The organism is Nodosilinea sp. LEGE 06152, assembly GCF_015207525.1.
Taxonomy (GTDB): Bacteria; Cyanobacteriota; Cyanobacteriia; order Phormidesmidales; family Phormidesmidaceae; genus Nodosilinea.
The window spans coordinates 57,210-114,880 of the sequence record NZ_JADEWR010000011.1; the positions used below are offsets into that span (position 1 = coordinate 57,210).

At 58.1% G+C, this 57,671-nt stretch carries 47 protein-coding genes (2 of these 47 cut by a window edge); 29 read left to right on the forward strand and 18 right to left on the reverse strand.

What is annotated here, in order from left to right; translation table 11 throughout:
• Positions 1-301: the 5' portion of a glutamate synthase large subunit gene (gene gltB, locus IQ265_RS15765; protein ID WP_194055272.1), read on the reverse strand. 4,379 nt of this gene lie to the left of the window's left edge; 301 of the gene's 4,680 nt are visible here — the first part of the coding sequence; it begins with the start codon at positions 299-301; its stop codon lies beyond the left edge, outside the window.
• 521 nt (positions 302-822) lie between these two features.
• Between gltB and IQ265_RS15770 the strand changes: the two genes are divergently transcribed.
• From IQ265_RS15770 to IQ265_RS15810, 9 genes are all read left to right on the forward strand, one after another.
• Positions 823-2,643 (forward strand): phosphodiester glycosidase family protein, encoded by a 1,821-nt coding sequence (locus tag IQ265_RS15770; protein ID WP_194055274.1) that lies wholly within the window; start codon positions 823-825, stop codon positions 2,641-2,643.
• A 365-nt stretch (positions 2,644-3,008) separates the two neighbouring features.
• Positions 3,009-3,428 carry a cupin domain-containing protein gene (locus tag IQ265_RS15775; protein WP_194055276.1) on the forward strand — a complete coding sequence of 140 codons (420 nt, stop codon included), beginning with the start codon at positions 3,009-3,011 and terminating at the stop codon, positions 3,426-3,428.
• Positions 3,429-3,536: 108 nt separating this feature from the next.
• Positions 3,537-3,929, forward strand: a complete 393-nt coding sequence (locus IQ265_RS15780; protein ID WP_194055278.1) for an iron-sulfur cluster assembly accessory protein — start codon at positions 3,537-3,539, stop codon at positions 3,927-3,929.
• Positions 3,930-4,054: 125 nt separating this feature from the next.
• On the forward strand, positions 4,055-4,435 hold the full coding sequence (gene rpsL, locus IQ265_RS15785) for a 30S ribosomal protein S12 (protein ID WP_194055280.1): 381 nt from the start codon (positions 4,055-4,057) through the stop codon (positions 4,433-4,435).
• A gap of 204 nt (positions 4,436-4,639) precedes the next feature.
• A complete protein-coding gene (rpsG, locus tag IQ265_RS15790) occupies positions 4,640-5,110 on the forward strand; it encodes a 30S ribosomal protein S7 (RefSeq protein ID WP_194055282.1) in 471 nt (156 codons plus the stop codon).
• Positions 5,111-5,231: 121 nt separating this feature from the next.
• On the forward strand, positions 5,232-7,307 hold the full coding sequence (gene fusA, locus IQ265_RS15795) for an elongation factor G (protein WP_194055283.1): 2,076 nt from the start codon (positions 5,232-5,234) through the stop codon (positions 7,305-7,307).
• 23 nt (positions 7,308-7,330) lie between these two features.
• On the forward strand, positions 7,331-8,560 hold the full coding sequence (gene tuf, locus IQ265_RS15800; RefSeq protein ID WP_194055284.1) for an elongation factor Tu: 1,230 nt from the start codon (positions 7,331-7,333) through the stop codon (positions 8,558-8,560).
• Positions 8,561-8,674: 114 nt separating this feature from the next.
• A complete protein-coding gene (gene rpsJ, locus IQ265_RS15805; protein ID WP_017300626.1) occupies positions 8,675-8,992 on the forward strand; it encodes a 30S ribosomal protein S10 in 318 nt (105 codons plus the stop codon).
• 195 nt (positions 8,993-9,187) lie between these two features.
• On the forward strand, positions 9,188-9,829 hold the full coding sequence (locus IQ265_RS15810) for an LON peptidase substrate-binding domain-containing protein (RefSeq protein WP_194055285.1): 642 nt from the start codon (positions 9,188-9,190) through the stop codon (positions 9,827-9,829).
• Here IQ265_RS15810 and pheA read toward each other — a convergent pair.
• Complete coding sequence (pheA, locus tag IQ265_RS15815; RefSeq protein ID WP_194055286.1) at positions 9,810-10,715, reverse strand: prephenate dehydratase; 906 nt, start codon at positions 10,713-10,715, stop codon at positions 9,810-9,812. The genes IQ265_RS15810 and pheA overlap by 20 nt on opposite strands.
• 231 nt (positions 10,716-10,946) lie before the next feature.
• On the opposite strand from pheA, the gene IQ265_RS15820 reads away from it, so the two are divergent.
• Positions 10,947-12,833, forward strand: coding sequence for a polysaccharide deacetylase family protein (locus tag IQ265_RS15820; RefSeq protein WP_228037975.1), 1,887 nt, complete (start codon positions 10,947-10,949; stop codon positions 12,831-12,833).
• 305 nt (positions 12,834-13,138) lie between these two features.
• Here IQ265_RS15820 and IQ265_RS15825 read toward each other — a convergent pair whose 3' ends face one another.
• Complete coding sequence (locus IQ265_RS15825) at positions 13,139-13,879, reverse strand: TPM domain-containing protein (RefSeq protein WP_228037977.1); 741 nt, start codon at positions 13,877-13,879, stop codon at positions 13,139-13,141.
• Positions 13,880-14,035: 156 nt separating this feature from the next.
• Positions 14,036-14,308, reverse strand: coding sequence for an Npun_R1517 family heterocyst differentiation transcriptional regulator (locus IQ265_RS15830; protein WP_194055287.1), 273 nt, complete (start codon positions 14,306-14,308; stop codon positions 14,036-14,038).
• Positions 14,309-14,956: 648 nt separating this feature from the next.
• Between IQ265_RS15830 and IQ265_RS15835 the strand changes: the two genes are divergently transcribed.
• The 6 genes from IQ265_RS15835 (at position 14,957) to hpsU (ending at position 21,900) form a co-directional block, all read left to right on the forward strand.
• A complete protein-coding gene (locus IQ265_RS15835; RefSeq protein WP_194055288.1) occupies positions 14,957-16,000 on the forward strand; it encodes an AEC family transporter in 1,044 nt (347 codons plus the stop codon).
• A gap of 146 nt (positions 16,001-16,146) precedes the next feature.
• Complete coding sequence (locus tag IQ265_RS15840; protein ID WP_194055290.1) at positions 16,147-17,805, forward strand: alpha-amylase; 1,659 nt, start codon at positions 16,147-16,149, stop codon at positions 17,803-17,805.
• Positions 17,806-18,031: 226 nt separating this feature from the next.
• Positions 18,032-19,057 carry a fatty acid desaturase gene (locus IQ265_RS15845; RefSeq protein ID WP_347404978.1) on the forward strand — a complete coding sequence of 342 codons (1,026 nt, stop codon included), beginning with the start codon at positions 18,032-18,034 and terminating at the stop codon, positions 19,055-19,057.
• A 155-nt stretch (positions 19,058-19,212) separates the two neighbouring features.
• On the forward strand, positions 19,213-20,145 hold the full coding sequence (locus IQ265_RS15850; RefSeq protein ID WP_194055294.1) for a glycosyltransferase family 2 protein: 933 nt from the start codon (positions 19,213-19,215) through the stop codon (positions 20,143-20,145).
• A 75-nt stretch (positions 20,146-20,220) separates the two neighbouring features.
• A complete protein-coding gene (locus tag IQ265_RS15855) occupies positions 20,221-21,198 on the forward strand; it encodes a glycosyltransferase family 2 protein (RefSeq protein WP_194055296.1) in 978 nt (325 codons plus the stop codon).
• A 33-nt stretch (positions 21,199-21,231) separates the two neighbouring features.
• A complete protein-coding gene (gene hpsU / locus IQ265_RS15860) occupies positions 21,232-21,900 on the forward strand; it encodes a hormogonium polysaccharide biosynthesis acetyltransferase HpsU (protein WP_194055298.1) in 669 nt (222 codons plus the stop codon).
• A gap of 40 nt (positions 21,901-21,940) precedes the next feature.
• On the opposite strand, the gene surE is transcribed toward hpsU, so the two are convergent.
• Positions 21,941-22,675: a 5'/3'-nucleotidase SurE gene (gene surE / locus IQ265_RS15865; protein WP_194055307.1), complete on the reverse strand. Its 735-nt coding sequence runs from the start codon at positions 22,673-22,675 to the stop codon at positions 21,941-21,943.
• 114 nt (positions 22,676-22,789) lie between these two features.
• Here surE and IQ265_RS15870 point away from each other — a divergent pair, with 114 nt between their 5' ends.
• A complete protein-coding gene (locus IQ265_RS15870; RefSeq protein ID WP_194055309.1) occupies positions 22,790-23,704 on the forward strand; it encodes a diacylglycerol kinase family protein in 915 nt (304 codons plus the stop codon).
• Positions 23,705-24,182: 478 nt separating this feature from the next.
• On the opposite strand, the gene IQ265_RS15875 is transcribed toward IQ265_RS15870, so the two are convergent.
• On the reverse strand, positions 24,183-24,563 hold the full coding sequence (locus tag IQ265_RS15875; protein ID WP_194055311.1) for a hypothetical protein: 381 nt from the start codon (positions 24,561-24,563) through the stop codon (positions 24,183-24,185).
• 308 nt (positions 24,564-24,871) lie between these two features.
• Between IQ265_RS15875 and IQ265_RS15880 the strand changes: the two genes are divergently transcribed.
• Positions 24,872-25,486: a cupin domain-containing protein gene (locus IQ265_RS15880; RefSeq protein ID WP_194055313.1), complete on the forward strand. Its 615-nt coding sequence runs from the start codon at positions 24,872-24,874 to the stop codon at positions 25,484-25,486.
• Between the two features lie 9 nt (positions 25,487-25,495).
• Here IQ265_RS15880 and pyk read toward each other — a convergent pair whose 3' ends face one another.
• The 4 genes from pyk to IQ265_RS30680 form a co-directional block, all read right to left on the reverse strand.
• Positions 25,496-26,920: a pyruvate kinase gene (gene pyk / locus IQ265_RS15885; protein ID WP_194055315.1), complete on the reverse strand. Its 1,425-nt coding sequence runs from the start codon at positions 26,918-26,920 to the stop codon at positions 25,496-25,498.
• A 55-nt stretch (positions 26,921-26,975) separates the two neighbouring features.
• Entirely contained in the window at positions 26,976-31,484 is a 4,509-nt protein-coding gene (locus tag IQ265_RS15890) for an EAL domain-containing protein (RefSeq protein WP_194055317.1), read from the reverse strand.
• A gap of 390 nt (positions 31,485-31,874) precedes the next feature.
• Complete coding sequence (locus IQ265_RS15895; protein WP_194055319.1) at positions 31,875-33,260, reverse strand: GTP-binding protein; 1,386 nt, start codon at positions 33,258-33,260, stop codon at positions 31,875-31,877.
• An 86-nt stretch (positions 33,261-33,346) separates the two neighbouring features.
• On the reverse strand, positions 33,347-35,227 hold the full coding sequence (locus tag IQ265_RS30680; protein ID WP_194055321.1) for a DUF697 domain-containing protein: 1,881 nt from the start codon (positions 35,225-35,227) through the stop codon (positions 33,347-33,349).
• Positions 35,228-35,453: 226 nt separating this feature from the next.
• Here IQ265_RS30680 and IQ265_RS15905 point away from each other — a divergent pair, with 226 nt between their 5' ends.
• The gene (locus tag IQ265_RS15905) at positions 35,454-37,364 is read left to right on the forward strand and encodes a serine/threonine-protein kinase (protein ID WP_194055323.1); all 1,911 of its coding nucleotides are present in this window, start codon (positions 35,454-35,456) and stop codon (positions 37,362-37,364) included.
• 81 nt (positions 37,365-37,445) lie between these two features.
• Positions 37,446-38,162, forward strand: a complete 717-nt coding sequence (gene bioD / locus IQ265_RS15910) for a dethiobiotin synthase (protein ID WP_194055325.1) — start codon at positions 37,446-37,448, stop codon at positions 38,160-38,162.
• Positions 38,163-38,236: 74 nt separating this feature from the next.
• Here bioD and IQ265_RS15915 read toward each other — a convergent pair whose 3' ends face one another.
• The gene (locus tag IQ265_RS15915; RefSeq protein WP_194055327.1) at positions 38,237-38,449 is read right to left on the reverse strand and encodes a hypothetical protein; all 213 of its coding nucleotides are present in this window, start codon (positions 38,447-38,449) and stop codon (positions 38,237-38,239) included.
• 384 nt (positions 38,450-38,833) lie between these two features.
• Between IQ265_RS15915 and IQ265_RS15920 the strand changes: the two genes are divergently transcribed.
• Entirely contained in the window at positions 38,834-40,951 is a 2,118-nt protein-coding gene (locus IQ265_RS15920; RefSeq protein WP_194055329.1) for a hypothetical protein, read from the forward strand.
• Here the strand turns inward: IQ265_RS15920 and IQ265_RS15925 are convergent.
• Positions 40,921-41,544: an NUDIX hydrolase gene (locus tag IQ265_RS15925; protein WP_194055331.1), complete on the reverse strand. Its 624-nt coding sequence runs from the start codon at positions 41,542-41,544 to the stop codon at positions 40,921-40,923. The genes IQ265_RS15920 and IQ265_RS15925 overlap by 31 nt on opposite strands.
• Before the next feature lie 570 nt (positions 41,545-42,114).
• Between IQ265_RS15925 and IQ265_RS15930 the strand changes: the two genes are divergently transcribed.
• Complete coding sequence (locus IQ265_RS15930) at positions 42,115-42,297, forward strand: hypothetical protein (RefSeq protein WP_035992372.1); 183 nt, start codon at positions 42,115-42,117, stop codon at positions 42,295-42,297.
• Between the two features lie 197 nt (positions 42,298-42,494).
• A complete protein-coding gene (locus IQ265_RS15935; protein WP_194055333.1) occupies positions 42,495-42,755 on the forward strand; it encodes a hypothetical protein in 261 nt (86 codons plus the stop codon).
• Positions 42,756-42,840: 85 nt separating this feature from the next.
• On the opposite strand, the gene IQ265_RS15940 is transcribed toward IQ265_RS15935, so the two are convergent.
• Positions 42,841-44,223 carry a gluconeogenesis factor YvcK family protein gene (locus IQ265_RS15940; protein WP_194055335.1) on the reverse strand — a complete coding sequence of 461 codons (1,383 nt, stop codon included), beginning with the start codon at positions 44,221-44,223 and terminating at the stop codon, positions 42,841-42,843.
• Between the two features lie 347 nt (positions 44,224-44,570).
• Between IQ265_RS15940 and IQ265_RS15945 the strand changes: the two genes are divergently transcribed.
• From IQ265_RS15945 to IQ265_RS15960, 4 genes are all read left to right on the forward strand, one after another.
• The gene (locus IQ265_RS15945) at positions 44,571-45,449 is read left to right on the forward strand and encodes an ABC transporter ATP-binding protein (protein WP_194055337.1); all 879 of its coding nucleotides are present in this window, start codon (positions 44,571-44,573) and stop codon (positions 45,447-45,449) included.
• A 117-nt stretch (positions 45,450-45,566) separates the two neighbouring features.
• Positions 45,567-46,823, forward strand: coding sequence for an MlaD family protein (locus IQ265_RS15950; protein ID WP_194055339.1), 1,257 nt, complete (start codon positions 45,567-45,569; stop codon positions 46,821-46,823).
• A gap of 36 nt (positions 46,824-46,859) precedes the next feature.
• Positions 46,860-47,363, forward strand: coding sequence for a nitrate reductase associated protein (locus tag IQ265_RS15955; protein ID WP_194055341.1), 504 nt, complete (start codon positions 46,860-46,862; stop codon positions 47,361-47,363).
• A 56-nt stretch (positions 47,364-47,419) separates the two neighbouring features.
• The gene (locus IQ265_RS15960; protein ID WP_194055343.1) at positions 47,420-48,613 is read left to right on the forward strand and encodes an alpha/beta hydrolase-fold protein; all 1,194 of its coding nucleotides are present in this window, start codon (positions 47,420-47,422) and stop codon (positions 48,611-48,613) included.
• Between the two features lie 307 nt (positions 48,614-48,920).
• On the opposite strand, the gene IQ265_RS15965 is transcribed toward IQ265_RS15960, so the two are convergent.
• From IQ265_RS15965 to IQ265_RS15980, 4 genes are all read right to left on the reverse strand, one after another.
• Entirely contained in the window at positions 48,921-49,325 is a 405-nt protein-coding gene (locus IQ265_RS15965; RefSeq protein WP_194055345.1) for a GNAT family N-acetyltransferase, read from the reverse strand.
• A 73-nt stretch (positions 49,326-49,398) separates the two neighbouring features.
• Positions 49,399-51,954: a glycogen/starch/alpha-glucan phosphorylase gene (locus IQ265_RS15970; RefSeq protein WP_194055347.1), complete on the reverse strand. Its 2,556-nt coding sequence runs from the start codon at positions 51,952-51,954 to the stop codon at positions 49,399-49,401.
• A 98-nt stretch (positions 51,955-52,052) separates the two neighbouring features.
• Complete coding sequence (locus IQ265_RS15975) at positions 52,053-54,461, reverse strand: prolyl oligopeptidase family serine peptidase (RefSeq protein WP_194055349.1); 2,409 nt, start codon at positions 54,459-54,461, stop codon at positions 52,053-52,055.
• 240 nt (positions 54,462-54,701) lie between these two features.
• Positions 54,702-55,061: a hypothetical protein gene (locus IQ265_RS15980; protein ID WP_194055351.1), complete on the reverse strand. Its 360-nt coding sequence runs from the start codon at positions 55,059-55,061 to the stop codon at positions 54,702-54,704.
• Positions 55,062-55,854: 793 nt separating this feature from the next.
• Between IQ265_RS15980 and IQ265_RS15985 the strand changes: the two genes are divergently transcribed.
• Together IQ265_RS15985 and IQ265_RS15990 are read left to right on the forward strand one after the other, a co-directional pair.
• A complete protein-coding gene (locus IQ265_RS15985) occupies positions 55,855-56,430 on the forward strand; it encodes a Uma2 family endonuclease (RefSeq protein ID WP_194055353.1) in 576 nt (191 codons plus the stop codon).
• 89 nt (positions 56,431-56,519) lie between these two features.
• Entirely contained in the window at positions 56,520-57,095 is a 576-nt protein-coding gene (locus tag IQ265_RS15990) for a Uma2 family endonuclease (protein WP_194055355.1), read from the forward strand.
• A gap of 165 nt (positions 57,096-57,260) precedes the next feature.
• Here the strand turns inward: IQ265_RS15990 and crtL are convergent, their stop codons facing one another.
• On the reverse strand, positions 57,261-57,671 hold the 3' end of the coding sequence (gene crtL, locus IQ265_RS15995; RefSeq protein ID WP_194055357.1) for a lycopene beta cyclase. The gene runs 843 nt beyond the window's last position; the window shows 411 of its 1,254 coding nt (coding positions 844-1,254); its start codon lies beyond the right edge, outside the window — the gene reads right to left on this strand; its stop codon occupies positions 57,261-57,263.

Below are 57,671 nucleotides of genomic sequence, written 5' to 3' on the forward strand. Positions count from 1 at the left end.
TGCGATCGCGCTCTAGTGACCCGCACCCCTGAGCTTCAGCCCAGCGGTCTAGCACCGCCCACGGAATCGCCGTCATCACCCCAGCCCCATCGCCCGAGTCCTGGTCGGCGCAGCGCCCACCCCGATGCTCCATGCAGTCGAGGGCGGCTAGCGCCTTCACCACCAGGTCGTGGCTAGAGCGATTCTGCCGATCGGCTAAAAAGCCCACACCGCAGGCATCCCGTTCTTCGACCAGTGACTTGGGTCCCCAGTTGGGCCATTCAGAACGGGTGTGCTGCCGGGGTTGATAGGGTTGATTCACAGGTGTACGTCCTAGTGGAAGAACAAAACTAATACTTAAGTAGAAGTAGCGAGCAAAAAAACTGTGTACTGAGAGGACTAAGCAGCATCGCCCTACAGCAGCGATACACCAAGGATTGAACTACGCTAGAGGCCAAAGAACCCGGCCAGAAAAATCTGACTTCCCCTGAGTCGGACATGGTGTGAGCAATCCAGTCTGGGCTTGGGGCATTGCCTGCAGCTGGGCCAGCTCGTTATGCCTTACTCGTTGCGCCCTACTTGTGCCTTAATCGAGAAAGCTAGCGGCAACAGCCCCTAGCCGAGAACTAGCTAAGAAAGCATTAGCGCATGCTGCGCTTCATCTGTAATTTACAGGCTTTATCAGTAGTTTACAAACCTTAGGCTCAGCATTTAGTCACAGCTTCTTAGAATTAAGCAATCGCAACGGTAGCCATTGTTTCAAAATTGCCCGCGATCGCTCCTAAACGACCTGAGGCACAGCCAGCTATCTTCATAATACTCAGACATTTACACAATTTTCCTATGGTTAAACTGCCGGGCTTCGCTTTGTTCCCAGGCCTCGTACACCAAAGCTGCCGCTGGGTCGCGGGGGGGTGGGTTTCGTTGAGTCTGCTGGGGGCGATCGCTCCCCTCGCCGCCACCGCTACAGTGCCTAGCCCGGTGCCCGAAGCGACCCTGGCTGAAGCAACCCCAGCCGAGGTCACCGCAGCCAATCCTACCGCCCAGGGCCAAATTTTAATCGTCAACGGCACTCAGGCCTCCGTTCCCTGGATGATCACTAACGGTCAGGTTGGCCTCGCCGACTATGGCGTTACCGATCAACTGGGGGCTACTCTGCTGAGCAGCAATCAGCCCAACCGTCAGCCAATCCAGTGGTTTACCGATCCAGGCGGCGCGGTAGAACTGGCCGCCTGGGTACACGACGGCTACCGATATCTAGATATCATCCCTCTAGCCCAGCGCCACGGCTGGCAAGTACAGCCCCAGGGCAATGTTCTGCAAATTACTGCGCCCCCGGTCCAGGTCACCGCCGTGCGCCGGGAGACTCTGTCCGGCGGCGATCGCTTAACCCTAGATCTGTCTGGCCCGGTGCCCGCGGCCCTAAGCGATAGTGCTGACGCGCTTACCCTGACGCTGGGAGCCACCGCCGCCGATCGCGTGCTGAGGGAGGCGATCGCCGCCCCCGCCGGAGCTTACCTGGGATCACTCACGGTAACCCCTGTGGCTGGTGCCCTGCGCTTCCAAGCCAGCGCCAGCCAGCCGCCTCGCCTGTACACTCGGGCTAACCAAATCGTTATCGACACTCGTGCCGATGCGCTTCAGCCCCACAGCATTGCCTGGGCTCCCGGTGTCCGCTGGCAGCAGCGGTACATCTCTGTCGCCGGGCAGCCGTTTCCGGTCTACTGGCTGCAGCTTGACCCAGCCCAGGTTAACCTACGCCCCATCTGGACAGACCCCACCACGGCGACAGGCACGGCTCCCCTGACCACCATTGCCCAGCGCTGGCAGGCGGCAGCGGCCATCAATGCTGGCTTCTTTAACCGCAACAATCAGTACCCCCTGGGGGCCGTACGCGCCAATAGCGACTGGGTCTCTGGGCCCATCCTCAGCCGTGGCGTCGTAGGCTGGAACGACCAGGGCCAGGTGCGCATGGATCGTCTGGTGCTTAACCAAACCCTCACCACCGCCAGTGGGCAAACGTTTCCGGTGCAGGCTATCAACAGCGGCTACGTACAGGCCGGTATCGGCCTCTACACGCCCACCTGGGGGCCGACCTACCGCCCCGTCCTAGACGGCGAAACCATCGTTACAGTCGTGGATGGGGTAGTTGTCAACCAGCGGGCCGCCAGCACCCTGGGGGCAGCGGGGCTACCGATCCCCACCAACGGCTATCTTTTGGCTCTACGCTCCTATGCCACAGCGGCTCAAGCGCTGCCCCCAGGGCAGCAGGTCTCTCTAGCGTCCGAGCTGTTGCCAGCGACCCTGGCCCCCTTCCCCAACCTGATCGGGGGAGGGCCGCTACTGCTGCGCGATCGCACCCTCGTACTCGATGCTGGTCTCGAGCAGTTCAGTCAGGCCTTTGCCACCCAGGCAGCGCCTCGTAGCGCCATCGGCATCACCTCCACCGGTGAAATTCTGCTGGTCGCCGTGCACAACAGCCCCGCCGGATCTGGCCCCACCCTCAATCAGCTGGCCCAAATCATGCTCCAGCTCGGTACTACTGATGCCCTTAACCTAGACGGTGGCAGTTCGGCCAGCCTCTACCTCGGTGGCCGCTTGATTAACCGGTCTCCCCGCACCGCCGCCCGAGTCAATAACGGTATCGGCCTCTTTCTTCGGTAGCTATTTCTGGCTTAACACGAGCGCAATGTGAATTCTATTCAGTTCGATATAGATAAAACAGTTATTGGCATTGAGCATTGGGATTACCTGAAGGGGCTTCCACTTCTTTAACATGTCAAAACAGGGTGTAAAGACTTCGTATGGTTGCCCCTCTGAGCCGCCAAAATTCCCTAGCCACTGAGTTGCCCTTGCTAAACTGTTGGCTGAGCAAGGCGACCTAATCCTTTGGGCCAGCAAGGCACGATCTTACGAAACCTTTGAGTTCAATTAACAGTCTCACAGGGATGGGCACCCTAAAGAAATGCGGCCCAGAGTCGCCGTTCCTGGCGCAGTCTTAACCTTTAGGTTCTAGGAGAACTATCACTATGCCAAAACTGGAAGAGTCAATTCAGCCCTCGGCGTTGGCCCTAGCCACCAGCAACGGTAAGGAAATTGCTGAAACGGGGCTGCGTCCCTGGGGCTGCTACACCGTGTTAGAGGAGGGCCGTGGCTACAAAATTAAGCGCATAGAAGTAAAGCCTGGCCATCGCCTCAGCCTGCAAATGCACCACCACCGCAGCGAGCACTGGATTGTGGTCTCTGGCACGGCAAAAGTAGTCTGTGGCGACAGCGAAATACTGCTCTCCAGCAACCAATCCACCTACGTGCCTCCCTGCACCCAGCACCGGCTTGAGAATGTGGGCGTAATTCCCCTGGTGCTGATTGAGGTGCAGAACGGTGAATACCTAGGCGAAGACGACATCGTGCGCTTTCAAGACGACTACTCTCGCGTCGAAACGGTTTAGCACTGCCCGGCCTGTTGCCCTAACTCCAAGTAAGTTAACCAACCCTAAGATAGTCTGCGGCGGTAGTGCTAAGCTCAGCGGTATCGCCGTTTTCTGTTGCCAACGTCCATGATTCACATTCGTCCCGCCGCCGCTCAGGAGATCAAGCGGTTGCTAGCCCGGCAGGTAACTAGCAGCAACCAGCAGCAACCCTTGGCCTGCCTCACGCTTGAGCCAGGCGGCTGCGCCGAGTGGACCTATCGCCTGACGGCTGGAGCTATGTGCCCCAATGCCGATACAGCAACAACCCTAGACTGCGACGGCATCGGCCTAGCCGTGCCAATCGCTGATTTAGACCTCCTGCAAGATCTCACCATTGACTATGCCGAAGACCTAATGGGTGGGGGGTTCCGCTTTGTCAATCCCCTAGCTCAGCGCACCTGCGGCTGCGGCAACGCCTTTTCGCTCAACGCTGACGCTCCCGTTAGTCAAGACTGCACTGGCGGGCTGCCGACGGGCTAGTCATAAAGTTGCTGACGTACCATCCATGTATTGAGAGCATCGCATTTGACCAAAGCCAATTTGCAGTGCTAGCATTAGATCTTGTGAAAACTTGAGTCCACCCGCCGTAGCACAACAAGCATCCTATGCCCACGATTCAGCAACTCATCCGGAGTGAGCGCCAAAAAGCCGAGAAGAAAACTAAGTCCCCTGCCCTAAAGAGCTGTCCTCAGCGCCGTGGGGTTTGCACTCGGGTCTATACCACCACGCCTAAAAAGCCAAACTCGGCTCTACGGAAGGTGGCCCGAGTTCGTTTGACTTCTGGCTTTGAGGTTACGGCCTACATTCCCGGTATCGGCCACAACCTGCAAGAGCACTCCGTAGTCATGATTCGTGGCGGCCGGGTCAAAGATTTACCTGGGGTTCGCTACCACATTATTCGTGGCACCCTTGATACCGCTGGTGTCAAAGACCGCCGCCAGGGCCGTTCCAAGTATGGGGCCAAGCGTCCTAAGCAAGCGTCGTAAAGAAACGCATTCTAGAGAAACACTGCTGGGCAGAAAGCTAGACAAAGCGCTTAATGAACCCCGATTGATCGGGGGGCGCTAGTTGCTCTAAACGTCTTACGCTCCTGTCTTTGCCTAATACTAGATAAGCCTGACTAGGCCTGTCTTTGTTAAGTACTTTTGTTGGTTCAGCTACGCAGCCTTATCGCTACTGGAATTTAGATCATGTCCCGCCGTACCGTTGTTCAAAAGCGTCCTATCCCGCCCGATTCTGTCTACAACAGCCGCCTGATCACCATGATGAGTCGTCGGCTTATGACCAGTGGCAAAAAATCCCTGGCTGACAAAATCATCTACAACTCCTTCACCATTATCAAGGAGCGCAGTGGCGGTGATCCTCTAGACGTGTTTGAACGGGCTGTGCGCAACGCGTCACCCTTGGTAGAGGTCAAGGCTCGCCGGGTGGGTGGTGCTACCTATCAGGTGCCAATGGAAGTGCGCTCTGAGCGTAGCGTGGCCCTGGCCCTGCGCTGGCTTACCCAGTTTGCCCGCCAGCGTCCTGGCAAATCTATGGCAATCAGGTTGGCTAACGAGCTGATGGATGCAGCTAACGAAACTGGCGGTGCCGTTCGCAAGCGGGAGGAAACTCACCGGATGGCAGAAGCTAACAAAGCATTCGCTCACTATCGCTACTAAACCCGTCCGTTTCTGCAGCGCCAAAGCGTTGGGTTCGTTGGCGATCGCTGTTTTCGCTTTCTACAATAAAGCTGTTCCGGTGTACCGAGACGGTCGACCCTAGCATGACGAGGAGGTATCTGTGGCACGGATAACGCCCCTAGAACGGGTTAGAAACATTGGTATTGCGGCCCATATTGACGCCGGCAAAACCACCACCACAGAGCGGATTTTGTTCTACTCGGGCATCGTCCACAAAATTGGCGAGGTGCACGAGGGCACGGCCGTTACCGACTGGATGGAGCAGGAGCGTGAGCGGGGGATCACGATCACGGCAGCGGCTATTACCACCAACTGGCGTGATAACCAGATCAATATTATTGATACCCCAGGCCACGTTGACTTCACCATTGAAGTCGAGCGTTCTATGCGCGTTTTAGACGGGGTAATCGCGGTATTCGACTCGGTAGGAGGGGTACAGCCTCAGTCGGAAACCGTTTGGCGTCAGGCAAATCGTTACCAGGTCCCTCGCATTGCCTTCGTCAACAAGATGGACCGTACCGGGGCAGACTTCTTCAAAGTTTGTGGTCAACTGCGCGATCGCCTAGGCGCAAATGCAGTACCAGTTCAGGTTCCCGTCGGGGCTGAGGTCGGCTTTCAGGGCGTCGTTGATCTAGTCGCCATGCGCGCCCGCATATACCACGACGACCTAGGTCAAAATTTTGAAGACATGGAGATACCGGCCGATGTACAGGATGTGGCAGAGGAGTATCGAGCCAAGCTAGTGGAAGCGGTGGCTGAAACTGACGATCTCCTGATGGAGAAGTATTTTGAAGGGCAACCGCTGTCCGCCGAGGAAATCGCGACCGCCCTTCGCAAAGGCACAATTAAGGGCACGATTGTGCCCGTTTTATGCGGTTCTGCCTTTAAAAACAAGGGTGTACAGCTGCTTCTAGATGCGGTTGTTGACTATCTTCCCTCCCCCGTTGAAGTGCCGCCGATCCAAGGGCAGCTGCCCAGCGGTGAGACTGCGGAGCGCCCCGCCGATGACGATGCACCTTTGGCCGCTTTGGCCTTCAAAATAATGGCCGACCCCTACGGGCGGCTTACCTTTGTGCGGGTTTATTCGGGGGTGCTCAAAAAGGGCAGCTACATCTACAACGCTACCAAAGACAAAAAAGAACGGATCTCCCGGTTGATTGTCCTTAAGGCCGACGATCGCATTGAAGTCGATGAACTGCGGGCTGGGGATTTAGGAGCCGCTATTGGTCTCAAAGACACCTTCACCGGGGACACGATCTGTGATCCTGCCGACCCCATTGTCCTAGAATCCCTCTTTGTGCCGGAGCCCGTAATCTCCGTGGCCGTGGAGCCCAAGACAAAGCAGGATATGGATAAGCTGGCCAAGGCTCTACAATCGCTGTCTGAAGAAGATCCTACGTTCCGAGTTAGCACGAACCCTGAAACCAATCAAACGGTGATTGCAGGCATGGGCGAGCTGCACCTAGACATTCTCGTCGATCGCATGCTGCGCGAGTTCAAGGTGGAGGCCAACATTGGCGCACCCCAGGTGGCCTACCGTGAAACTATCCGCAAAGCCACCACGGCCGAAGGTAAGTTCATCCGCCAAAGCGGTGGTAAAGGCCAATATGGCCACGTTGTAGTTGAGGTAGAACCCGCTGAGGAAAGCAGCGGATTTGAGTTTGTGTCCAAGATCGTTGGCGGTACTATTCCAAAAGAATATATCGCTCCCGCCGAACAGGGCATGAAAGAGGCCTGCGAATCTGGTATCCTAGCTGGGTACCCGGTAATTGATTTAAAGGTTACTCTGGTTGATGGGTCTTATCACGATGTAGACTCATCAGAGATGGCTTTTAAAATCGCTGGGTCAATGGCGATGAAGGAAGCCGTCTTGAAGGCGTCCCCTGTCCTTCTAGAGCCGATCATGAAGGTCGAGGTTGAAGTCCCAGAAGATTTTCTGGGTGACGTCATGGGAGATCTAAACTCCCGCCGGGGCCAGATCGAGGGTATGGGAACAGAAGTTGGCGTTGCAAAAGTTACAGCCCATGTTCCCCTAGCTGAGATGTTTGGTTATGCTACCGACATCCGCTCAAAAACGCAGGGTCGGGGCATTTTTTCGATGGAATTTAGCCATTACGGCGAAGTTCCTCGAAACGTGGCTGAGGCCATTATCTCTAAAAACACTGGGAACGCTTAGAAAGGAAAGGACAAGTAACGTAAATGGCACGCGAAAAGTTTGAACGCAATAAACCCCACGTCAACATCGGCACCATCGGTCACGTTGACCACGGTAAAACCACTCTGACGGCAGCTATCACCATGACGCTGGCGGCAGCGGGTGGCGCAAAGGCTCGCAAGTACGATGAGATCGATGCGGCCCCTGAAGAGAAGGCCCGTGGTATTACCATCAACACCGCCCACGTGGAGTATGAGACTGAAACTCGCCACTATGCCCACGTTGACTGCCCTGGCCACGCTGACTATGTGAAAAACATGATCACCGGTGCAGCCCAGATGGACGGCGCTATTCTAGTCTGCTCGGCTGCTGATGGCCCTATGCCCCAAACCCGGGAGCACATTCTGCTAGCTAAGCAGGTGGGCGTACCCAGCATTGTGGTCTTCCTAAATAAGCAAGACCAGGTGGATGACGAAGAACTGCTGGAACTGGTGGAGCTAGAGGTGCGTGAGCTTCTGGATTCCTACGATTTTCCCGGCGATGAGATTCCTATTACCTCAGGTTCTGCCCTGATGGCGGTGGAAGCGCTGACCGCTACCCCCGCTATCAAGCGCGGCGACAACGAGTGGGTAGATAAAATCCTGGCGCTGATGGATAGCGTTGACGATTACATTCCCACCCCTGAGCGCGACGTCGACAAGCCTTTCCTAATGGCTGTTGAGGACGTGTTCTCGATCACAGGTCGGGGCACCGTAGCCACCGGACGGATTGAGCGCGGCAAGGTCAAGGTGGGTGAAACCGTTGAGCTAGTCGGTATTCGCGACACCCGCAACACCACTGTAACTGGGGTGGAGATGTTCCAGAAAACTCTGGACGAAGGGATGGCTGGAGACAACGTCGGTCTGCTGCTGCGTGGTGTACAGAAAGAAGACATTGAGCGTGGCATGGTGCTGGCCAAGCCTGGCAGCATTACCCCCCACACTCAGTTTGAGTCTGAGGTATACATCCTCAAAAAAGAAGAGGGTGGTCGTCACACTCCGTTCTTCCCCGGCTACAAGCCTCAATTCTACGTGCGTACCACCGATGTGACCGGTAGCATCGTTGCTTTCACCGCTGACGATGGTAGCGATGCCGAAATGGTTATGCCTGGCGATCGCATCAAGATGACCGTAGAACTTATCAACCCCATTGCTATTGAGCAGGGAATGCGCTTCGCGATTCGTGAAGGTGGCCGCACTGTGGGAGCAGGCGTGGTTTCCAAAATTTTGAAGTAGTCTAGCGCTATCTTCAATGAGACAGGAGTGATCATTTAGGTGTTCACTCCTGTCTCTTGTCTCTAAGGTTTTCGGTTTCGTTTTGTACCTCGACAATTTATTTCTCTCAGACCTATGGCTACTATTCAGCAACAAAAGATTCGTATTCGTTTAAAAGCCTTTGACCGCAGACTGCTTGACACCTCCTGTGAAAAAATTGTTGACACCGCCAATCGCACCAACGCTACAGCAATTGGCCCCATTCCTTTGCCAACCAAGCGTCGAATTTACTGCGTACTGCGCTCTCCCCACGTCGACAAAGACTCCCGTGAGCACTTTGAGAGCCGCACTCACCGTAGAATTATTGACATCTACCAGCCCTCATCCAAAACGATTGATGCCTTGATGAAGCTGGATCTGCCCGCTGGGGTTGATATCGAAGTGAAGCTTTAGAGCAGCCTTGTTTCACCCGCTAAATACACCAATTTAGCGGGTTCTTTTGGGTCTGTCGTAGGGATTAAGCTGGGTAAGTAGCGCCTTTATGACCGGCATTTCGCAAGGGAGTTGGGTTAGAATACTCCTATGTAAACAAGTGTTACGGCCTGCCTTGCTCCGGCACGGCGTGCCTGAAACCTGCAAGAGGCGATAATGGCATTCTCCGAGTCCATATCCGTGCGAGAGCTCCCACTTTTTCCATTACCTGAACTGGTTCTGTTTCCGGGGAGGCACCTACCGCTTCATGTGTTCGAGCCCCGCTACCGAATCATGATGAATACTATTCTCCAAAGCGATCGTCGCTTTGGGGTACTGATGTTAGACCCAAGTACAGGCCAGCCGGCCCAGGTTGGCTGCTGCGCTGAAATTCTTCATTACCAACGGCTGCCCGACGATCGACTAAAGATTCTAACCATTGGTCAGCAGCGGTTCCGAGTATTGAGCTACGTGCGTGAAAAACCTTACCGAGTCGGTCTGGTGGAATGGGTTGAAGATAAACCCACCAGTCAAGACCTAAATCCCCTCGCCTCCGACGTTGACCGCCTGCTGCGCGACGTAGTTCACCTGTCGGCTAAGCTAACTAACCAAGACATTGACCTACCGGACAATATCCCCGATATCCCCATTGAACTCTCCTACTGGGTAGCAAGTAACCTGCATGGAGTTGCCCTAGAACAGCAGGCCCTGCTAGAAATGGATGACACCAGCGTGCGGCTGGAGCGTGAAGCCGAAATTCTGACCTCTACCCGCAACCATTTGGCGGCGCGCACAGCCCTTAAGGAAGTGCTTGAGTAGATTGAGCCCTGGCTTTAGTAGCCGCCAGGCTAGGGTCTACGGTAACTAAACTGTAGGTGCCGAAGTTGATCAGGGTTTCGGTACAGGCTAAGAGTTCTTCAACGGCCTGCTGCCCGGTGGGAGCGTTACCGCCGGTCTCCAAATCCACAAAAAAGAGGTACTCTCCAAGCGATCGCTTGGTAGGGCGCGATTCAATGCGGCTGAGATTGATGCCGTAGCGGGCAAATACCTCCAGAGCTTTGAGCAGAGCGCCAGGACCGTTTACAGGCAGGCTAAACGCCAGGGATGTGTACTGCCCGCTAGAACGTTGCTCCTTGGAGTCGTTGCCCTTGAGCACCCAGAACTTAGTGCAGTTGTCAGTGTGGTCGTTGATATTGTGGGCCAGGATAGGCAAGTTGTAGAGTTGAGCCGCCCATTCCGAAGAAACTGCGGCTACCGCCTCATTGTCGGCTAGGTGCTCAAGGGCTTCTGTAGTAGAACGGGTCGCTACCAGCTTTGCCTGAGGCAGATTGCGCTCGAGCCAAAGCTGACACTGAGAGAGCGCCTGGGGGTGAGAGTAAACCATCTTGATACCCGTCATCTCTTGGGCGTGAGACAGCAGCCCGTGGCGAATGGGCATGACCATTGCGTGGTGAATGTTGAGCTGCTGAAGCCGCCAGAGCGTATCGAGGGTGGTTGTGACGCCGCCTTCAGTCGAGTTTTCGACCGGCACGATGGTGAGGTTGGTTAATCCCTCGGCGGTCGCCTGCATAGCCTTGGGAATGCTGGGCATAGCCCTCAGCTCTACGGATTGACCCGTGCGCTGTTCTAAGTCGAGACTGTAGGCTAGAGCAGCCAGTTGAGAATAGGTGCCCTCAGGCCCCAAATAGGCAATGGTGAACGTCATGGAGAAGAGCGATCGCGATGGGTTTGTTTCAAGTGGGTTTGTTTCATACTACGTCCTAGCTTGGGGGTAAGGAACGGCTCCGTCTACAAGGTCAGAATTAATGCTGCCTTAATCAAAACTGGACCACTTTCAATCGAACAAAGACAGCTTTCCCCAGTAATATGTAATGGGTTTTGGCCGGGGCCTAGGGCTCTGGTGGGGAGAGCTAGAATGGGTAAGAGCACTAAGAAAATGTCCGGTACAAAGCCACCAAGGGCACGGACACTGCTGACGATGGGGTCAGCAGCGTTTTTGCTAGGAGCTGGCGTGCCCCTGGCTGGCGCACTAAGCACCGGAGCCATCACGATGGGCGATGTGGTTGGTTCTGCACCAGGCTCCGCTGAACAACCTCAAGCTTTGAATACGCAGCTGTTTGCCTTGCTCGATGCGCCTGGGGTAGATGCTTTTCCCACCACGGTCAGCAGTGAGCGGATGTGCAGTCGTCCGCTGGGGCTAGCCGCAGCAGAGGCCGCTGGCGATCGCGGCCAAAAACTGTTTCAGGGGTCTGGCTTAACGACCGCTTCGAAAACTTTGGGCACAGAGGCGATTGCGCAGTTGGGAGCAGCGCCTTGGCCCAGCATTCACCCCCAAGCGGCAGAGGCGCGGGTACCCATCTTGATGTACCACGACGTGCTCGAACCACCGGAGGTCTTTTTTGACCTTACCCCCGGCGATTTTGAAGCTCACCTGCAAACTATTTTGGACAATGGCCTGACGCCCATCAGCCCCGATCAGCTTGTGCAGCACCTGCGCACCGGTGCCCCCCTGCCCGAAAAGCCGGTACTGATTACTTTTGATGACGGCTACGTAGGGCACTACGAACATGTCTATCCGCTCTTGCAGAAGTATCAGGTACCCGCCACGTTTTTTGTTTTTCCGGGCAAGGTAGACGGGGATGTGGCCGGGCGATCGACGTTAACCTGGGATCAGCTCAAGACTATGGCCGCCGATCCCCTGGTTACCATTGCCTCTCATAGCGTTACGCATCCGGCCGACCTCCGTGCCCTCAGTGATGATGATCTGGTCTACGAGGTAGTTGAGTCGAAGCGGCGGCTTGAGAGTGAGTTGGGCGTGCCCATTCGCTACTTTAGCTACCCAACAGGCTACTACGACGAACGGGTGGCTCAGGCCGTAGCCGATGCTGGATACCTGGCTGCATTTACCATGCGCGAGCAGAATGAACAGTTCGCCGGGGCCTCAGAGTCGCTGCTAGCGATCGAGCGCTTTGGTCAGTCAAGTCTTGCCGCACTGGTAGATGTAGCCTGGGGCGGCCCCCCGGCCCCCAGTGTTGCGCCAGTTGCGGTGGCCGATTCAGGATTTAACTTTACTGCCCCCGTAGAAGTTCAAAAAATGGACCTGGAGAAACAGTCGCTCTCCATTATTACCGGTGGCCAGCCGGTAACCATCCACGCCAACAGCCGCTACCAGCTGACAGACATTATGGCGGGCACCAATCTTGCTGGAGCGGTTGACGGCGGATTCTTCTCCCTGGAGTATCTAGACTCCAATGTGATGATTGGTCCGGTTCTGAGTCAAAGCACCCGGCAGTTTGTGCCTGGCTATGCTGGAGAGACGCCCAGACTTAATGGTCGTCCCCTGGTGCTAATTTCGCCGCGCCGGGTGCTGTTTGTGCCTTTTGAGGCCGATCGCCACAATGCCCTGGCTGGCCTAGCCCGCGAGTTGCCTGGCGTAACCGACGCCTTTGTGGCAGCAGCCTGGCTGGTTAAAGACGGTCTGCCCCAGCCCGCCAGCAGTTTTGGCAGTCTGTTTGATTACGATGCCCGCCGCCATCGTGCGTTTTGGGGCATTAATACGGCTGGGCAGCCGGTGGTAGGGGTAACCCACACGATGGTGGACTCGGTACAACTGGGCGAACTACTGCACCAGGCGGGACTGCGCGATGCGGTAATGCTCGATTCGGGGGCCAGTACGTCCTTGGCCTACCAGGGTGATTCCTTAGTTGGGTATATTCCCCGCCCGGTACCTCACATCGTTGGCCTAGTACCTCCCGATGCCAACAACGGTAGCCCCTGTCCCCTAGTCATTGACGAGCGAAATACCACGGCTGTTAAGCGCTAGCGGTGCTTTCAGCGACTAATGCTGATCCAAAGCCAGATTTAGGATAGTTTAAAAATCAACCCAGGACTAAGCCCCGGGTCAGCGTTGGGGATTGGTCTAGCCAAATTTAGCTGGAACCAGACTGAGAAATAGGGCAATGGTATAGCCATCGCCAGAACGGTTAGGACATGACTTGTATCCCCTAAAGCGGTGGCTATACGCCATGGCGCTGTCCCAGTTTTTGCCACTGGAAGAGGCCGATATCCTAAGCGCGATGGCCATCGCTATGTCTGCCCAGCCAAATTGGGCTTCAAACAGGCTTTGGTTTAGTTGCCAAAGCCCGCATACCAGAAATAGGTTGCCATGGGGATGACCGTGGCCAATACCAGCAACACAACGAGAACAATAGTGCTGTTGCCGCGATTTTCAGCGGTTTCCTCGGCGCTGGCAAAGGTGCTTTCGCTGTCAAAGGAGTCGTCAAAGACTGGCGGACCCGGGTCTTCTTGACCGCCAAGTACGGCCACTAGGCGATCGCTTGCAGCCAGAAACGACTGATTGTATTTGTCGCCCTCCAGCAGGGGATAAAGCACGGTTTCTTGAGCAACGCTGGTAGCAATGTCTGGGTCTAGCAGCATTGCTGACTGCTCGCCCACGCGAATGCCCACGGTCTTGGTAACCTCATCTAGCACAAGCAGGGTTTGGTTGGCTTGGTCTGCCGGAGTGGGATACCAGCGTTCAAAAAGCTTGTCAGTAAAGGTCTGAATAGTCTCGCCGTAGTCGAAATGGTGGATGGTTACCAGGCGAACTTCATTACCTGTAGCGGTCGCTAGGTCGCCAAAGCGGCTCGAAATTTTGTTCTCGTTGATGCGGCTGATGATGCCAGCTTCGTCGACAATCCAGGTGGAATCTCCAGCGGCTACAGTCGGCACCTGAAAAACGGCCATCGCCTCAGCAGCAGAAACCCCTAGCCCCAGCACCAGGCACAACGGCAACACTAGACCTAAAAAGCTCCGCCAGCACAGCTGAACTGAGCGGGCAAGCATCCGTTGGGGAAAGTGACTGTTCATGGGCTTGGGCTACAGCGACTACGGGGCTTAGGAACTACCGAGCTTTGCCTAAAACCCTAATAATCAATATACGGGCCTAAGAGCTTTGAGGGAACTAGATCGACCAGGTTCCTTGAACAGGCGCAAAGGTCTAGCACGGCTAGCCCAGCGGTTGCCTTAGGCCGCAGGCAAATTGCGGAGCCGGATCAGCTGCCGCCGCATCAGTGGTGAAGCGGCCATTTCTGATACCTCGCTCACCTCTACGTGAGACTCTAGCTGCTCGACAAACTCATCGCTGCCGTAGGAGTAGGCGTCGATAAGTAGTTCCAGCAAGTGATCGCGATTGGCGATAACGCCGTTTTCTTCTAAGATGCGAAGTTTGAGAGTGACAGTGCACTCGTAAACGCCAACCTGAGCCTCAGTGGACGGATGGGGTGCAGACGTAGCCATGGTCGAAGGTGTACTCCCTAGCTAGATATGAAAGGAGTCATCAGAGGAGACTGGGGGGCTAGAGAAGGGGTCCTGCTGGAGGCTGGCAGGGCATCAGAAAGAGTATGGAGTTGTGGCGCTGAGCCAGATCCATAACGGTGATGCAACCTCTATGATGACGGTGGGTTTACTCAGACCTAAGATGCCGGACTTAGGTAATGGACAGCATGCTAGACCTGAGTAACTAATGCCATCAAATCAAAAAAAACTGACCGGAACCAGGTTTTGTCGATCGCTTTTACACGATTGATACAGTTTCGTGAGGCCAGGATTAATAGCGTTAAATCCTGTACGTATTCTCCCAGGCTGAACCATTTTTTTTATACTTGACGTTTGTTTGAAGCTGAGGATTTAGCCTGTTTTAGCTGCCCCTTAAGATTTAATATTGCTACGAAAACCCCTATGGCGCGGGCTAAACGACGTTGGGTAAGGATTGGAGTTTGGAAATTACGATCAGCACATTGGCTTAATTAAAGCCGTCACTTTTCGTCGGTGTTGAAGGCTGAAATTGTGCTGGAGGTGGGTGCTGCGATCGCAATAACTTAGTGCTCTATGCGTAAAAGCTCCGTAGAATACTGACTAAGTTAGGTGCTATAGCGAACGGTCAAAATGCGCGATTCTCTAATTCAAGCCTACTTGCCGCTGGTGATATGGACCGGACTAGGCATGGTGCTGGGCCAGTTTGCTCCCCTAGCGTTGCCCCGATGGCTGGGTCGGGCGCTGTACTGGGTCGGTATTCCCCTGGAGATTTTTGCGCTGGCCCGCCAAACCCACTTTGCCCAAGATACCGATTTAGCCCCGCTCTATACCGTTATCGCCCTGGGTCTAGGCCTGGGTCTAGCGCTGGCGGGGTTGGCCCTGGTGCGCTGGCTAGCCTCTGCACCCGATCCTGCAACCGTTTTAGAGGTTGATAGCCTTGCCCCAGGCATAGCCCTGGCACCGCCTGTCCCTGAAGTCGCTGATTCACAGCTCTGGGTGCCCCCCTTAGCCATGACCTGGGCCGATAGACCGCGCCAGGGCAGCTTTGTGCTGGCCTCTATGCTCGGCAATACAGGGTTTGTGGGATTGGCGATCGTGCCTACTTTGGTGAGTGGCCCCTATCTAGGCTGGGCCGTATTTTACAGCGTGACGCAAAACGTAGTCGGCACTTACGGGTTGGGCGTGTATCTAGCTAGCTGGTTTGGGCGCGGCACCCATGCTCAGTCGCGCTGGCAGCAGCTGCGCGATGTCGTCACTGTGCCATCGCTGTGGGCGTTTGGATCGGGCACGGTCTCTCAACGGTGGCTCTGGCCATCGCCGGTAGAGGATGCGCTACACCAGTCGGTATGGCTGGTGATTCCGGTAGCCCTGGTGCTGATGGGGCTGCGACTGAGCCGTTTGCAGGGATGGAGCAGCCTCAAGCTGGCGCTGGTACCCGCGACCCTCAAGGTGTTGGTGCTGCCAGCGGTGCTGGGGGCCGTGGCTCTGAGGGCAGGGTTGCCCAGGGATGCGGTGCTGGTGCTGGTTCTGATGTCGGGCATGCCCAGCGCCTTTGCGGGGTTAATTTTGGCGGAAGAGTATGCGCTGGACCCTGAGCTAGCCGCTGCCAGCATTGCCCTATCAACTGGAGGGTTGCTGCTAACCATTCCCCTATGGCTGCTCATTTTTAGCTAGGCACGTGGTCAAAGGAGAGTCGCCGGGGCCGAACTGGTGGGCTGTGGCCAAGGTTAGGGGAGTCAGGGGCCGACAATTGGCTAACCTTTACCAAGATTTTTAGATTTACCCCTATTCTGGGGAAACTATCATCTCACGGTGGTGCAATGTCTACTCCTTTTCAGCAGCTAAAGGACACTTTCAAGGCGCTCGGATCGAACCTCACGACGGACGCAGGGGCAGCCGCCAAGGCTTCTCTACAGACATGGCTGGAGGCCAACGCCGAGTTTCTCCAAGATCGGCACCGGCACGGAGGGTTTAACGGCACGATGATGCAGTACTTCCACTGGTATAGCCTGACTGACGGCAGCCACTGGAACTACGTTAAAGCCGAGGCTCAGGCTTTAGCTGAGGCGGGCATTACTGCCCTGTGGTTGCCCCCGGCCTATAAGGGAATTGGCGGCGGCTGCGATGTGGGCTATGGCGTTTATGATTTGTTCGACCTGGGGGAGTTTGACCAGCAGGGGTCGGTGCGCACCAAGTACGGCACAAAGGATGAGTATGTAGCAGCCGTAAAAGCCTGTCGCGAGTTGGGTATTAATATCTACGCTGATGTGGTGTTTAACCACAAGATGGCGGCCGATTGTGAGGAGGAATTTAACGCGATCCCTATGGATCCGAGCGATCGCCGTCGTCCCCTAGGCGACATACGCAAGATTAAGTCTTGGACAGGTTTTAACTTTCCAAACCGGGGCGACAAATACTCAAGCATGAAGTGGCACTGGTACCACTTTGATGCCGTTGACTACAACAGCTTCGAGCCTGACTACAAAGCCGTCTGGCTGATTGAGGGTAAAACCTTTGAAGACAAAGTGAGCTGGGAGCTGGGCAGCTTTGACTACCTGATGGGCTGCGATCTCGATATTGACCACCCAGAGGTGTGCGGTGAGCTGAAATATTGGGGCGAATGGATGCTTGACCACGTCGGGGTTGACGGCTTTCGGCTCGACGCCATTAAGCACATCTGCGGCGACTTTTTTGTCGATTGGCTGGCCCACCTGGAGCACTACACCCAGCGGAGCTTATTCTGCGTGGGCGAATACTGGACCTACGACCTGGGGGCACTCAGCTGGTATGCCGGTAACTCTGGCGGTCGGCTTGACCTCTTTGATGCGCCGCTGCACCACAATTTTCATAAGGCCAGCAAAGCAGGCAGCAGCTACGATCTGCGCACTATTTTTGACAACACGGTAGTTAAAGAAATGCCGCTGCTGGCGGTCACGCTGGTCGAAAACCATGACACGCAGCCGCTGCAGGCGCTGGAGTCGGTGGTAGAAGCCTGGTTTAAACCGTTGGCCTACGCCATGATTTTGCTGCGAGCTGATGGCTATCCCTGCATTTTCTACTGTGATTACTACGGGGCCCACTATGTCGATAAAGGCCGCGACGGCAACGAGTACGAGATCTGGATGGACTCGCACCGCGAGATTTTGGACCGGCTGCTGATTGGCCGCAAGCATTTTGCCTATGGCCCTCAGTACGATTACTTTGATCACCCCAACGTGGTGGGCTGGACACGCCTGGGCCTAGGCGATCGCGGCCGGGCTATGGCGGTGCTGTTGAGCAATGGGGCCGAGGGCACCAAGTGGATGGAGGTGGGGCGGCCCAACACCACGTTCTACGATCTGACTGGGCATATTTCCCACACAATTACCACCAATGGCGATGGCTGGGCCGAGTTTCGCTGTAACGGCGGCTCGGTGTCGGTGTGGGTAGAAGATCATCCTGTGCTGAGATCGGTGCTGGAACTAACGCCGGACAACTAGAGGCAAAAACCCGCGATCGCACCCCATCCCCGGTGGCATCTCCTCGGCCTTTGCTGCCTGGGGATCTCCGATGGGATAGAATTTTACGCCGCGAAAAGTTAAGCTGTGTAACGCCCGCTCATTTTTGTTGAAGCAGCTGGGCGTTCGTTTCTATGGTTAAATTGGTACTTTCGTGCAAGTAGATCGCGTTCCTCTAGGGGCTACAGACGCAGAATTTTCGGCCTATGTGCGCTCAGCCCAGGAGCTAGACTTTACCCTTCAAGACCTTAAGGCGGCTATTCCGGCCCGTTGTTTTCAGCCTTCTACCATTAGATCGTTAGCTTATTTGGGGTTAGACGTTGGCATCATTGCAGCGCTGTACGCTGTCGCCCACGCGCTCAACTCCTGGCTATTTTTTCCCATCTTTTGGCTGGCCCAGGGCACGATGTTCTGGGCTCTGTTTGTGGTGGGCCATGACTGTGGCCACGGGTCGTTTTCTCGCTACAAATGGTTAAATAACCTGGTTGGTCATCTGACTCACACGCCTATTTTGGTGCCGTACCACGGCTGGCGCATCAGCCACCGCACCCACCATGCCAATACAGGCAACATCGACACCGATGAAAGCTGGTACCCGATCGGCGAGTCGACCTATCGAGCTATGCCCTGGCCGCAAAAGATGGTGCGGTTCTATGGGCTGCTGTTTGCTTACCCGTTTTACCTATTTTTTAGATCGTCGGGGCGCAGCGGCTCTCATTTCATGCCCAGCAGCGATCTATTTCGCCCGTCAGAGCGGCGCGATGTGCTGGTGAGCACGCTGTGCTGGTCAGCCATGGTCGTGTTTTTGGCCTGGCTAGGGATTACCCACGGGCTGCTGTTTTTGGTGACCTACTACGTGGCCCCCTACCTGGTGTTTGTCATGTGGCTTGATTTGGTGACATTTTTACACCATAGTGAGCCCGATATTCCCTGGTACCGGGGTGACGAGTGGTACTTTCTCAAAGGGGCGCTGTCGACCATTGACCGCGACTATGGCCTTATCAACCCCATTCACCACAATATTGGCACCCATGTGGCTCACCACATTTTCTTGGGCATTCCCCACTACCACTTGAATACGGCGACAGAGGCAATCAAGCCAATTTTGGGCGACTACTACCGTCGCTCTGAGGAGCCTGTGTGGAAAAGCTTTGCCCGTTCGTTTTGGGCCTGCCACTATGTTGCTGACCAGGGCGCTAAGGTCTATTACCAGCCCCATCCCAACCGCCGCTAGGCCGTGACGTTTTCAAAATAGCCCTGGGCTGATGCTGTTTCGGTAGTCTAGGGAATGAAGTGGGCAGTTTAGAATCAGTGCGGTTCTAGGCTGCCCGCTTTAATTTGGATTGGCGTTTGACAGTTGGCCTCAGGTTCTTTTCGCAGCGCTCTGGAATGATTCAGCCTTTGATTTCAGCTATCATCTGCACCCACAACCGGGCCCGCTACCTGGGGGCCGCGATCGCCAGTCTGCTGAGCCAAACCTACACCGCCTACGAAATTATTGTGGTGGACAACGCCTCGACCGACGACACGAAAGCCGTAGTCGAGGCCTACCTACCCCACCCGCAGCTGACCTACGTGTATGAAAGCACCCTGGGGCTATCGGCGGCGCGCAACCGGGGAGCCGCGATCGCCCAAGGCAGTATTCTCGCCTACCTCGACGACGATGCTGAGGCTTCGCCCAGCTGGCTGATGGCGCTGGCCGAGGCGTTTGCGGAGCACGACAAAGCGGCGATCGCCGGGGGGGCGGTGAGCCTCATCTGGCCACTGGGCGTGGCCCCGCCCCCCTGGCTATCGCCCACCCTATCGCAAAGCCTGGGGGCCTACGATTTGGGTGCTGCTATCCAACCCATTACTGAGCCTGGCCAAACCCCTCGGGGCCTCAACTACGCGGTCAAAAAAAGCTTTTTAGAGTCGGTAGGCGGCTTCGACCCACAGCTGGGCCGGGTGGGCAAAAACCTACTCTCTAACGAGGAACTGCACCTGACTCAGCAGGCATTAGAAGCTGGCTTTGAGGTGCTGTTTGTGCCCCAGGCCCAGGTGGCCCACAACGTCGCCCCCGAGCGCCTGCGTCGCCGCTGGTTTTTGCGCCGCAGCTGGTGGCAAGGCATTAGCGAGTGCTACCGCGAGCACCTCACCCATACTCTGACCGGGCAGCGACTGCGGGTGCGGGGGGTATGCCTGCTGCGGGGACTAGTTAAGGCTCTCAAAAGCTGGCAAGACCCGGCCCTGCGCTTTGAAAACCTGGTCTATGCCTACGGGCAGATGGGCTACGTGTTTAGCGGTCTGCGTCACCTAGTACCCAAGCCTAGGGCCTGTCCTTAATCTGTAAGGGCTACAGTCTTTCCACAGCTTGCTTACCTAACCCACCACTAACCCACGATTTGAAGGGAATCCACCATGGCGACCACGACCCCCAAAGTACCGATCTCTGTGCTGATTCCGGCCAAGGATGAGGAGCAAAACCTGCCCGCCTGTCTGGCCAGCCTGGAGCGGGCGGCAGAAATTTTTGTGGTGGATTCGCACAGCAGCGATCGCAGCATCGAGATTGCTGCTGCCGCCGGGGCCAAGGTGGTGCAGTTTGAGTTCAACGGCCACTGGCCCAAAAAGAAAAACTGGGCCTTAGACCACCTGCCCTTTAGCCACGAGTGGGTGCTCATTGTCGACTGCGACGAGCGCATTACCCCCGAACTGTGGGACGAGATTGCCGCAGCCATTCAGCAGCACGAGTTTGATGGCTATTACCTGAACCGCCGCGTGTTTTTCTTGGGCACCTGGATTCGCCACGGCGGCAAGTACCCCGACTGGAACCTGCGACTGTTTCGCCATCAAAAGGGCCGCTACGAAAACCTGCAAACTGCCGACATTCCCAACACGGGCGACAACGAAGTGCACGAGCACGTCATGATCGACGGCGCAGTGGGTTACCTGAAGCACGACATGCTCCACGAAGATTTTCGCGATCTGTACCACTGGCTGGCTCGCCACAACCGCTACTCAAATTGGGAGGCCCAGGTCTACTACAACCTGCTCACCGGCATGGGCGACGGCGGCACCATTGGCGCAAACCTGTTTGGCGATGCGGTGCAGCGCAAGCGGTTTTTAAAGAAAATTTGGGTGCGGCTACCCTTCAAGCCGCTGCTGCGGTTTGTGCTGTTTTACGTGGTGCGGCTGGGCTTTCTAGACGGTCGCGCGGGCTACATTTACGGGCGGTTGCTGAGCCAGTACGAATATCAAATTGGGGTCAAGCTGTTTGAGCTGCGTCAGTTTGGCGGGCAGCTGAATGTTACCCCTAAAGATGTTGTCCCTAAAGAGAATAAAGCCTTGCCTCAGCCAGCGGTTAAACCGGCAATTGTTTCGGTAGAATCAGCCCCTTAAGACCCGCCGATAAGATCCTTCGCGCCGCTGATTATGTCTGCTCCCCCCCCCTATGCGCCCGATAGCTCTTCGAATCAGGGAGGCGATTCGCAAAGCGATCGCTGCGGGAATCGCCCTCTAGAACCGGACAGTCACCAGGCCTGGGTGCGGCTCGATGCCTACGACCAGTCGTGGTACAAACCGGGGCGTTCCAAGGCAACCATTCTGCTGTGGTGGCTGTTGCAGGCGGTGGTGTTTCCCCTGACACCCCACGCCTCCCATGGACCAAGGCGCTGGCTGCTGCGGCAGTTTGGGGCCACCGTTGGCAAAGGCGTAGTGATTCGCCCTACCGCCCGGTTTACCTACCCGTGGAATGTGAGCATCGGCGACCACAGCTGGATCGGCGACGACGTGGTGCTCTACAGCCTGGCGCAGATTACCATTGGCCAGCACTGCGTGATTTCGCAAAAAAGCTACCTCTGCACCGGCAGCCACGATATCCACGATCCGCGCTTTGGCCTAGTGGTAGCGCCCGTAGTGATAGAAAACGGAGCCTGGATCGCCACCGACTGTTTTGTGGCCCCTGGGGTAACCGTGGGGGCTAACAGTGTAGTAGGCGCGCGCAGCAGCGTGTTTAAGTCGTTGCCGTCGGGGCAGGTGTGCTACGGCAACCCCTGTCGAGCGGTGGTCCCGCGACGGATGACGATCGCGGGTCAAACGTGACTGGTAAACACGGCCAATAGCTGCTCAATGAGGTCAGAACTCAATCGCAGGGATGTCTTGCCTGGGCCCGAGCTAGTTCTGCCTCATGGGTCAGATCGAGGCGCAGGGGCGTCATCGAGACATAGCCTTGGTCTACAGCCCAGCGATCGGTGCCAGCCTCAGGGGCCTCCATCGGTACCACTGTAAACCAGAAGTGCTGCCGTCCCATTGGATCCTCACTTGGCATGACTTGACCATCGTACTGCCGCACCGACTGGCGGGTCCAGCGTAGACCCCGTGGGGCTTGGGCGGGAAAGTTGACATTGACTAAGGCCAAATCTGAATCGGGCAAGAGTAACTCTAGAACCTTGGCCAAAGATGACTTTAGCAGGTCAAAATCAGGCTCACTCTCGGTTACGGGTGCACTGAGGGCAATGCCGCGCAGTCCCAGCAAAACCGCCTGTTTGGCCGCCGCCAGGGTGCCCGAATGCCACATCGCATTGCCTAAATTGCTGCCTAGGTTGATACCTGACAGCACTACGTCTACTTTGTCCCAGTGGTAAGCACCTAGGGCTACGCAGTCGGCAGGGGTACCGTTGACGCGGTAAGCCTCAAAATCTTGCAGTGGCGTGCGTTTGTAGGAGAGGGGACGCGAAGCCGTGATAGAGTGCCCCGCTGAAGACATTTCTACATCGGGCGCAACGATACGCACTTGGCCAAACGCGGCGGCTACCTCTGCTAGAGCTGCAATACCAGGGCTGTAAATTCCATCGTCGTTAGCAATTAGTATCCGCATTTGAACCGCTTTTCCTCCTTTGGAATTGCTACCATCTGTCTCTTTGCCGAGGGATGCCAGGGCTACAAGTTCTAAACTGGTCAAACTTTGTGCTTGGGTTTTTAGAGAATTTTTATGAAAGTTACGCTGATCCATAATTCCAAAGCAGGTGATGATGATCAACCTTCCAAAGATGTACTCTTATCCCTAATGAAGCAGGCGGGCTATGAGGTTAACTACCAGTCAGCCAAAGACGACAATTGGGTTGCCGCCCTGGAAAATCCTGGTGATTTGGTAGTAGCGGCCGGAGGGGATGGCACGGTTGGCAAAGTGGCTAAACGCCTGGTTGGGCAACAAACGCCAATGGCCGTCTTGCCCCTAGGAACAGCCAACAATATTGCTAAAACCCTAGGCCTGATGGATAGCCCCCTGGAGCAATTAATTGCTGAATGGGCCACCGCACCGCGAATCAAGGTCGATAGCGCGATCGCCAGCGGAGCCTGGGGCAAAACCCACTTAATTGAAAGTTTGGGGATGGGACTGTTTGCTCAAACCATGTCTAAGGCTGATAACGACAGTAACTTAGAGCAAACACCAGCCGCTGAAGACGAGTTAAAGGCTGTTTTAAACTTGTTAAAACAGCAGGTTTCTCAATGTTCTGCCCGGTCCCTAACCCTTTCCCTGGACGGACAGGATATTTCAGGCGAATATGTTTTGCTGGAGGTTATGAACATTCAGTACGTTGGACCAAACCTCCACCTCGTGCCCAAGGTCGGTTTTAATGACGGACTGCTGACCGTTGTGCTGGTGCGTGAGGGTGAGCAAAACAAAATTAGCGATTATTTGGCGGATTGCTTGGCTGGCAACTGCGACCTGGCCCCTTTCACACAGTATCAGGGCAAGCACTTGCAGATTCAGGGAGAAGAATTTGATATTCACGTCGATGACAAAATCTTGACCAGCAGCAGCTTAGCCGCACCGGGAGATCCTATCGTTGTTGATGTGAAAGTTGTCCCCCAATCCCTTGAGTTTCTCCTACCTAAGACTTAATAAGATAGCTCCCTGAAAACATTTTTATGCATCTGCTTAAAAGTGAACGTGAGTTGGCAGTCTTGGTCGGCCGGTAATCTCAACCAGATTCAAGTCCAGAAGTGGAGCCTTGCTAACGGTAAAACTCTATTTCTGGACTTGGTGTAGTCTAGTTTGACGTGTTGTCCTGAATCTTTTTCTTCAAGATTGCTGGGTTTAGATATATCTCAACGTAGCCGCAGATTAAGCATACTCGGACTGCATCAATAAGTGTGCTCAGCTTGAAACGTTTTTCTGCCAATAGAACAATACGTCAAGCTTTCGTACTGCGCCTTGCCTAAATCCGTGATGCCGCCGCATTTTGAGCAACGGTAATGTTGCCAGCTCAAATCCTTATAGTTGAGGTTGACACCTGCTTAGAAGCATTGCACTCCAGTGAGCCTACGCGTCGAAAGCGAACTTTGGCGAGATCTGATAGCTGATCGAGGGTTGAGCTAGCTTACTCTGACATGTGCTTGAGAACGCGCTTGTCGGTTGCGGACAGCACATCGTCGCCATGTATCTCAGCCTGACGAGCGCGATCGCTCAGTTCTTCAAGTTTTTGGCTGGCAGCTTCCCGGCCGGTTTCGATCGCTTGGTTGCGGGCTTCGGTCTTACCAATAATCTTTTTGGTGGTGTCTAACCCGTTATAAACATCCTTTGAAAGGTCAGCCGCTTGGTCAGCCGCCTGTTCGAGCTGAACGGGTTCTTGCTGCAGCTTAGTCTGGCCCTGGCTGGCGGACGATAGGGTTGTGCTCCAGAGAATTAAACCGACGGCGATGATAACTAAACCCGTGCCGATCGCAGCACTCAACGTAAATATTCGCTTGCGAACGCCCATACAGCCTCCTGTGCAGTGCTTTTAGCCTAAGCAGGGGGGCTGGTTTTGCCATCCTTCTGGGGGGAGACTGCTGAGGTGGTGGTTGGTGTTGTCCTGCAGCCGCCCTTTGCCCACAGGGTGGTTGGAGGATCTGCCTCAGGTGGCTCGAATAGCTGCACCACTGTTGCGATCGGGCCGAACCTTTGACTTGCTCACCTGGTTTGACTTTGCACCCGAATACCCCAGCGTTTCCGCTGGCGGTTTTGCTTTGTGCTAAGGAGTATGTGGGCCGTGCTAAAGTTGCCGAGCCATCACCTCCCCAACCCACCATGACTAACAGACCTAAATGGCTGAATGTCAGCCGCTATTTCTCGCTCCGCCGCCTGGGGCTAGCTGCGATCGGCGCGCTAATTACGCTGGTTATATTGGCCCTGGGCAGTCGCCCCCTGCTGAGCCGGGCCGATGCAGGCGCTGCCCGCTCGCCCGCACTCGCCACCGCCCCGGTTTGGGTTGGGGCCGATGCAGGCACGCCCTGGACCATTTTTGGCCTAGAAATCGTCGGCAAAATCATGAGTGCCCAGACCAACGGAGCTTATTCTGTGGTGATTAGCACAACGCCGCCTGAGGGTGGCCCGCCCCTGCACGTGCATGAGCATGAGGACGAACTGTTCTACATTCTCAAGGGCACCTACGAGTTTCGCAGTGGGAATGAAACTATCCTCGCTAGCGAAGGCGATTTGATACACCTGCCCGCTCACATTCCCCACAAGTTTCGCAATGTTGGCTCAGAACCTGGGATGGCAATGAACACCATGACTCCCGGCGGCTTTGAGCAGTTTTTTGTCGAGGTCGACCAACTCCCCAAGGGGCAACCCCTCGATCGCAGCCAGGTGGCGGCGATCGCCAGCCGCTACGGCCTGCGGTTTTTGCCGGAGTCGCCCTAGCTTTGAGCGCTAGCCCGCCGCTACGGTGTGAATTTTAAGGAAGTTGGTGCCCTTGGGGGTGTTGGCAGGTACGCCGCCCATCACCAGCAGCTTGTCGCCAGGGTTGATCAGGCCGCGCGATCGTAGTTTCCCCTCGGCTGTCGCCACCATGTCCTCAAAGCTTTGAGGAAAATCGTCGAGCAGAACGGGCCTAACGCCCCAGATCAGGTTCATCCAGTGGTAGACCGTGGTTTTGGGAGTGCAGGCCACCACCGTTGCCTTGGGTCGCTCGCCCGAGGCAATGGTGGCGCTGTAACCCGTCTCGGTAAAGCAGACAATGTGCTTGAGGTCGAGGGTTGAGTCAATGGCATTGAGGGCTTCGCTGAGGGCGTGGGTTTCATCGCTGAGGACGGCGGGCTGGTTATCAAACCTCAGGTCTTGCTCTACATCGCAGGCGATGCGGGCCAGCATCTCGACTGCGCGCACCGGAAACGCCCCCACCGCCGATTCCCCTGACAGCATCACCGCGTCGGTGCCGTCGAGAATGGCGTTGGCCACGTCGCTGGCCTCGGCCCGGGTGGGGCGCGGGTTTTGAATCATGCTCTCCAGCATTTGAGTGGCGGTGATCACCGGAATGCAGCGGCGGTTGCACTCGCGAATAATGTGCTTTTGCAGCATGGGCACCTTTTCGGCCCGCATTTCCACCCCCAAATCACCCCGTGCCACCATCACCGCATCGACGACCGCCAAAATGTCGCTCAGGTTTTGAATCGCCTGGGGCTTCTCAATTTTGGCCAGTACCGGGGTGTGGCTGGCCCCCAAACTCGCCAGCAGGTCTTTGAGGGTGAGAATGTCCTGGGCCTGACGCACAAAGCTCAGCGACACAACATCCACCCCTTGAGAAACGCCAAATTCAACGTCCTGGATGTCTTTTTCGGTCAGGGAGGGCAGACGCAGGGTGAGGTCGGGCAGATTGACCCCCTTGCGGCTTTTGAGCGGTCCGCCCTGGAGCACGCGGCAGGTGACTTTGGCGTCGGCGACCGATTCTACCCGCAGCTCCAGCAGCCCGTCATCGAGCAAAATTTGCATGCCGGGCTTGGCTTCCTCGGCCAGGTAGGGGTAGTCGATGCCAATGCCGCCAGAAACCGCCTCGGCCTGTTCAAGGGGCACCAGCGTCACGGTGGTACCTTCCTCTAGATCGATGGGGCTGGGCAGCTGGCCCACGCGGATTTTTGGCCCCTGCAGGTCTTGCAGCAGGGTGATGGGCGCGTCGTGCTCGTCTGCGACCTCGCGCAGCAGGGCAATTGTGCGGGCGTGATCGTCGTAGCTGCCGTGGGAAAAGTTGAGCCGAGCCACGTTCATGCCTGCGTCGATCATGCGCTTGAGGATGGGTTTAGAACTGCTGGCGGGGCCAATGGTAGCCACAATTTTGGTGCGCCGGGTCAAGGAATCCATAGCAATAGCCCAGGGAGCAGGGGTCGCCCCCAGTATAAGCACAGTTTTTAGGATCCTAGGTAGCCCTGGATTCATTGCGCCAGCGCCAGTTCACCAACAGCTGTTCGGCTTCGGGGGCGGGCAGGGGTTTAGAGAAGCAGTAGCCCTGGGCGTAGGGGCAGCCCAGCTGGCGCAGCTGTTCGAGCTGGCTCTCGGTTTCGACACCTTCGGCGATCGCCGCCATGCCCAGACTTTGGGCCAGGGCCAAAATGGCCTGCACCATAGCTACCCCGCGCGGGTCGGCCTCCATCGCCTGAATAAAGGAGCGATCGATCTTGAGAATCTGCATCGGAAACTGGTGCACCATGCTGAGCGACGAATAGCCGGTGCCAAAGTCGTCAATGCCTAGCTGAATGCCGCGATCGCGCAGGGCTTTGAGCATCACCTCGGCAGTTTTGGGGTTTTCGATCAGGGCGCTTTCGGTAATTTCGAGGCGCAGGTAGTTGCTGCCGAGGCCAGCGGTGGTCAGGGCGGCGTCGATGGTGTCAATCAGGTGGGGGTGGGCAAACTGCTTTACCGACAGATTKACGCTAACCACCAGATCTTGGGCCTCGGGCAGCCGCTGCCGCCACTGCTGCAGCTGCTGACAGGCCAGCCGCTGGGTCCATTCGCCAATCGCCAAAATCAGCCCGGTCTCTTCGGCTAGAGGAATGAAGGTACTGGGCGAAATCAGCCCCCAGCGGGGATGGTGCCAGCGCACCAGGGCCTCAAAGCCGATCAGCCGGTAGTGAACTAAATCGACAATCGGCTGGTAGTGCAGGGCCAGCTCATGGCGATCGATGGCCCGCTGAAGGTCGTTTTCGAGGGTGAGGCGGGTGGCCACCTGCTCGTACATGGCGGGGTCAAACAGGGCCGACTGTCCCCGCCCGTTCTCCTTGGCCTGGTACATGGCGGTGTCGGCGTCGCGCAAAAAGTCAACTGCCTCCACGGCTCCGGTCAGGTTGGAGGCAATGCCCACGCTGGCGCTGATAAAAATTTCGCGTCCGCCCAGCACCAGCGGTGCTTGCAAGACCTGGTGAATGCGATCGGCCACGCCCTGGGCGTCGTCAATTACAGCGATGGGGTTGAGCAAAATGGCAAATTCGTCGCCCCCCAGCCGCGCCACCAGATCCCCCTCTCGCACCACCGACCCCAGGCGGCGGGCGCACTCAATTAGCAGCTGGTCGCCCACCAGATGGCCCAGGCTGTCGTTGATCACCTTAAAGCGATCGAGGTCGATGAACAGCACCGCAAAGATCACCGACCCAGACGCTTTAGCCGCCGCCACCGCCGCGTTGAGCTGCTCCATAAAAAAAGCCCGGTTGGGCGACCCGGTCAGGGGGTCGTGCAGGGCCTCGTAGGCGAGCCGGTCTTCGATTAGCTTGCGCTCGGTGATGTCGGTGAGGGTGCCTACCAAGCGGGTTACTACCCCCAAAGCGTTGTACTGGGCTTGCCCCAGCAGCTGCACAACTCGGCGACTGCCATCGGAGCGCACAATCGCCCCCTCCAGATTGAGCGACTGGCCGGTGCGACTCGATTCAGCCAGCTGGTGCTGCCACCGGGGGCGATCGCTGGGGTCTAAGGCCGCCAGCTGCTCCTCCAGCGAAGGCGGCACTGGTTGGGGGCTGAGGCCATAGATTCGAAACATTTCCTCCGACCAGGTGAGCTGCTGGCTGGGCAGGTACAGCTCCCAACTGCCGGTGTGGGCAATGCGCTGGGCTTCTTTGAGCCGACTCTCAGCCCGCTGCCGCTGGCGCAGCTCGCGCTGGGCCTGGGCCAGGGTTTGAGCCTGCTGCACGGCGATCGCCAGCTGGTCAGCCACAGTTTGCACTAGCTCGATCTCGGCGGTTTTCCACGGTTCGGGTTCAGGCCCCTGGCGGTGAATACCCAGGCGGCCCCAGGGCCGGGGGTGACTGAGATGGAGCGGTACCAGCCGCCAGCTACCGGGTAGAGCGTCAACTAACTCGTGGGGGGCGTCAGCGTCGAGCTGCACTAGATCGGGATGAGGTGAACCTCCAGGCTCAGATCCAGGCCCAGGCTCGGCAATAGTGCGGTAGAGCAAGCTGGGCAAATCGGGGTTGGCCCGGTGCTCAGCGATTACCCGCCAGTGGTGGTCAGCGGGTAGGTACATTTGAATATCGACGTGGTCGGCCTGGAGCAGATGGGCAATTTCGCGGGCGGCGGTGCTAAAGATGCTGTCTAGATCGAGTGACTGGCGAATGGCCTGCACTACCCGATTGAGAGCCTGTTCGCGGCGAATCTGGTGCTCAATCTGCTCGTAGGCCCGCCTGCGGCCGGTGACATCTTGAAAGTACACCGCCAGCCCCTCCTGGGTGGGGTAGACATGGAACTCGCACCAGCTATCGGAGTGGGCCATGTATTCTTCAAAGGTGAGGCTGATCCGCTCGACCATAGCCCGGCGCAGCTGCTTAGACATCTGTGTGCCCAGCACCTCAGGAAATTCGTACCACAGGTTTTGGCCCAGCACCTGGTGGCGCGATCGCTGCAAAAACTGCTCAGCCCGCTGGTTGAGGTAAATGAACTGCCAGTTTTGGTCGAGGGCAAAAAAGGCGTCGGTAATGCTCTCCAGGATGTTGTTGATGCGCTGGTGAGAGATTTGCAGCGCCTGCTCGGCGGCCTGGCGCTCGGCCTCCTGCCGCTTGCGTTCGGCCTCACCGCGTTTCCGCTCGCTAATGTCTTGCGATACCCCAATGCTAAACAGGGGCTGACCGTCGTCATCGCAGACCAGGCACACCGTCAGCGCCACCCAAATAAAGTGGCCGTCCTTGCGGCAGTAGCGTTTCTCCATAGCAAACGAAGGGATCTCACCGGCTATCAGCCGACGGTAGTGCTGCAAGTCAAACGCCAAATCTTCGGGATGGGTGAAGTCGGCAAAGTTTTTCTCCAACAGCTCTTCGCGGCTAAAGCCCAGCATGCGGCAGATGCCGGGGTTTACATCGAACAGCTGACCGCTCAGTTCGGCCTGGCAAATACCCACGTTAATTTGCTCAAAAATAGCCCGAAACCGGGCTTCAGCCGCGCTCAGGGTCGCTAGTATAGCCTTGCGCTCGGTGATATCTTTGCCAACCGAGAGCAGGCAGGTCTGGTCGTTGAGCTGGGTTAGCTCCGCCGACACCAGCAGCGTACGGGTCTGGCCATCGGCCAGGTGCGAGTCGATCTCAATGTTTTTAATGCAGCCGCGATCGCGGATTTGGCGGCGCAAGTCGGCAAACTGCCGCCGATTGTGAACCAACCCCAAATCGGCGGGGCGACGGCCGATAATCTCGCCGCTAGGGCGGCCTAGCCAGCGGGCATAGCTGGCGTTTACCAATAAGTGACGGCCCTCGGGAAAAGTGGTCACCGCCATGGGGTCGGGGCTGTGGTGAAACAGGCTAGCAAAGGCGTTTTGCGTCTGGCGCAGGCACGACTGCATAGTGTACTGCTCGCAGGCCAGCGACAGGCTGATGGAGGCGGTGCGCAGCAGCTTAACGGTGGCCGGTGGCCAGGCAGGGCGATGCTCAGCGCCGGCCCGTCTGGGGTCATTGCTAGTGCGGTTAAAGATCAAAAACCCAAAATACTGACCGTGGCAGCGCAGGGGCAGTATCAGCACGGTATCGCCGCCTAAGCTATTCAACAGCGGCTGCTCCGCCGCTGGAAAGCTGCTCACCGCCCCGCTCAGCATCCCTCCCCGCGCCAGCACCTCGTGCCACCGCCGCAGCTGACTAAGAGGCAGGTTTTGAAAGCTGCCCTGGTCGAGGCCGATAGCCCCTGGGGAGTGCCAGGCAGCTCGCAGGCTGGTCAGGGTTTGGCCGCCGCCGTCTAGGTGAGTTTCAAACAAAGCAACGCCCTGGGCCTGGCTGGCCACCCCCAACAGCTTCAGGCAGCGGCCAAACACCCGCAGGCGGTTTTGCCCCTCCAGCCCCAGGAGCTGATAGTGAATGTTGGTCAAGATCGTCAGACTGCGATCGGAGGCGGGAGCTAGCAGGGTTTCAACCGGGTAGTCAAGGGCGAGTTCTGCCGGCCAGTAGGGAGGAAACGCGGCATCCCCTGCCCCACCATCGGTTTGCCTGCCGCTCTCGGCCACGGCCCGGTAAAGGCGCTGGCGCGGCACCAACCCGCAAATTTGATCTTGCCCATCGACCACCAGCAGGTAGCGGCAATGGGTGGCCTGCAGGGCCTGCAACGCCGCGCCAATACCATCGTCGGGGCTCAAAATAGGAACCTGGGGCACCAAGCTCAGGCCAATAGGGGTCGTGGCGGTGTCTACCCCAGCGGCAACGCAGCCGAGCACGTCTTGCTCGGTAAATAGCCCCAAAATAGTGCTCCCACTGGCTACGACGACACAGCTCAACGCCTGCTCCTGCATCACCTGCACCGCCTCTCGAATCGAGGCTTGGGGGGTGAGCACCGCTGGCAGCACGTCGACTAAATCGCCCACGCGGAGCGTGCCGGTCTGGTCAGAGAACAGGGATTGGGCAGCGATCGGGGCTAACGGTTGGCTATGGTCCCTGGCAGCAGGGAAATTTGAGTTTGAGAGAGCGGCCATAGCCGACACACCCCGACCGATAAGGTTATAGCATTGGCCAGATAGCGCCACACCGAGTGAATAGGCCGAGGGCAGTGGCCAAAGACGGTGAGTTAGGGGCTATCCACAGGGCGATCGCCCAGCTCCGCAGCCACTCTGTACCCATTCTGCAGCCACTGGTTGACCCACGAGCAAAAGAGCAGTGCCCTGACGGCAACAACAAATTAATAAACCCAGGTTACCCATTTAATCGGGTCCGTCAACTCCCCAACAAGCAAGTTCTGCAGGGGTGAGCGGGGTTTGCTTTGCCGTGCAAGGCTAGCCAAGCAGAGTGCGGTATGAGCCCCAGGGGTGGATTGAGGTCAAGCGTTGGCGGCTAGAGCTAAGCCCAACCTTAGGCTGTCAAAGTCCTTACGTTGAAGTTTCTACTAAGTTTAAATCGGCTTGCACCTCCTGGCGCAGACGGGCCAAGGTTTTTGAAGCATCGGTATCTTGCAGAATGGCGGCCAGGGTAGCACTCACCCCCTCAGGTCCCCAAGTGCAGCCCTGCTCCAAATAGGTTTTAGCGGCCTTGCCCACGGTATAAGACCCGTAGCCTGCGGCGCTGGCCTGGGCGGTCATGGCTCCGGCTAGGGCAGCGACTCCAGTAACGCTATCGACCAAGGTGACCAGAGCGGCAGTCGTTTTGCCCGCCCCCAGCAAGCCGCTGCCCACCTCGCTCAGCAGCAGCGTGCCCGAGCTTTTGAGGATGGCTCGCCACAGTCGCCCCGCCTCGTGGCTGGTAATGGGAAAGCCGTAGAGCCGAGCCAGGGTGCGAATCATCACCAGGTCGATGACGACTCCGCCCAGCAGGTCAAGGCCAGCAATGGGGTTGAGGGCAACGGCGGCGGCTTTATATTTGGCAAACCGCCAGATGGTTTCGTCGGCGCGATCGCCGTGCAGACGGCTCACGTGGCCCACCATTTCACCCTCGATAGCGCGGGCGTTGCGCAGGGCGTTGAGAGCGACCAGGGCGGCACCATCCTCGGCGACAATCGCCAGCAGGGCCTGACGCAGGGGTTCAATCTGGGGGGGCTGAGGCTCCCACTCTTCGCTGGTGCGACCGTCGGGCCACTCGACGCGCACCTTGAGTGGGGCAGGGCTAGCGGCTACGGTCACAACATCGTCGACCGCCAGCGGGTTGCTGGGGCTACCCTGGCCCAGGTCGGCCCGCAGGGTTTGCAGGGTTTCGTACACCGCCTGGCGATCGACGTCGGGGTAGAGATCGCCTTTGTTGAAGACCAGCAGCAGAGGTTTTTGCCCGCGCTGTAGCTCCAGCAGGGCCTCGTATTCGAGCTGGGTGATATCGCCTGAGACGACAAATAAAATTAAGTCGGCCTGGGTAGCTACAGTCTGAGCCATTTCGGCACGCACGTCGCCCCCCACCTCATCTAGTCCGGGGGTATCGATCAGCTCGATTTGCCACGAGAGACCGTTCTCAACCTCAGGCTGCACCTCGGGCTGCCAGTACACCGACCGGGGCCAGCGGGTGACGCCGTGCAGAGGGCCTGTTTCGAGAATGTTTTCGCCCACCAGGGCGTTGATCACCGCCGACTTGCCCCGGCTAACCAGGCCAAACACCGCCACCCGCAGGCAGCGCGACTCGAGCTTGGCCGTCAGGCTCTGGAGCTGACCCAGCCCGGATTTGACCGCCGCCAGGGTGGCCCCCTGCTCGGGATTCCCCTGGAGCGCGGTGGAATAGCGGGAAACGGCCTGACCTAGGGTGTGGCGAGCGCGGTGGAGGAAGGGGGAGGGCATGGGGTGGGGAGTGAGGGGGTGGATGGGTGGATGGGTAGACGGGTGGATGGGTAGGGTTAGGGAACGGGGTGCTGGGGGGGTGATGACTAGTTTCCTTCGAGTTCCTTGTGAAGTGGCTCGTTGGGGGTAGGCGTAGCCCTGATGGTGATAGGTTCGGCGGGAACGGGTTCGGCGGGGATGGGGTTGGCCGGGTTAAGGTCGAGGGCGGGGCCAAGGTCGATAGCGGTGCTGGCGGAGAGCTGGGCGGGGGTGGGCCTGAGAATATCGATGCCCTGTTTGGCCAGGGTTTGCAGCAGGCTGAGCTGGCGATTTTGCTGAATGGTGCTTTGCAGGCGTTGGGCGATCGCTTCCCAGGACAGGGCGGTAGTGGGGGTACCGGCGAGGGCAGCTTGCTCGAAGTAGTCGACTAAGCTAAGGCCTGCCATTCGGGTGAGGTAGGCGGCACTGAGACCCTGTACCAACCCGCCCGCCAGGTAGGTGGCGAAGTGGCTCTTGAGCACGGCGGTCAGCACCTGGGTGGAGAGTTCGACCAGGCCCAGCTTAACGGTGAGGCTGGCCAGGGTGCCGGCGGCGGTTTTGGCTTCGTCAAGGTTGAGGTTAAAGCCGTAGAGCTTGCCCAGATCCATAATCAGCTGGCCGTTGATGGCGACGGTAGCCAGCAGGTCGAGGGTAGGCACAGGGTTAGCAAAGGCGGCGGCTCCAGCCACCCACTGCAGCTGGTCGATCAGGGGCATGGCCCGATCGCGGCGCAGGCGGTTGAGGTCGGTTTGCACCTGCTGGCGCAGGGCCTGGGTGCGGCGCAGCACGGTGGCGGCAACCAGGGTAGAGCGTTCGGCCACGAAGGCTTCTGCTAGGGCGGATTGCAGACCGGCGATCGCAGGTTCGGGCGTTTCCATGGTTTCGACCACGGTGCCATCGGCCTGGTGGCGACGCACCTTGATGGGGCGCGGGGCGGCGGCGACAGCGACGATGGGGACTGGGGCTGGCAGGGCGGCTACCCGCTGCTGAAGCTGGGTCAAAATGGCCTGCTGGTCGGCGGAGTCGTAGTGGTCTTGCTTGTTGAATACCAGCACCGTGCCCTGCCCGGCGATGACGCGATCGCGCAGCAGGGTAAAGGCGCTATTGGTCAGGTCGCCGTCGGTGAGCAGCAGCACGCCGTCGTAGCCCAGCCAGTCGGGGGTGACGGTTGGGGCCAGGGCAACTTCTGCAAAGCTAAGAGAACTGTCGGTGGCCCCCTCGCTCAGCAGCGTGAGAAGGGTGGTTTTGCCCGTGCGGGGGTCGCCTGCGATCGCCACCTGTAGCTCCTGGCGCTCTAGCCCGCTGATCAGGGCCTGGTGGTCGTGGCGATAGCCCTTCAGGCCGGCCCGGAGCGCATCTAGCGCGATCGCCGAGCCATTGACCAGCTCGGTCTCCTGGGCCAGGGTATCGATCAGGCTGGCCAGAGCGGTTAGTTCGGCTTCTACCCGAGGGCGATCGACGACGGGTGGGGCAATCGGTTTGGGGGCCGCTGGGGTCTGGTCACCCCGCCGCCACCACCAGATCCCTGAGCCCAGGGCAATGGCGCTCAGCAGCGTAGAGCTATCGAGGGGGTTGAAATGGGCACTGCCCAGCAGAGCCAGGGTGGCCGAAAGGCCCAGGCCGCCCACCAGCAGCGGTCGTTTGAGCAGAGCCGGCAGCCCTGAGGATGGGATCAAGCCTCCCAAGCTACCGGCGGGTTTCGACGGTCCTTTAGAGTCTTTAGAATGGTTACTGGTCTTAGCCGCTTCAGGAAGCTCAGAAATCTCAGCCGTTTTTAGATTGGTCTGGTCGTCGTTGCCCATTGCCTCTAGCCCCACGGCCTCACGGCCTTTTACGATTTTGAGCGCTGTCTGCTTACCGTCAATTCTGGTTGAAGATGGCTGCCCCATGCCGCCGTGGGTGCTGCCGCTGAAATCCCCTGAGATGTTCCTGGGATGCCTTAGTGCCACTGCGATTGGCGCGGGCGACTGATGCGATCGCAGACTAAGCCTTCACAGTCCTATTGTGGCAAAGGGTTGGGCATTCCTCCAGTGGGGTCTTCCTACCTGTTGACGGCGTAGATTCCGGCCCAGGGGATGCCCACGGCGGGGTCGGTAATCCTACTGTAAACTGGGGTAGCGATCGTCCTGGCAGACTGGCTGCCCTATTTTCAGCTCCTGAACTGACCCAAACGCTATGCATCCCACCCTGATCCCTGGTACTACCCTTCAGAACCGCTACCGCGTGCTGCAAGAGCTGGGTTACGGCGGCTTTGGGCGCACCTATCTAGCTGAAGACCTGGGCCGCTTTAACGAACGCTGCGCCGTCAAAGAACTTGAGCCTCAACAGGGCGACCAATTTTCAGACAAAGCGCTGCAGCTCTTTCAGCGCGAAGCCGCCATTCTCTACAGCATTGAGCATCCGCAGATTCCCAAATTTCAGGCCATTTTTGAGGAAAATCAGCGGCTGTTTTTGGTTCAAGACTACATCGACGGCGTCACCTACCGCGATCTGCTTAACCAGCGCCTGCAGCAGGGCATGAATTTTTCAGAGGCGGAGGTGCGGCAGTTTTTGCAGCAGATGCTGCCCGTACTGGCCCACATTCACAGTAAGGGCATTATTCACCGCGACATCAGCCCCGACAACGTTATGCAGCGCCGCACCGACAACCTGCCGGTGCTGATTGACTTTGGCGTGGTCAAAGAGGTGGTCACCCGCATTCAGCCGCCCGGCCCCCACAGTCAGGCCACCTCGGTGGGCAAGCTGGGCTACGCCCCCAGCGAGCAAATGCAGTCGGGTCGCGCTTACCCCAGCAGTGATCTCTACGCCCTGGCGGTGACCGCCATTGTGCTGCTCACCGGCAAAGAACCTCAGGAGATTTTTGACGATGTCAACCTGAGCTGGAACTTGCCCACCACCCTCAGCCCTGGCCTGTTGCAGGTGCTGCAGCGGGCCACTAGCTACCGACCGGGCGATCGCTACCAGTCGGTGAGCGAAATGGCCCAGGCCCTCGGTGCTATGGGCAGCGCTGTGGGCACCGTGCAGGGGCAGCCTGCTGTGCCGCCGTCGCCGTCGCAGGTGAGAACTGTGGCCGTGGGGCGGCAGTACCAGCCGACCCAGGTGGGTGCCCCGCCCCCGGCTCGCAACTACACAGCTCCGGTACCTGCTGTCGAACCCGCCTCGGTGTGGGAAAACCCCTGGGCTGTCGCGGTCATTGGCGGTGCCCTGGCCCTGCTGGCTGGCTTGGGTGGCTGGACGGTGGTTAGCCTGCTCAACCGCACCCCCGAGCCAACCCCAGTACCTAGCCCCGAAATTAGCATTGCCCCGATACCCGAGCCCACCGCCGAGCCCACCCCAGAACCCAGCCCCGAAACTAGCCCAGTCGAGTACGACCAAAATTTAGCGATTTCCCCCGGCCAAGACCGGACGGTGACCGGCAGTCTGCGCCGCAACGAAACCATCAACTATCGCTTTGAGGCCACCGAGGGTCAGGTGCTGCTGGCGAGAATGCAGGGCGAAGGGGTGCTGCTCACCGTGCTCAATGCCCAGGGACAGCCGGTTGAACGCTCGGCCCAGCGGGTGTTGAACTGGCAGGGCACCCTACCTACCGACGGTGAATACACCCTGCAGCTACGGCCAGTGCAGGGGCTGGAGCAGAGCGATTATGAGCTAGAGGTTAGCCTCAGTGCTCAATCCGAGCCCGAACCCTCGGTCGAACCGCAGCCCGAGCCCAGCGTTGAGCCGCCCGTGGTGGTGCCTAGTCCTGAGCCCGAGCCAACCTCTAACCCCAATCCCAATCCCAATGTGACCCAGCAGCGGGTGCAAATTCCGCCGGGGCAAACTAGCGTGCAGGTATCGGGGCAGGTTAACGAAGATCGCACGCGTCGCTACGTTATTAACGCCCAGGAGGGTCAGGTTTTAGCCCTAGATCTGCCCACCGTCAGCGGCCCGGTTACCCTCGACGTGCGGTTTCCCAACGGTGAGCTAATTCCCGATGCCTCGCGGGTGCTGTCGTGGCAGGGTCAGCTGCCCACCAGCGGCGACTACCTGGTAGATGTCTCATCGCCGCGCCCCTCCAACTACGTGCTGCGGGTGTCGGCGAACTAGGGCCGATAGCCAAGGCCAGGTCCTTCCTGACCCCTGACACCCTGAACCAATCACCCTGCTTAGGTCGCAATCACAATACCTATGGCTTCTCTCAACGCATTGCTGGTGGCGGGTACCGACACCGAAGTAGGCAAAACCGTGGTGGCTAGTGCCCTGCTGGCCTACTGGCAGCGGCACCGACCTGCCCAGGCTCCGGCGGTGCTAAAGCCCTTTCAGTCGGGGGTGGGCGATCGCGAGCTGTACCAGCGCCTGTTTTTTCCTCAAACCAGCCTGGAGGCCATTACACCCCAGTACTTTGAGGCACCCCTGGCCCCGCCGCTAGCCGCCGCCCTAGAGGGTCGCAGCGTTGATTTAACCCTGGCCTGGCGTGCCCTGGAGGCCAGCACCCGGCAGCACCCCTGGGTGTTGGTGGAGGGGCTGGGGGGGCTGGGGTCGCCCGTGACCTATGAGCTGACCGTGGCCGATGTGGCGGCGGCCTGGCATCTGCCCGTGGTGCTGGTGGTGCCGGTTAAGCTGGGGGCGATCGCCCAGGCCGTGGCCAACGTGGCCCTGGCTCGCCAGAGCGGCATAGACCTGCGCGGCATTGTGCTCAACTGCCCGCGGCCTCTGACCACCCAGGAGATTGACCAATGGGCACCGGCCGGTTTAATCATGAACCTGGCCCAAACCCCCGTGCTGGGCACCCTGCCCTACCTGCCCAATCCCGAATCTACCGAAGCTCTGGCGGCGGCGGCGGCGGCCCTAGAGATCGAGGCTTTGACCCCTGCCCTCGGCCTCACCCCGGCAAAAAGCCGCTGAGGGTGCCCCAGCGGCTAGTTCTGGGTTGGAAGTTGGTTATCGTCTAGACCCGCGATCGCCAATATCCGCAAGCCTCAAAAGGGGCGAACGATCGCTTCAATATCTCTGGACTGCATCGGAACGGGCACCATCGTCGGTTGGGAGACAACCCCAACTCGATCTTTGGGAAAGCAGTCGCGACTGCCTTGGGTGCAATCGTCGCTGTCGGTAATCATCATCTCGAACTGAACAAATGCTGCGCTGCTAACGTCAGAGAGAGGCAGAGCGGGAGGAATGTGAAAAAACATAACTAATCCTTGAGACACCCTGATTTGACCATATCTGCACAAAAACCCTGCGATCGCCAGAAATTCTAGCCTAAACAGGTGTCACCCGAACGTCACAGAGTGCAAATCTGCTCTAACCATATAAGAAAAAACTTAATAATCCAAACGACTTTAGTAAATTTTCCTAGGCTTACTTCACGTTTTATGAATGGTTCTACGTGCAGCATGTTATCGCGGCAGTGAGGTTGGCCATCCGCTCCAGTTAAAATCTCTGGGCAGTGTATTGGGGGCAGTGACAGCACGGTGGCTGATCGTAGCGGCACGACTTTTTGGTTTAAGGGTTTTGAGTTTAAGGGGGCTGTCAGGCAAAGGCAGGGATGGCGCGGGGGGCGTTGGCTAGCGGCTATGCTGCTAACCGCTTTCATGACCGTACAGCTGTCGCCCCACCTGGCGCTGGCCACAACCGATCGGCCCGTTATAGTCACTCCAGGGGCCGCTCTGGGGACTGCTCCGGAGACACCATCCGCCAGCCCCGACTGGCTGGCTCAGCTCGAACAGTTGCCCGACAGAGCCGTGGCGCTGCCAAACTTTGACCCGGCGGTAAATGGGTTTCAGTTTACGAACCAGGAGTTGATTGAGGCCATCGATCGCAGCCGCAATGCCCAGGCTTGGGAGGAGGTGCTGACCGAGCAGCTGCAGCAGCTGTTTGGCACCCAGGTCTGTGTAGGCGAATCGGCCACCTGTGTGCTCACAGCCGCTGCCCAAAACTGGCTGACGACCCAGCTAGACCGTATGGATCAGGGCCTCTCGGAAGGGATGGCGGCGGCGGTGCTCGACCTGTGGCAGCCGCCCCAGCCGCGCCTCCCCTGGTGGCAGCGGTTGATCAATGGTTTGCTGGGGCGCACGGTGTTTGGCCTGGCCCGCACGCTGTTTGATCTGCAAACTTTTATCGCCAACCTGTTTTTGATGCAGGGGGTGGGCGAGGTGTTTCAGCCCACTCAGGCGGTGCGCGAGACCTTTACCCCCACCCAGATTTTGCTGTCGATCGCGCGGGTGTTTCTAACCGGCTCGGGCGATCCGTTTACGATGGGGGTCTACCGCCTGCTCGATGGAGCGCTGAGCGAGGGCCATGCCCTTACCCCCTACCGGATCGAGAACCAGGGTGACGGCAAATACTGGGTTTACGTCTACGACAGCAACTACCCAGCAGGTCGCCCCGGCAGCCCCACCGATCTCCACGTCGAGTTTGACACCCAGGCCGATAGCTGGACCTACCAACCCACCGCCAGCAGTCCAGCGTTTGGGGGCGATACCGAGAGCAAAACGCTCGATCTAACCCAGCGATCGTGGCGGCAGCCCCCGGCCGAAACCGAGCTTTCCACAACTGGTCCGTTCACCTGCCCCTTTTGTGGCCCTAGCGCTGAGGCCGAGGCCGTACCTGAACCTACCGTGGATATCACCCTGGTCGGCGAAGGGGTGCTTACGGTCGCCCCCTACGTCGGCCCGCAGGTCGCTGGGCCATCGGAGCCGGATGCCCTTAGTGGTGGCAATACCGTTGATCTGGTGTCCTCTTTGGTGCCCTTTAAGGGCGGCCTCAATCGCGAGGTGCCCGCCAGCTACCGCCTGCCCGCCGAAACCCTGGGACAGCCCCTTGAGGTCACCTTAACCGGCGCTACAATTCCTAACGCGCAGCGTCAACCAGCCACACTACAGCTGGCTGGGCCGGGGTATACCGCCACGGTAGAAGGTCTGGTGCTGAGCCCTGACCAAAGTTTGACTCTGTTCCTGGTGGCCAATCCCACTGGCCCTGAAGTTACGTTCGTGGCCAGTGGGGCCACTGAGATTCCTCGCCTGACGATCAACCTGACCGATGACACCCGCGCCTACCAGTTCAACTCGTCTACGCCAGAGACCGGGTTCTCGCTTACCGATCGCCAGGTGTCGAAAAGCTCTGGGTTTGACCTCAGCGGGCTGAGGCTGGCGGCAGGCCAGCGCGTTGCCCTGGCCGCAAACGATGACCTCAAGCGCCTCTACTTTGCTGACGACACGTTAGCCTCCAGCCAGTACGCCCTCACCGTGAAAAACCGCATGGTGATCAAAGACCGTATTCAGCTGGGCGATCGCCAGCCCGATTTCGTCAACTACACCCTCACCTACGACGAAGATATGCGGGCCAGCGACGTGCAGGTCGAGGGCGATCGCCAGGCTTTCTTTGACTACAATCCCGCCTTTATAGACCCGGCAGAGCTGCCTCGCCAGCAGCTGCTAGAGGTCTTCGAGCAGCGCGATTTCCCCATTGCGATCGCCTACGAACCGCTGACGGCCAGCCCCAATCAGCGCAGTCCGCTGCGGCTATTGCCCTCTGGGGCCGCGCCAGTCGGCGAGCGGTGTTTCAGGGCGCACTTAGAAAGACCAGTTGATACCAGATTCGATATCACACCTGTTTCAGCAATTCCTCATGACCCAGGGATTCTTACCGTGTCTGGCCGCCATCAGTCAAACTCGACCGGGGCGTCGGGGTGATCCAAAAGGTCAAAGCAGCGCTGAATTTGGCTCAGGCCGTTACGGCCCGGCGACAGTGGTGGAATGCCGTCGGGGCCAAAAAAATCGATCGCGGTGGTTTCGTAGCTGGGGGTCGGCTGGCCCTCGACAATTTCGCAGCGAAAGAACAGCTTGTAGCTGTGGTGCGGGGCGGGCGGGTGGCCGTGGCGGGGGTTGGCGCGATCGTAGACGGCCAGCAGCCGTGTGGCACGAGTGATATAGCCCGACTCCTCAAAAATTTCGCGCTCCACGGCTCGGCTGGGCGAGTCGCCAATGTCGGCCCAGCCGCCGGGCAAAGCCCACAGCCCATCAGAGCTTTCCTGCACCAGGAGCAGTTTGCCCTCGCGAAACACAACGCCACGCACATCAATTTTGGGGGTGGCGTGGCCCACATCCTGGTGCAGCAGGTCGGTCAGGGTTTGGGGTTCGGCACCTGCGATCGCAGCCAGCATGGCGTCGGCAATTTTCTGCACCTGCCTGTAGCGATCCGTATCAAAAGGATGATTTTCGTAGTGCAGCCCAGTTTGGGCAATACCCTGGAGCTGCTGAATCCAGCTCAGCCACGGTGATGTCATAGGGGTTGGGGGAGGATGAAAACGGTATCTGCAAAATTGTAGGGGTGAGCTACTTTTTACGTCTTAAGGACTGTTAAAAGCGCTCTAGTTACGCTCATAACCCGAATAATTCAAAAGTACTATTTGATTATATTGACTGCATTTGCTCAGCTAAGCGGGCGTCAAAGCCAGATGAAAGCACGGTGTGACTTGACATCTTCCTAAAGGTATACCCTACGGGGATCAAGCCAGAATGGCCTAAAATGCAAGGAAACCATGATAAATTAATGAGTATTTCTACCGCTTCTCCCAAAAAAATTCGAAACTCATAAGTGTTTAAAAAACTTAAGTTAACCTTCCCCTAGCAGCAAAAAAATTGTGCATAGACCGTCAATCAACCACCAATCAAGGGATTGACGAGGAGCGATGAGGGAGCGATCGCAGTCTAAGGTCGGTTTGTGCCCGCCTAGTGCAATAAAGCCTTAGATTACTTAATAAAATTCTCATGAAGGCAATGATAGGATTTCCTCAAGTAAGCCATAAGCTTTTCTTTATCAATTGCTGGTCGCTATTTTCTGGAGAGCATAAGTCATGTCTGGTAACCCCGTTGGAATCAAGCCCGAAACTCGGAACCATAAGGGATTTTTTGTGCAAGATGCCGACTACGAACTAGTTAGCATTGAAGCCTCAGGCTGGGCCCTCATTTGCGTAGATGATGCTGTTTGTCACTACGTTGACCCCGACAATTTGCTGATTCAGAACCTAGAGGCATAGGGCAACGTCGAGCTGGCTGTTTGCCTGAGTCCAGGGCAAGTTTTGTATCAATCCATTAATAACTTAGTCTTTTTGGTAGGCTGCTCTAGCCCTAGAGCAGCCTATTTTTGCTTTAGGATCAGGGCTAGGGGTAAGCGACTTTGGCTGGCGCTGCCTCGTCTAGCTATTTTGTTCACGGTTAATGTAGTAGTACACCCATGAAAACCTCCATAACGCAACGCATTTCTAGCCTGATTAGCTGGGTACTGGTGGCCGATCTGGGGCTGGTGCTGCTCAGTTTGGGCTGGTTTCTGGTGGCCGTGCTGGGGCGCAGCATGAATCTCGATCTGGGCCTCGACCTCTGGTACTCGCTGTGGAACCCGCTGATTTTGCCCGCCCTCAGCGTGCTGATGGCAGGCGCGATCGCCAGCGGTGTGGTCGGTTGGGTGGGGCGACGGTTTAACACCGACCCCTCCTAGGAATTGCGGGTTCAAGGTGTCAGGTTCAAGGTATAGGGGTGCAGCCCTGAACCCGATACCCTGAACCCTAAATCTGATATCCCGATCACCACATGCGCTGGGTGCGGGTATACCAGCGCAGCAGCACCCGCGCCAGCCGCTCGCTGTGGTGGCGAACGGTGAGGTCTTCGCTCTCCTCCATCACGTTGGCGGCAATAATGCGCCGACCCGAGTCGAGAATAGCGGCGCGATCGAGCAGCACCGGCCCTACCCCCGCCCGAGCGTAGTGGCTAATTACCGGGTCGGAGGGCATCACCTTTTGCACCAGTACTGCGTCAAACAGGTAGCAGCCGCAGGCCGAGTCGATCGCCCGAATGTGGTCAGACACCGAAAACCCATCGGTCTCGCCGGGCTCGGTCATAATGTTGCACACGTAGATTCGAGGTACCTGCCGGGCCGCGATCGCCTTCACCAGATCGGGCACCAGCAGGTTGGGAATAATGCTGGTGTAAAGGCTGCCAGGGCCAATCACAATGTAGTCGGCCTCCTCGATCGCCTTGATCGCCTTGGGCAGCGGCGGTGGGTTAGGCGGCAGGCAGCCAATGTGCACAATGTGACCCCGCGCCTCGGTGATCTTTGACTCCCCCACAATACGACGACCGTCGCTCAGCTCGGCCCACAGCTGCACATCCACCGAGGTCGAGGGCAGCACCTGACCCCGCACCGCCAGCACCTTAGAGCTAGCGGCAATGGCCTGCTCCAGATCCCCCGTAATCTCGTTCATGGCGGTCAAAAACAGGTTGCCAAAGCTGTGGCCCACTAGCCCACTGCCCGACTCAAACCGATACTGAAACAGCTCGGTGAGCAGCTTTTCCTCGTCGGCCAGCGCCGCCAGACAGTTGCGAATATCGCCCGGCGGCAGCACCCCCATTTCGCGCCGCAGCCGCCCCGACGAGCCGCCATCGTCGGCCACGGTGACAATGGCGGTAATGTTGGAGCTGTACCGCTTCATGCCGCGCAGCAGATTAGACAGCCCGGTACCGCCGCCCACCACCACAATCCTGGGTCCGCGCGACAGTCGCCGCTGGGCCAGCAGCGCGTCTAGCAGGTCTTCCTCATTGCCGGGAATGAGCACATCGGTAATCGCGCCCACGGTGCGGCTTTGACCCCAAAAAATGAGTCCTAGCCCCAGCAAAATGCCCAGCGGGCCGCTGACGTAGTTGGGCACGTGGGTGGTGAATGCCCGCAGGGCCGCCCCCAAAATCTGCCCTGTATAAAACACCGGCGTGAGCTTGAGCCAAATCATTACCCCCACACCCACCGTTAGCACGCCAGCCATACTTAAGAACAGCCACCGCTTCACCAACAGCCCTGGGGCCAGCCACCACAGAAGTCGATTCACCCGCCGGGGCGGGGCCAGGGTGAGGGTCTCCCGTCTAACCCGACGAAAGAGCCGGGCCAGGGCCGTATAGAAGAATTTTAAGAACATGAAAGGAGGTCGATAGCGATCTGACCAACCTGAGAGGCGGGTAAAAACAGGCGTTTGCTGCTGCCCTCGGCCATTTAGCTGCCCTACCCAGGCCGATAGTTGACCAACCCTGACGACCCGCCCTCGCGATCGGTCTTAAACATCCTCAGGTAAACACCTGCAGATGTTTTAAGCCGTCTCTGATAGGATTGAGCACCAGCGCCTTCGATTTTAGCGGCTATTTGATAGAGTCAAAGCATGGATATACCCCCAAAGCTATTAATGCTCGGTAAAGCCACCCGCCTCGCTGAGCCGACCCAGGCGGATCGATCGCCACACCTGCGTGGGTACACACATCGGTAAGGTCTATGCCCGATTCCCCCAACCGTGGCCCTGATGCTGGGCCGCCAGCCGTATCCTTAGCCCTAGGGTTAGCCTCGCCGGGTGACCTGCCCCCCGCCGACTGCGGCGATGAGGTGCTGCTCGAACTGCGGGGTATTTCTAAGCAGTTTGGCGACAACCAAGTGCTCGATAACGTCGATCTAACCCTGTATCGGGGTGAGGCAGTGGCTATTATTGGCCCCTCGGGCACCGGCAAATCGACGATTTTAAGAATTATTGCCGGTCTGCTTCCCCCCGACGAGGGAGAAATCTACGTGCAGGGGCGCAGGCGAGAGGGGCTGATTGAAGATTCCCCTGACCCGGTGGGCATTGGCATGGTGTTTCAGCAGGCGGCCCTGTTTGACTCGCTCACTGTGGAAGAAAACGTCGGGTTTTTGCTCTACCAACACTCCAAGCTGCCCGCCCGCCAAATTCATCAAATTGTCGATAACGTGCTCGACATGGTGGGGCTGCCAGGGACCGGCAAAAGCTACCCGGCGGAGCTGTCGGGCGGTATGCGCAAGCGGGTCAGTTTTGCTCGGGCGATCGTGTCAAACCCCGAAAACCCTCAGGATCGTCCAGCGCTGCTGCTGTACGACGAGCCGACGGCAGGGCTTGACCCGATCGCCTCAACGGTAATTGAAGACCTGATTCGCTCGATCAAGGGCAACAATGGATGCAGTTCTTACCTGATCGTCACCCACCAGGACAGCACCATTCGCCGCACCGCCGATCGCGTTATTTTTCTGCACCAGGGCAGAATTCAGTGGCAGGGGCCGGTAGCGGAGGTCGATGACACCGACAACCCCTTCGTGCGACAGTTTTTTAGCGGCCGGGTTGAAGGCCCGATTCAAATGGTGCATTAGCACCTGGGCAACGCTTTACCTAGCCCAATCCCGGCGTCACCCCCGGGCAGGTAGGGTGAATTCAGGGGAGAATGGATCGGTGATTACGTCAGTTCCGGGTTAAGGGTAAGAGGCACCATGCGGGCAAGGGCAATTCGAGAAGGGTCGGTGGGGTTGCTAATCTTAATTGCGGTGGGGTTGTTTGGCGGGCTGGTGCTGTGGCTGCGCGGGCTTAACCCCGGCCAGCGCACCTACCGGGCAACGCTGGTGTTTGCCAACACGCTGGGTATGCAGGATGGCACTAGCGTGCGCTACCGGGGGGTGCCGGTGGGGCGCGTGCTCAGCATTAACCCCAGCACCAACGCTGTCGATGTGGTGGTAGAAATTCTCGATAGCGAGCTGCGCATTCCGCGAGACTCGTCGATTTTTGTGAACCAGTCGGGGCTGATTGGCGACACCACCATCGACATCACCCCCCTGCGCCCGCTAACGCCGCCGGAGCTGGCCCTCAACCCGATTGGCGAAGGCTGCCCCGAGACGATCATCTGCAACGGCGATCGCCTGATTGGCAACGTAGGAGCCAGCTATGAGTCGCTGCTGCGCTCGGCGGAAGAGTTGGCCAGCACCTTTTCTGATCCAGAGCTGGTCAACGACCTGAAGGTCACCCTCGACAATGCGGCCACCCTCACCGAGACCGCCAACCTGCTGTCGTCAGAGCTAGTTGTGCTGTCACAGCAGTTGCGTACCGACCTGGGGCCGCTGCTGGCCTCGGCCAACCGCGCCACCGACAACGTGGCCAACGCCGCCGCCCAGTTTGAGCTGACGGGCATCGAAGTCAACCGCCTGGTGCTGACCAACCGGGGCACCCTGGTCACCACCCTCGACAACGTCAGCCGCAGCGCCACCAACTTAGAGGCGATTACCACCACGCTCAGACCGACGATTCAAGACGGCGAACTGCTGGCCAACCTTGAACTCCTCTCTGCCAATGCCGCCCTGGCCGCCGCCGATATTCGCTCGATTACGGGCACCTTTAACAGCCCAGACAACCTGGTCATGCTGCAGCAAACCCTCGACTCAGCCCGCAGCGTATTTCAAAACGCTAACAAGGTTCTGGCCGATGTGGATGAACTCACGGGCGACCCAACCGTACGCCAGAATTTACGCGACCTAATCAATGGCCTCAGCGGCCTGGTTTCGCTGACCCACCAGCTTGAGCAGGCGAGCCAGGTGGCAGGCTCACTCACCCCCGCCGCTGGAGAACAGGTGGAGCGAGTGACGTTTACCCCCGTACCTGCTCCACCGGCTGCGAGCGGGGCAGGCCCCACCCCGGTGACCATTACCCACCAGGGGCAAACTTACCAGCTTGACGTGCACTCGATACAGGCCCGCTAGGGCCTGCTCTCTCAGCCGCTACTGCCTCTTTTTGCTATGGCTCAAGACCGCGCCCTAGACGACAACGATTTTTTTCAGTTCGAGTCCGACTTTGTGGAGTCGCTGCGCTGTATTCCCATGCAGGTGCGGCTCAAGCTCGACACCTGCGGCGTTAAGCTCAAGCTAGAGCACTGGCACCGCTTTAGCGCGGCCGATCGCGAGCGGCTCACCCAGCTGCCCTGCGGCGATCGCGCCACTACCGTCACCTACACCGCCTACGTGCAGGCCCTGGTGCATCGGGTACAGGGCGCGCCCGCCTCGACCCTRGMCATCGACCCCCACCCCCCCTGGCACAATGGGGATAACGTTCCCCCTGAGGTGCAGGCTCAAGCCAAGTCTTTGGGGGCCAGCATTGGGTTGGCGCAGTGGCGATCGCTGCGCCCCCTGCAGCGCTTTGCCCTGATCAAACTCAGCCGCGCCAGCCACGAAAACCGCAACTTTTACCCCGCTTTGGTAGAGTTTGGGCTGGCCCAGCCAGCGGCGTCCGTAGACCAGGCTTAGGCTGCCCTTAATCAGACCTCAGCCATAATGGGGGTGCCCCCTCCATCCCTAGCCCTATGGTCACTCTGCAAGCCAGCCCTACCACTCCGACCCAGGCCCAGCTCCAGACCACCCGGCAGCGCCTTGACGCCTACATTCAAACCCTGGCCAGCCACCCCGATCGCCGGGAGGGGGCGCTGCCCTACTACCTGTTTCACGACGCCAATACCCCAATCAAGGGCACCGTCTTGATGTTCCACGGGTTTAGCGCCAAGCCCCACCAGATGTCGCGACTGGCCGACTACCTGTTTCGCAACGGCTTCAACGTGTACCAGGCCACCCTGGCGGGCCACGCCTACCGCATTCCCGATAAATACTGGCCCCAGGTCGATCTCAAACCCGAGATTTTGGTCCCTCTGCGCAAAAAAGTCGACGCCGACCCGGTACTGCAAGCCTTTTTGGCCAATCTGGCGATCGCCAGCGAGGGGGGTGCGGTATCGCCCTCGCCGGTGCAAATGATGGGGCTGGTGGCCCGCCTGCGCCAGCTAGAACCGCGCCTGCTCGACATTATTGCCGCCATCGAAAAGGAAAACGCCCCCGAATTTGACCGCTATTTTGTGTCGTCGCACCTGAACTACCTCAGCGATGGCCAGGCCCGGCTAAACGAGCTAGAGGCCATACCGGGGCCAATTTACACCCTTGGGCTGTCGGTAGGCGGGGCCGTGGCCCTGGCGTTGGCGGCTCGCCATCCTCAGCGGGTGACCAAGGTGGTCGCCTTTGCGCCGCTGCTGGAGGTGTATGGCGAAACCCGCGAGCGCTACGTTAACCTGGCTGGCCCGCTCGACATTCGCGAGTTTGGCTGGGATGATTTGCAGTTTCCGCTGGGCTGCTTTACCGCCGCCAACCAGTTTGGTGCCTTTGTGCGAAAACCTGACAACGTGGCCGCCCTGCGCCCTACGCCCACGCTGATAGTTTTGACCGAAAACGAAGACGCCGCCGACATTCAAACCAGCCAGAGTTTCGCCCAGTCGCTGACCCGCGCCTCTCTCTTTAAGCGCTACGACAACCACTACCTCTACACCTTCCCCAGCGCCGCCCTGGTGCCCCACCCGATGGTTGACCCGCTGGAGCGCAGCCAAAACATGAGCAACGGCTACTGGAAGCCCATGTACCAGGAGACGCTGCGCTTTTTGAGCCAGACCGAGTTTAGGGCCAGCAGCCTGGAGCAGATCGGCGAAGTAGCAGGTCTGCCACCGATTCCCCCCCTGTGACCCAATGTTTGTCTGTACCTGCCTAGTGCAGCGTCAGCGCTAGAAATTGGAGTGTCGTAGGGTGCATAACGCTAAGGCGAGGCTTCGCCAACGCGAAGCAATGCACCACGGAAAAACTATGCCGAGGATAGGCATATCCTTCGGCCTATGCGATCGCGCAGTTTCACCAATCGGTCCCCCACCCCTCTAGGTTTTGGCAAAAGCTAGGCTTTCAAATTATCTGAGTTTGCCTGGTGCTTCGGCATCGGGCAAACACCAGCATCATGCTGGCCAAACCCCTGCGATAGGAATAGATAGTGATCTAAGACTAATGCTCATCACCGTCGTAAATCCACATGGACTGGGTTTGACCAGCTCGGGTAAAGCCACATTTTTCGTAGAATGCGATCGCTCCCTCATCCGCTACCAGCATATGCATGTGTAGTCCTGCATACCGCTGCTGTAAACGGGTCATAATTTGCCGACCAATGCCCTGGCCCTGGTAAGCTGGGGCCACCAGCAAATGGGGATAGTAGACCACCAAAAATCCGTCAGAAATGGCATTGCCAAGGCCAACGAGTTGGTCACCATCCCAGGCAGAAATTAGCGCGTGAGAATTGAGCAAGGCCTGTTGCAGGGCCTCGGGTTTGTGGGTGGCTGACCAGTTATGAGCCTGGTAGAGCGGCAGAATTTGCTCCAGCTCCAGGTCTCGTCGCTCAGAGAATGTGATCATTGGCTTTAGCCCAGGGCGGTCGAGCCCACATTAGATGTAGACAAATACGAACCCAAAACCGGGGCGTCTTCACCTAGCTCAGTTTGCAGGTGAGCTTGCCGCCGCCGGCTTCGCTGCCGAGTTCGCCATAGTTCACCAAACCGACGGAGAAGGGGGATACCTTCCAGATCTCGCTGCAGTACTCGGCGATGGAGCGATCGCTCGAAAAGCTCCCCATTCGCACCGAGTTGAGAATGGCCATGCGGGTCCAGCTGTCGGTGTCGCTGTAGGCTTGGCCCACGATTTGCTGGCAGTCAACGTAGGCCTGGTAGTCGGCCAGCAGCATAAAGGGGTCGTGGTAGAGCAGCTTGTCGAGCAGGGGCCGAAACAGATCGCGATCGCCCTGGGAGAAGTGGCCGGAGGCGATCAGATCGATCGCGTCTTTGAGCAGCGGGTTGCGCTCGTAATAGCTGTAGGGACTGTAGCCCTCGGCCTTAAGGGCCACCACCTCGGGGGCGGTGAGGCCAAACAAAAAGAAGTTCTCGGCCCCCACGGCGTCGCGAATTTCGACATTGGCCCCGTCGAGGGTGCCGATGGTGAGCGCCCCGTTCATGGCAAACTTCATGTTGCCGGTACCCGAAGCCTCGAACCCGGCGGTGGAGATCTGCTCGGAGAGGTCGGAGGCGGGGTAAATGCGCTGGCTGTTGGTGACGTTGTAGTTGGGCAGAAAAATCACCTTAATTTGGTTGCGCAGGTCGGGGTCTTTGTTGACCATGTCGCCCACGGCGGTGATCAGCTTGATCATCAGTTTGGCCATGTGGTAGCCGGGGGCCGCCTTACCGCTGAAGATAAACGTGCGAGGGGTGATGGTGAGGTTGGGGTTTTGCTTGAGCTGGCTGTAGAGGGTGACGATGTGCAGGGCGTTGAGGTGCTGGCGCTTGTACTCGTGGATGCGCTTCACCTGCACGTCGAACAGCGAGGCGGGGTCAACCAAAATGCCAAACCGCTCGTGAATGCGGCCCGCCAAATCGCGCTTGACCGCCTGCTTAATGCTGCGCCACTCGTCGCGGAAGCCAGCGTCGGCGGCCAGGGGTTCAATTTGTTTGAGGTCGTCGAGGTGCTTGATCCAGCGATCGCCGATACGTCCCGAAATCAGCGTGCTCAGGCGCGGGTTGCTGAGCACCAGCCAGCGGCGGGGGGTGACGCCGTTGGTCATGTTGGTAAACTTTTCGGGAAACAGCTCGTAGAAGTCGCGCAGCACCGTTTCTTTGAGCAGCTCGCTGTGCAGGGCGGCGACGCCGTTGATGGTGTGGCTGCTGACGCAGGCCAGATTCGCCATGCGCACGTAGCGATCGCCGCTTTCGTCGATCAGCGACATGCGGGCTAGGCGATCGCTGTCTTTGGGAAACTTCATCCGCACCAGCTCCAAGAAGCGGCGGTTGATCTCGTAGATGATTTCCAGATGGCGGGGTAGCAGCTGGCCAAACAGGCTGACGGGCCACTTCTCCAGCGCTTCAGGTAACAGCGTATGGTTGGTGTAGGCGAGGGTTTTCTGGGTAATTTCCCAGGCCAGGGTCCAGTCGAGGCCGTGCTCGTCGAGCAGCAGGCGCATCAGCTCGGCACTGGCGATCGCCGGGTGGGTGTCGTTGAGCTGAATGGCAAACTTCTCGTGGAACTGCTCCACGGCCATGCCCTGGCCCTTCAAAATGCGAAACATGTCTTGCAAAGAGCAGGAGACGAAGAAAAACTGCTGCTCCAAGCGCAGCTGCTTGCCCTCAATTTTTTCGTCGTTGGGGTAGAGCACCTTCGAGATGTTTTCGGAGGCGACCTTGTCTTCGACCGCGCCGTAGTAGTTGCCCCGGTTAAACACCTCAAAATCAAAGGACTCGATCGCCTCGGCCTTCCACAGCCGCAGGGTGTTAGCGGTATTGACCTGGTACCCCAAAATTGGCGTGTCGTAGGGCACGCCCAGCACCTCGCGAGCGGGTTTCCAACGCACCCGGTAGCAGTCGTGATTGTCGGTGTAGGTTTCGGTGTGGCCGCCAAACTTGACCTCAACACACCACTCGGGCCGGGCCACCTCCCAGGGGTTGCCGTAGCGCAGCCACTTGTCGGTGCGCTCAACCTGCCAGCCATCGCGCAGGTCTTGCTCAAAGATGCCAAACTCGTAGCGAATGCCGTAGCCCACCGACGGAATCTCTAGCGACGCCAGCGAGTCGAGGTAGCAGGCCGCCAGTCGCCCCAGGCCGCCATTGCCCAGCCCCGGCTCCTCCTCCTGGGCCAGCAGGGTGTCAAAGTTCAGGCCCAGCTCTTCCATCGCCTGCTTGACCTGCTCGTAAATGCCCATGTTGATCAAGTTGTTGCCCAGGTGCGGCCCCATCAAAAACTCCGCCGACAGGTAGCAGACCGTGCGGGCGCGGTGCTGGGTGTAGTTTTCGGCAGTGCCGTTCCAGCGGTGCAGCATGCGATCGCGCACCAGGTGGGCCAGGGCCATGTAGTAGTCGTGCTGGGTGGCCAGCGACACGGGCTTGCCCTGCACATAGAACAGGTTGTTGAGAAAGGCCCGCTTGATGCTCTCAATGTCGTTGGCGGTGCGCTCCTTAGCCAGGGCTGTGGCAACCGCAACGTCTACCGGAGATGGGGTATCCATAGGTGATTCGTCCTGGATCGGGAAATGAGCAGTGACCCTTTGATCAGATCAAATTGCGCGATCGCCCACTGTGGCCTACAGCACGTTTTAACCTTTGTTTAGGAATGGCCCATCACATAGCTGTCGAACCATCGAAACTGCTCCCAGAGCACGTGCTCTATGCTCTCTTTGGCCCGGTAGCCGTGGTCCTCAAAGGGCAGCAGCACCAGCCGAGTTGTGCCGCCCGACCCGCGCACGGCTTCGTAAAAAACCTGAGACTGAAACGTGGGGGTACCGGGGTTAGAGTCGTCGTCGCCGTGGATGATCAGCACCGGCTGGTTGATTTGGTCAGCGAAGAAGGTGGGCGAAAGCTGCACGTACGCATCCCTCGCCTCAAACAGAGAACGCCGCTCGGCCTGAAAGCCAAACGGCTGATTCGTTTTGTTATACGATCCGCTGCGGGCAATACCGGCCCGAAACAGATCGGTGTGCGCCAGCAGATTCGCCACCATCAACCCGCCGTGGCTGTGGCCAATAACGCCAATCCGTTCAGGATCAGCCACGCCCATCTCAACGGCCTTCGCCACGGCAGCTTCCGCATCGGCCACCAGCTGAGGAACAAAGGTGTCGTAGGCGGTCTCAGGATCGCCGAGGATCGGCATGGCGGTCTGGTCGAGCACGGCGTAGCCCTGCAGCAAAAAGTAGAGGTGAGAGGCCCCGTACAAACGCATAAAGCGCTGGGCCGAGCCCCTTACCTGCCCGGCGATCGCGGCCCCCGAGTACTCCATGGGGTAGGCGTAGAGCACCGTGGGCAGCGGTGTGCCCGCCTGGTGGCCGGGGGGCAGATACAGGTGAAAGCTGAGCGGAATGCCGTCGCTGCGCTCGTAGCGCACAATTCGTTTCTCGATCGCGCGCAGCTGAGGGGTGGGGTCTTTGAATTGCGTAATCGGCTGGCGCGTCAGGGCATGGGTAGCTTCGCCCGCCGCCGACTCGATCGCCTCGCCGAAGGTGGCCAGGTAGTAGTTGGGTACATCAATGGCAGACTCGGAGCGCAGGATGACGCGATTTTCATCACCAGCAAAGGCCACCACGTACTCGTAGCGATCGGGCGCGCAGCGAAACAGGCGCTCGGTTTCCCCGGTGACCAGGTGGCGCAGGTCGAGGAAGGGGCGATCGCCCTCGTCCGTCGCACCGCTGCCGCTGAAGTAGACCGCCTCGCCCCGCTGGCGCAGCACCCGCCGCCCGTTGGGCAATGTGCGAAACAGAGGGTGGCCGGGGTCGCCGTAGCGATCGCCCTCGTTCAAATCAAACCACAGGCGCGACGTACCCTTGTCCACATCCAGCAGCCAGACGTAGCGCCAGCGGCGAATGCGCTCGTGCTGAGTAAGCATCAGCGTGCTGCCCTCCGCAGTCCAACCACAACGCTGCGGCTGAATCCGGTGCTCGGCTTTGAAAACGACTTCAGGCTCCGCCGTAAAGGGAGCCTCTAGACGCATGAGGCGATCGCGGTGGGGCACCTCAGCCACAGGGTCGCCGCCGTCGAGCGCCTCAACCCAAAATAGCGTGTGCGGCGCAGTAGCCCGCCAGGTCACCGAGCGGGGGCCGAGGGGCACACCGTGGGCTGGCACCGCATCGGCCACGGGCAAAGCCGCGATCGTGGCGACGCGATCGCCCTTCTCAGTCCACACCTCGGTCACGCTGGCAAAGCGCCACCAGGCCACCTCGTGCGACCAGGGGCCAACCAAACGCTTGATCAGCAGGTACTCCCCAGACGGCGAGAACTTAGCCCTGGCATAGGGAGCCGGGGCACCGATGATGTTGACCTGGCCAGTTGCTGGGTCAATAATTACCAGCTCAGAAGTGGCGTAATACTCAAACAGGGCATCGTCGTGGGCCGTCTCTAGCAGGTTGCGGGCCTCGTAGGTCGATCGCGATGAGGCCCCCGCCCCTTCCACAATCCCTGGCCCCACTGGGATAGCTGGCGGCTCAGGAACTGGCCCCCGCGCCGGAATGCGGCGAATCAGCAGTCGATGCTGATCGGGTAGCCAGCTCACGGCGGTGCCCAGCAGCGGGTTGAGCGCCAGCCCCTCAAGCTCGACCACATCGCCTGCCACCGAGCCTACCCACAGACCGATATGGTCGCTATGCCTGACGCTGAGCGCAAAGCGCTGGCCATCCGCCGTCCATTTCACCTCCAGAATCTCGACCTCCCCAGGCAGATCGAGCGGGGTCATGGCTCCGTTCTCAACCCGAACCAGGCGCGGCGAGGTGCCCCCGTGCCGACCGTGGTAGTCGTTAAGCGCAGGATTGAGCCGAATGCCAGCCAGCTTGTGCATGGGCGCAGCCAGTTCGGCCAGAGGCGGGTAGAGCACCGGGTCGGCCAAGAGCAAATACTCTCCGCCGGGTGCCGTCCACACGTAGGGCAGCTGCGGCGCGTGGAGCACCTCCAGCACCTCTTTGGATGGAGACTGCCACCCGGTAGTCGATGTCAGGCTGTCGTCAAATGCCCCTGCGCTTGCCGCCGTCATAAATGCTGCCACTGTTAACCCTAGGATCACTCCCTTCAGTTTCACTCGCTATAGGGTAAAAAGGCTGCTCTACGCAAGCAAAAGAGTTTTGATGCTTGTTATATCGGCTTATTTAGACCAGATCACAGAATTCTGTATGACCGGGTTGCTGAACAGTTGGGGACCATCCATCAAAAAAGCCCGTAGGGAAAGCCTACGGGCTAGACATCAGGGGGAAACAAATTACAAAACGCTGGCGAGCTAGGCGCTGCGGCGGCGGGGGCGCTTGCGCTCTGACTTTTTCTTGTAGCCGATGGCCTGGGCGGCGTTGCTGTCGGGGCCAAACTGAGCCCGCACCGCTTCTTTCATGCTCAAAATGGAGTTGTGAAACTCCCACTCGGCCTGTCGGGCCGCATCGGCGGCGGCTTTGACCATGGCTTGCAGCTCGGTTTCTTTTTGCTGCATGGCCAGCATGGCGTCAAAGTTAGCTTTGAGGGCTGCGGGCGACGCATCGGTGCGAACGGGGGTGTAGCCTGCGACGGTGCCGAGGCCGTTGAGGGAGTCTATATCGTTACTGATGGTTTTGACGGGCAGACGACGGGTGATGTTGACGACGGGCATGGTGGATACACCTGTAGTAGTGGGTTTATAGCGAACAGAGCCAAAGCGCCTGCCTGAATAGATCTCAGGAGGGATAGCGAGCATTGGGGGCAGCGACGAAGGTTAGGTCAGGCGGCGCGAGACGACGGTTGGGGCGAGGCGTTGTCTCGTCTGTTGCCAAGATTGCCCGGTGCAAGAAGCCGATCGCGGCCTCGATTTGAAAGATTGTGACCCAACACCAGCGGTTTTGATAAAGCCTAGATGAATGTTGCAGCGGGTCGCAGCGAGTTTTGGTCCCACAATAGCGATGCAGCGCGGGAATGATTGATTTGCTGCAATGACAGAAGCATTGCGCATTGAGCAGGTGAGAGTGCAGCGGGCGACTATTCGAAGTTGCTCTATGACAGAAGCATTGTGTATTGACAACTTAAAAGGTTGCGCTGTTGCAGAAGCATTGTCGCGCCGCAACTTAAGATGTTGCGGCGCGACAATAAGAAGTTGCGCCATCGCATTAAAGAGTTGCGGCTTGACAATCGAATGTTGCGCTGTCGCACTAAAGGATTGCGGCCTCACACTAAAGGATGCAGCCCTGGCAACAAAGCGGTGGGGTGCTGCAATAGGCGATCGCGCCAGAGCAGGGAGAGGTGTTTGACTACCTGCTGCACTACCGACAGTTAGGTTAGGCCTGCTAAGGGTTGAGCGACCGAACCGATCGTCATGATCTTAAAAGGCACAAGAACCCTGGCCACTTGTCTTCTTGTGAGACAGAACCCCTATGCCACAATAGGAGCAAGCCTCACCCCTACTTAGCCCTATGACTGCTGCTACAGACCTGCGATCGCTGAGTGTGCAAGATTATCACCGCATGGTAGAAGCGGGGATTTTGGCGGCAGATGAGCGGGTGGAGTTAATCGAAGGACAGCTCTATACGATGGCAGCCAAGGGGACGGCCCACAGCGCAGCGGTAACGCGTATTGATCGGGTGCTGTCGCGGCTATTGGCAGGGCGGGCGCTGCTGCGATTTCAAGACCCGGTGCAGCTAAGCGACTTTTCTGAGCCGGAGCCAGATGTGGCGGTGGTGCAGATCGACCCGCTAGATTACGAAGACTACCACCCAACGCCAGGGGAAATCTTTTGGCTGATCGAGGTGGCGGACAGCACGCTGCGGCGCGACCGTAACCTTAAAGTGCCGGTGTATGGGCGATCGGGCATTGCCGAATATTGGATTTTAGATGTGCAGGAGCGCTGCCTGTACGTGTTTCGGCAGCCGGAGGCAGGGGGCTATGGAGTGGAGCAAAAGCTCTATGAGGGAGATGCGATCGCACCCCTGGCGTTTTCTAATTGCGAGATTGCAGTGCAGGAGTTTTTGCGATCGGGTGAACAGCGGTGAGGAATAGACTGATCATCATTCGGTATCTTAAAAAATGACAGTCAGTTCAACCCTGCTCCCCTTCAACCCATAAGGGATCGGCAAAACCTATGATCGCAAGGCTTAACTTTACCCCGATGGCTCCCCAGGAATACCTGGAATGGGAGTCTACCCAGGACATCAAATACGCCTATGTGAATGGGGAAGTCTTTGCCATGACGGGGGGCACGATTCCCCATAATCAAATTGCGCTAAATTTAGCGTCTGCCCTTAAGGCCCATTTGCGCGGAAAAGGCTGTCTGGTGGTAATGGCCGATGTCAAGGTGGAGGTTTCTCAAAATGGGCCTTACCACTATCCCGATGTGATGGTGAGCTGTGATGAGCGCGATCGCAACGCAATTAAACTTATCCGTTACCCCAGCCTAATTGTTGAGGTGCTGTCGCCGAGCACTGCCGACTATGACCGGGGCGATAAGTTTACGCACTATCGCCAAATACCCACCCTGCAAGAGTATGTTTTGATCAATGCTGACCAAATTAGTGTTGATCGCTATCGCCGCATTTCGTCTCGCCGTTGGGATTTGCAAACCTATATAGAAACAGAAACCCTGAGCCTTACCAGTGTGGACTGGCAAGGCCCCATTGAACTGCTCTATGAGGATGTGCGGTTTGCGGAAAATGGGTAGAGATTGCAGTTAAGCCAAAGGTGCGATCGTACGCCTGGCGTTTCCCAAATGCGAGATTGTGGTGCGGGAGTTTTTGCTCGTCTATAAAATGCCCTACACAGTTTTTGGGTCATCTAAACATTCCCCTTCGTTGTTAACTCTTCGGGAATATCCACTTTGCCGAGCTTAGGCTTGGGCCGCTTGCAGGCTCAAAAATTGCCACAAAAGCTGGCTCTCTTGGCCGGGGAACTGCATTAAACGCCAGCGTACGTCGTTGGGAGCTTGCACAAAGAGCCTTACCATGGCCGCCACCAGTTGAGGGGTAGAGAGTTCATCGGCTAAAAAGCCCGACCATTGGTCTTGGGGAATGCTAAAGAAGGCATCGAAGAAATGCTTGAGCTGCTGCTCGTCGAAGCGCATCAGCTTTTCTAAGCCGAAGCGGTAGAGGTAGTATTTCCGCAGTCGATCCGCTGGCCACAATCCCTGCCAACCGGCGCGGGCGATCTGCTGGGTCGAATTGTGCAGATCGGCTAGGGCTGAGGCTAAAGCATCGGCCAAACTGGGAGCGCGGCGCAGTAAAGCGCCTATCATATAACC

What these genes read in the sequence shown, in the direction of transcription:
- IQ265_RS15875 (WP_194055311.1), bottom strand. Translation starts at nt 24,563, where the DNA reads ATGGGCGTTCGCAAGCGAATATTTACGTTGAGTGCTGCGATCGGCACG.
- IQ265_RS15780 (WP_194055278.1), top strand. Translation starts at nt 3,537, where the DNA reads ATGATTCACATTCGTCCCGCCGCCGCTCAGGAGATCAAGCGGTTGCTA.
- IQ265_RS15975 (WP_194055349.1), bottom strand. Translation starts at nt 54,461, where the DNA reads ATGACGGCGGCAAGCGCAGGGGCATTTGACGACAGCCTGACATCGACT.
- IQ265_RS15930 (WP_035992372.1), top strand. Translation starts at nt 42,115, where the DNA reads ATGTCTGGTAACCCCGTTGGAATCAAGCCCGAAACTCGGAACCATAAG.
- IQ265_RS15770 (WP_194055274.1), top strand. Translation starts at nt 823, where the DNA reads ATGGTTAAACTGCCGGGCTTCGCTTTGTTCCCAGGCCTCGTACACCAA.
- IQ265_RS15935 (WP_194055333.1), top strand. Translation starts at nt 42,495, where the DNA reads ATGAAAACCTCCATAACGCAACGCATTTCTAGCCTGATTAGCTGGGTA.
- IQ265_RS15965 (WP_194055345.1), bottom strand. Translation starts at nt 49,325, where the DNA reads ATGATCACATTCTCTGAGCGACGAGACCTGGAGCTGGAGCAAATTCTG.
- rpsG (WP_194055282.1), top strand. Translation starts at nt 4,640, where the DNA reads ATGTCCCGCCGTACCGTTGTTCAAAAGCGTCCTATCCCGCCCGATTCT.
- IQ265_RS15825 (WP_228037977.1), bottom strand. Translation starts at nt 13,879, where the DNA reads ATGAACAGTCACTTTCCCCAACGGATGCTTGCCCGCTCAGTTCAGCTG.
- rpsL (WP_194055280.1), top strand. Translation starts at nt 4,055, where the DNA reads ATGCCCACGATTCAGCAACTCATCCGGAGTGAGCGCCAAAAAGCCGAG.
- IQ265_RS15920 (WP_194055329.1), top strand. Translation starts at nt 38,834, where the DNA reads ATGCTGCTAACCGCTTTCATGACCGTACAGCTGTCGCCCCACCTGGCG.
- IQ265_RS15945 (WP_194055337.1), top strand. Translation starts at nt 44,571, where the DNA reads ATGCCCGATTCCCCCAACCGTGGCCCTGATGCTGGGCCGCCAGCCGTA.
- IQ265_RS15895 (WP_194055319.1), bottom strand. Translation starts at nt 33,260, where the DNA reads ATGCCCTCCCCCTTCCTCCACCGCGCTCGCCACACCCTAGGTCAGGCC.
- IQ265_RS15880 (WP_194055313.1), top strand. Translation starts at nt 24,872, where the DNA reads ATGACTAACAGACCTAAATGGCTGAATGTCAGCCGCTATTTCTCGCTC.
- pheA (WP_194055286.1), bottom strand. Translation starts at nt 10,715, where the DNA reads ATGACGTTCACCATTGCCTATTTGGGGCCTGAGGGCACCTATTCTCAA.
- bioD (WP_194055325.1), top strand. Translation starts at nt 37,446, where the DNA reads ATGGCTTCTCTCAACGCATTGCTGGTGGCGGGTACCGACACCGAAGTA.
- IQ265_RS15855 (WP_194055296.1), top strand. Translation starts at nt 20,221, where the DNA reads ATGGCGACCACGACCCCCAAAGTACCGATCTCTGTGCTGATTCCGGCC.
- IQ265_RS15870 (WP_194055309.1), top strand. Translation starts at nt 22,790, where the DNA reads ATGAAAGTTACGCTGATCCATAATTCCAAAGCAGGTGATGATGATCAA.
- IQ265_RS15905 (WP_194055323.1), top strand. Translation starts at nt 35,454, where the DNA reads ATGCATCCCACCCTGATCCCTGGTACTACCCTTCAGAACCGCTACCGC.
- IQ265_RS15915 (WP_194055327.1), bottom strand. Translation starts at nt 38,449, where the DNA reads ATGTTTTTTCACATTCCTCCCGCTCTGCCTCTCTCTGACGTTAGCAGC.
- IQ265_RS15960 (WP_194055343.1), top strand. Translation starts at nt 47,420, where the DNA reads ATGGTCACTCTGCAAGCCAGCCCTACCACTCCGACCCAGGCCCAGCTC.
- IQ265_RS15775 (WP_194055276.1), top strand. Translation starts at nt 3,009, where the DNA reads ATGCCAAAACTGGAAGAGTCAATTCAGCCCTCGGCGTTGGCCCTAGCC.
- IQ265_RS15840 (WP_194055290.1), top strand. Translation starts at nt 16,147, where the DNA reads ATGTCTACTCCTTTTCAGCAGCTAAAGGACACTTTCAAGGCGCTCGGA.
- IQ265_RS15810 (WP_194055285.1), top strand. Translation starts at nt 9,188, where the DNA reads ATGGCATTCTCCGAGTCCATATCCGTGCGAGAGCTCCCACTTTTTCCA.
- hpsU (WP_194055298.1), top strand. Translation starts at nt 21,232, where the DNA reads ATGTCTGCTCCCCCCCCCTATGCGCCCGATAGCTCTTCGAATCAGGGA.
- IQ265_RS15970 (WP_194055347.1), bottom strand. Translation starts at nt 51,954, where the DNA reads ATGGATACCCCATCTCCGGTAGACGTTGCGGTTGCCACAGCCCTGGCT.
- pyk (WP_194055315.1), bottom strand. Translation starts at nt 26,920, where the DNA reads ATGGATTCCTTGACCCGGCGCACCAAAATTGTGGCTACCATTGGCCCC.
- IQ265_RS15850 (WP_194055294.1), top strand. Translation starts at nt 19,213, where the DNA reads ATGATTCAGCCTTTGATTTCAGCTATCATCTGCACCCACAACCGGGCC.
- IQ265_RS15940 (WP_194055335.1), bottom strand. Translation starts at nt 44,223, where the DNA reads ATGTTCTTAAAATTCTTCTATACGGCCCTGGCCCGGCTCTTTCGTCGG.
- IQ265_RS15925 (WP_194055331.1), bottom strand. Translation starts at nt 41,544, where the DNA reads ATGACATCACCGTGGCTGAGCTGGATTCAGCAGCTCCAGGGTATTGCC.
- IQ265_RS15985 (WP_194055353.1), top strand. Translation starts at nt 55,855, where the DNA reads ATGACTGCTGCTACAGACCTGCGATCGCTGAGTGTGCAAGATTATCAC.
- surE (WP_194055307.1), bottom strand. Translation starts at nt 22,675, where the DNA reads ATGCGGATACTAATTGCTAACGACGATGGAATTTACAGCCCTGGTATT.
- rpsJ (WP_017300626.1), top strand. Translation starts at nt 8,675, where the DNA reads ATGGCTACTATTCAGCAACAAAAGATTCGTATTCGTTTAAAAGCCTTT.
- IQ265_RS15950 (WP_194055339.1), top strand. Translation starts at nt 45,567, where the DNA reads ATGCGGGCAAGGGCAATTCGAGAAGGGTCGGTGGGGTTGCTAATCTTA.
- IQ265_RS15990 (WP_194055355.1), top strand. Translation starts at nt 56,520, where the DNA reads ATGATCGCAAGGCTTAACTTTACCCCGATGGCTCCCCAGGAATACCTG.
- tuf (WP_194055284.1), top strand. Translation starts at nt 7,331, where the DNA reads ATGGCACGCGAAAAGTTTGAACGCAATAAACCCCACGTCAACATCGGC.
- IQ265_RS15980 (WP_194055351.1), bottom strand. Translation starts at nt 55,061, where the DNA reads ATGCCCGTCGTCAACATCACCCGTCGTCTGCCCGTCAAAACCATCAGT.
- IQ265_RS15830 (WP_194055287.1), bottom strand. Translation starts at nt 14,308, where the DNA reads ATGGCTACGTCTGCACCCCATCCGTCCACTGAGGCTCAGGTTGGCGTT.
- IQ265_RS15835 (WP_194055288.1), top strand. Translation starts at nt 14,957, where the DNA reads ATGCGCGATTCTCTAATTCAAGCCTACTTGCCGCTGGTGATATGGACC.
- IQ265_RS15820 (WP_228037975.1), top strand. Translation starts at nt 10,947, where the DNA reads ATGTCCGGTACAAAGCCACCAAGGGCACGGACACTGCTGACGATGGGG.